The organism is Niastella vici (assembly GCF_002077945.1).
In the GTDB taxonomy this organism is placed as follows: Bacteria; Bacteroidota; Bacteroidia; order Chitinophagales; family Chitinophagaceae; genus Niastella; species Niastella vici.
On the sequence record NZ_LVYD01000066.1, the window covers coordinates 1 to 57,671 of the forward strand.

A 57,671-nucleotide genomic window follows, 5' to 3' on the forward strand; every position below is an offset into this window, starting at 1 on the left:
CCTGGTATATAATTCAACCGTTAACTACACACTTATCCGTGAAATCACAAACCGACATCTGTCTCTTTCCTTGAATATCTGTTCTTTATTCAAGTTATCATATGAGTCTATGGTCGCCATTCAAAAAATTACTACCTAATTGGTTTCTGATAAAGAACATGGATCACATCAAGCAATGATTATAGTCATGTTCTTAATTTTACCTTATATCCAAGATTGCAATTATAGGAGAGACGTTCGAAAAAAAACATTTGATTCGAGGCTATTATATTTAGCCAACTCGAAGAAGGTAACAAGAACCTTCTATTTTTAGAAGAAGTTTATAAGGTTAGGGTTAGGAAATCAACTTTTTCGTTTTTTCTCGAACTAAAATAACATATTATAACACCAGTACTCCAGTAAACATTAGTTTATGCCCACTCCCAGGTATAACTTTAATTTACCATTTACTACGAAAGTGCCAAAAGATGGCCGCAAGGAATTTCAGCGAATGCTGGGATTATATTAAAAAGAACAAGGAGAAAGTAACCAATGTATTGGTGTATCTGATTGACAGGTTTAGCCGATCAGGAGATGGAGCTATGCGACTATCCAAAGTGCTACGCGAAAATTATGGGGTTACTTTTTTTCACCAAAGCCATTTTCCCCGCATTTTAAAAAAACAAACCGGGCATGACCCTTCTGAATACCCCAAAAAATTGCCCAAAAAGTAACTTCCGTACAAAAAGGTTATTTCTATTCTATTCCTGTATTGTTAGTTTAATGAAATTGCAGCAAAATGAACTGTTATGAAATGGATAACTCGTGAACGGCCAAAAATTGACAGAATTGCCTGTCCCTGGCTGATCAAAAACTTTGTAGATAAAGAGGCTGAATTTATCTACGTTCCCAAAGAACAGGTTTTTGAAAAAGCCCGGGAATTAAATGCTATTCCCTACGATTTGCCTGGTGCAGAATACACCCATTATGATAACGAATGCACTTTTGATTATATAATTAAAAAGCATTCCATTACCGACCCGGCATTGTTGCAAATTGCCACCATTGTAAGGGCTGCCGATACAGACAGCTTTCACCTGGCGCCGCAGGCAGCGGGTTTATGGGCAATTTCTGCGGGACTTTCTCATAATTATCACAATGATCATGAAATGCTGGCTATTGGAATGAAAATGTACGATGCCCTGTATAGCTGGGCGAAATTCGTACAATCAGAACGGCATACCTGGAACCCTGATCTTTTAAAAAAGTAGTTTTTGTCAATGAATGCACCTCAATACACACTACGCCAATTAACCCTGTACTTTTTGAAACTGGGCACAATAGGTTTTGGCGGTCCCCCAGCTTTAATAGGCTATATGCACCGTGACCTTGTGGAACAACGCAAATGGATTACTGAAGAAGATTACAAGGAAGGACTGGCCCTTGCACAATTGGCGCCCGGGCCATTGGCCGCCCAACTGTCAATTTACCTGGGTTATGTGCATTACAGGATCATCGGGGCAACCCTGGCTGGCCATTGCTCTTGTTACCATTCTGGTTTTACTGAAATTTAAGAAGATCCAGGAGCCGGTTATAATAGTTGTTGCTGCATTGCTTGGGTTGCTCATCAGGAATTTGTAAATCGTATTATATGAAAAATATTTTTTGTGCAGGACTTTATATTTTCATGGCATTTTTATCGTTCGGCCAGGATACTCAAAAATCAAGTAACATGAAATCTGCGCCCACTATTCTCTTTATATGTGAACATGGTGCCGCAAGAAGTACTATAGCGGCAGCATATTTTAATAAACTGGCACAGCAGCAAGGGCTAAATTATCATGCAATATTCAGAGGAACAAATCCCGATTCAGTACTGACTCCGGCTGCTCAACGTGGGCTTATAAAAGATAGCTTTGATGTGCAAGGCTGGAAACCGGTACAAGTAACAAAATCTGATATTGAAAATGCTTACCAAGTAGTTACTTTAGACTGCCTGTTACCTGATAAAGATAATATTACAAAACCCATTACACAATGGGAAGGCATACCGCCTGTTAGCAGTGACTATAACGTAGCTCGAGACGCAATTGTAAAAAAAGTGCAGGCGCTAATAGTTGATTTATCCCTTAAACATAATATCACTAAATAAAATACTGGCTGTGCAAATATCATAAAACCAGGGCTTGGCAGAATTTCTCCAAAATTTCATGTTAGCTTAGTGGTTTTATATGAAATTATTAGTGATAGAAGATGAACCCGTTCTGCTTCAAAGTATAGTTGAATATTTTGAACAGGAAGACTTTTTATGTGAAGGAGCGCACAATTATGAAGAGGGCATTCAAAAAATTGATTTTTTTCAATACGACTGCATCATATTGGATATTAATCTTCCTGGCGGCAGTGGTTTACAACTTCTGCAATACATGCGGGAGCAACGCAAAGACGATGGTGTAATTATCATTTCAGCTCGTAACTCAATAGATGATAAAATAGCCGGTTTAAATCTTGGCGCCGATGATTACCTTACAAAACCATTTCATTTATCAGAACTAAATGCCAGGGTGAAGGCTTTGCTTCGCAGAAAATATGCCCAGGGAAGTAACATACTTGAAATAGGTAAGTTGCAATTAGACCTATTAGCCAGAAAGGTTACCTGCCATCATCATCCCATTACACTTACAAAGAACGAGTACGATTTACTCGTCTATCTCCTGAATAATAAAAACCGGGTGATAAGTAAACAGGCCATTGCCGAACACATTTATGGTGATCAGGCCGATAATATGCCGTCATTCGACTTTGTTTATTCGCAAATCAAGAATCTGAAGAAAAAACTAAAGGAAAAGGGATGTGACGACCTGATACAAACTGTATATGGATTAGGTTATAAATTGTCATTATGAGCAAACAATTACTTCAAAGAAATACTCGTTTTCTGATGATATGGCTGCCTGTGGTTTTACTGGCCTGTTCTCTTTTATTCTATGTATTGATGAGAATGCAAGCGCACCACATGCAGGAAAAACAATTATTACTTAAGCAACATAATGTATGGAATGCGTTTGTGGCAAAATCAGGAAATATTGAAAAACATATTCCCGGCGAATATGATATTGCAGAAGGCACTGCCAGTAGTGATATTGAATTGAATGAGCCGAGAGACACCAGCATTTTTAATGCGGATAAAAAAAAGATCTTACCGTTTGAAGTATTGACCGGGCAGTTTTCATGGAATGGTAACCCTTATCTGATATCAACTTATGTGTCTTCTGTTGAAATATCACACCTGATCATTAAAATTTTTATAGCCGAAGCCATTATTCTTTTCCTGCTTCTAATTACTATCATAGTTTTAAACAGAAAAAGCTCGGGTTTATTATGGAAACCTTTTTTCACGACCATGAAGGAAGTGAATGAATATGATGTCACCCGTAATCAATCTTTACAATTAGCCGAAGTAACAGGGACCACTGAATTTGACGAATTGAACAAAACGCTTACAAGTCTTATCGATAAAGTAAACAGCGCTTACCATAATCAAAAACAGTTTGTTGAAAATGCTTCTCACGAAATGCAGACACCATTGGCCATCATCCGGTCGAAGCTGGAATTGCTAATTAATCAACCCGGGCTTACAGAAAAAGTAGCTGCTTTATTAGGTGATATTACAGAAGCGAATGACCGGCTTAGTCAGATGAATCGTACTTTACTGTTACTGGCAAAAATTGAAAACAACCAGTTTCCCGATACAGATGTAATAAGCATATCTCAAACACTGCAACACATTTTAGCCGGCTACAAAGATCATTACGACGATTTCCCTTCATTAACGATCAATTTCAAAGAGGAAGTTATTGTTCAGGCAAACTATTCATTAATTGAGATATTGCTTTCAAACCTGGTGAAAAATGCCATTGTTCATAATATACATGGGGGGCAAATTGATCTTGCTTTATCAGGATCGGTATTAATAATAGCCAATACGGGATTGCCCCTGAATGCCAACCCTGATGAACTGTTTGAAAGATTTAGAAAAGGGTCGCATCAAACCAAAACAACCGGACTAGGACTGGCTTTGGTAAAGCAGATCTGCCATCTATATCATTATTCCGTAAGCTATGAATACAATAATGACTGGCATAAAATAGCCATAATATTCGCTTAACAGGCTGCCTAAATCTCTCCAAAATCATTGAATAACTTTATGATGCTTTGAATTTACTCCAAATTTAAAAGTTGTAATATGAAAAAGTTAATGGTTTATTTAATTGTGTTCACAATGACAGCATCATTGTCTTGTGAAAACGAACAGGAAATTTCTGCGTCATCAGTTCCCGAACCGGTGATGAATGCTTTTAAAGCAAAATATCCTGCCATCACCCCTGATAAGTGGGTAAAAGAAAAGGAAAAAGGAAAAGTGATTTATGAAGCCAAGTTCACAAGGGATAATAAAAAGGGAGAGGCCGAATTTGACGAAAGCGGCAATTTCATCGAAGAGGATTAATAATGAAAGACACACGTTTGTAAGAGCTATTAAATGTTTGGTCCTTATGCAAGGACCAAACATTTATTTTAATAAAATGCTTTTTTACCTGCCTAAATCTCTCCAAAATCATTTGATAGCTTTGGCGGCTATTTAAAAATCCAACAGCCCAACATGTTATATAAAAAAATGAAATGGTACACGCTGGCAGGTGCATTATTGTTTTGTTGTAAAACAATGGCCCAAAGCCCGGTTGATACTTTGCTTCAACTGAAAGGCGCCATCCAATTAGCTGAACAGCATTACCATTTATTACAAGCCCGGAAATACGAAGCCGCTGCCTCTGATAAAAATGTGGATGTTGCCAAATACAGCAGGATGCCGACCATTGACGCCACTTATCAGGTTGGAATGGCAACCGCAAATAATCTTATCGGCGTATTTTATCCGAACGGAATACTGCCTATGACTGGCCCGCCGTCTTCCGGCAATAATTATTCACCGGCCACAGGTAGTGCGGCTGGTTTATTATTAAACTGGCAGGCTACTACCTTCGGCCAGCGGGAAGCGCAGATCAATGTTTCCCGGGCGCAGGCTAACGCACAACAATCAGCTTATCAGCAGGAATTATTCCGGCATACCATAAATGTGATCAGCGCTTACCTGGATGTATTACTTACCAACGACCTGCTTTCCATACACCGGCAAAACATTGAACGGGTGCAGGCCAATCTTAAACAAAGCCGGGTATTGGCTAACAGTGGCATTAAACCAGGTGTTGATACCGCATTGTTTTTGTCAGAGTTGTCCAAAGCAAAGATCGATTGGCTGCAGGCGCAAAAACAGTTGGAAGTGCAACAATGGCAATTGGCTCAACTGATAGTGGTGGATGCATTACCTGTTCCTGCCGACACCGGTTTTCTGAAAACATTACCTCAGCCCGTAGCAATCAATGATACCTCCTTTTCAGGGCATCCGCTGGTGCGGTATGCCCAAAGTCAATTTCAGCTGAGTCAATCCCGGGAACTGCTGTTAAAAAAGACCTATTTGCCTAAATTAACGGTTTGGGGAATTGCATTTGCCAGGGGCTCCGGGTTCCAGCCAAACGGAACTATAAAAACCTGGGATGGAGTTGGCTTGAGCCGCTATAATTACGGGGCTGGTGTGCAGCTTGCATTTCCAATTATGAAATACGGGGAAGTGAAACGGGAGCTGCAACAACAGACCTTTTTATCAAAGTCCGCAGCAGAAAAGCTGATGGAAGAAAAGGCAAAACTCACCACCCAGCAACGGATAGCCAATGCCACCTTTCAAAGCAGCGTAACGGTAGCGGCAGAAACGCAGCAGCAACTGAGATCGGCACGGTATGCCTTTAGCGCCATACAAACAAGATACAATACGGGATTGGTTAATTTTGCTGATCTTATTCAGGCGCAATACAACTTACTTAAATCAGAACTGGATGTTAAACAGGCTTATTGGGACGCCTGGAAAGCCTTGTTGCTGCAGGCAGCCGTAAAAGGTGACATGAACGTTTTTTTAAATGAAATGAAGTAAACCCACAATGATCAGGTTAATACAATTTGCGCTTCGCCGGCCGGTCACCATTCTCGTATTGGTAGCTGGTATTTTGCTGTTTTCCATACTCGCCATCAGGAAATCGGCCATAGATATTTTTCCTGCCGTTAATGCGCCCACGATCTATGTGGCGCAAACTTATGGCGGATTGTCGCCCCAGCAAATGGAAGGCTTTATTACATCTTATTATGAATACCATTTTTTATACATTACCGGTATAAAGGCCGTTGAAAGCAAATCGATACAGGGTTTATCTCTTATTAAGTTGCAGTTTCATGAAGGCACAAACATGGCCAATGCCATGGCCGAAGTGATCTCCTATGTTAACCGCTCGCGGTCGTTTATGCCGCCCGGCACGCTGCCGCCATTTGTGATGCGGTATGATGCCGGCTCTATTCCCGTTGGGCAACTCGTATTCAGCAGTGAAAGCCGTTCGTTGAATGAGATCTCAGACCTGGCATTGTTCAAGGTACGCCCCATGTTTGCGGCATTAGAGGGCGTTTCTGCGCCTCCACCATTTGGCGGTAATCAGCGCACCATTGTGATCAAAGCCGATCCGGAGAGGTTAAGAAGCTATAATATCACAGCCGATGAAGTAGCCATTGCAATTGCCAGGAACAATCCCATATTACCGGCTGGTAATATCAGGGCAAATGATAAAGCCATCATCACTGGTTCCAATAGCGTGGTAGACAATTTCAAGGAACTGGAAAATGTAACAGTGAAAGCTAGCAATGGTACCCCGGTGCTGGTAAGGGACCTGGCCACTGTTGACAATGGAGCGGATATTACAACTGGCTATGCATTGATCAATGGAAAAAGGTCAGTGTATATTCCAGTAACCAAACGAGCGGATGCTTCCACCTGGGATGTGGTGCAGTCGGTAAAAAAAGCATTGCCCGATATGCAGGCCGCTATTCCAGATGATATAAAGGTTTCATACGAATTTGATCAGTCAGGTTATGTGATCAATTCGCTGAAAAGTCTTTTGTTTGAAGGATTACTGGGCGCATTATTGACCGGTCTGATGGTTTTATTATTCCTAAGAGATCTGCGAAGCGCGGCTATTGTAATCATCACCATTCCATTGGCGTTGTTAACGTCTGTGGCCTGTTTGTATTTGACCGGACAAACGATCAATATCATGACGTTGGGCGGTTTGGCATTAGCAATAGGTATACTGGTTGATGAATCAACGGTGACCATTGAAAATATTCACCATCACCTCGAACTGGGCAAACCAAGGGCAAGGGCCATCTGGGATGCCTGTCAGGAAATAGCGGTTCCCAAATTATTGATCCTGTTGAGTGTACTGGCCGTATTTGTACCTTCCTTATTTATGTCGGGCGTACCACGGTCTATGTTCCTGCCATTATCCATGTCAGTTGGTTTTGCCATGATCGCTTCTTTTCTATTATCCCAAACTTTTGTACCGGTATTATCGAATTGGTTGATGAAGAAAGGAGTTCCGGCAAATAATAAAGATGGACTGGCCAGGTTAAAGCAACGGCTATCGGGTGATATTAAAAGATCGCGCCGGGCCGCCTGGTTACTGGTTCCGGCAGCCGTCATTTTACTGTTTTTTATTGCATACCTGGGATATAAGAATGCGGGCACAGAGATCTTCCCAAAGGTGGATGCCTGTCAAATGCAGGTGCGGTTGAGGATGCCTTCTGGCACCCGGATTGAAAGAACAGAAGATGCTACCAAAAAAACATTGCAACTGATCGCAGATGCTGCGGGGAAAGATAATGTCGCCATTACTTCTTCGTTTGTTGGCTTACAGCCTCCCACGTTTGCCATTAATCCTATTTTCTTATTCACAAGCGGACCACACGAAGCGGTAATAAAAGTAAATCTTAATAAAGGATCAGGTGTAAGTATTGAAAACCTGAAAGAACAATTGCGGGCATCGGTAGCCAAAAATATACCCGGTGTTGCCATTTCATTTGAACCGGCCGACCTGGTTGACCAGGTAATGAGCCTGGGCGCCAGTAACCCGGTTGAAGTGGTAGTGCAGGGAAAGAATTTAGCGCAAAGCCGGGAGATCGCTGATAAATTAAATCAGTCATTATCACATGTCTCCTACTTACGCGATTTACAGATAGCACAGGCGCTGGATTATCCTTCTATTCAGATCAACTATGACCGTATAAGGGTTGGACAAATGGGTTTAACCGTTGAGCAGGCCGGAAAATCTGTTGTGGAAGGCACTTCTTCCAGCCGCTTAACCCAACCGGTTTACTGGTTAGATAAGGCCTCGGGAAACGCCTACCAGGTACAGGTAGAATATCCGCAGTTTGTTATGAACAGTCCCGAGCAGGTAGATCAGATACCCGTAGGTAAATCAGGTGACAAACTTGTTTATTTAAGAGATATTGCCGAATGGAAAAAAGGGAGCACTGTTGGCGAATATGACCGCATTAACCAGCAGCGGTTCATTACGCTCACGGCAAACGTGCATAAGCAGGACCTGGGCCAGGCGGTGAAAGAGGTGAATGCAGCCATAAAAAAATTAGGTACTTTACCCCTGGGTGTAAAAGTATATCTGCGCGGACAATCAGAAGTGTTGGAGCAGATCAATAGCGAATTATCAACCGGGTTGTTACTGGCTGTGCTGGTGATCGGTTTAACGCTCGCCGCTTATTTTCAATCATTCAAATTATCATTAACGGTGTTGGCTGTACTTCCGGGCGTATTGGCGGGCTCCATGCTGCTGTTATGGGTCACCGGTAACACCATGAATATACAATCGTTTATGGGCTGTATCATGGCGGTTGGCGTGGCAGTGGCAAATGCCATTTTGTTGGTATCGAATGCAGAACAACTCCGGCTGCAGCAAAACACCGGCATGTTCGGGGCGCAGGCTGCCGTTAATCGTTTTCGTCCCATTGTAATGACAAGCGTTGCCATGATCGCAGGGATGATCCCTATGTCGTTGGGATTGGGTGATACCGGCAAACAAACGGCGCCATTAGGCATAGCGGTGATAGGCGGGTTGCTGTTCAGTACCTTTATCAGTTTGTGGTTAGTACCATTAGTATATGAGCTGTTAATGGGAAATAAAGCCGTAACCAGCCGGTCACTTGACCCCAATGATGAAACATCTGCTTATTTTGACAAGAATATTTAAATAGATACCAGTTATGAGATTTTTTACAGGCCTTGTATTATATATTACCATTGCTGCATGTAATGAACCGAAGGCTACAGAACCAGAGAAAAAAGCTGAAAAGCCAGATTCGGTAAAGGCATTTATCCTCACGGTGGATTCGGCTAAAAAAGCGCTTTCATTGCCAGGTGAATTACTCTCCAATGAAAATGCACAGATCAGGGCCAAAGTGCAGGGCTACATAAAGAAACTGAACGTAGATATAGGTTCTAAGGTCAGTAAAGGACAGGTGCTCGCCCTGATAGATGCACCGGAGATCAGTACGCGGATAAAGGAATTGAACGAAAAAGTATATGCAGCGCAATCGCGCTATCGATCCAGCAAGGATTATTTTGATCGCATATATACAGCATCGAAGGCCGATGGCGTAATTGCCGCCAGCGAATTGGAAAGAACGCGAAATCAGATGATGGCCGATAGTTCCGAGTACAATGCATCCGTATTTGCAGCATCCTCATACCGGCAGATCGGCGGTTACCTGGCCATTCTTGCTCCTTATAGCGGGACCATTACCAAAAGAAATATAGTTGTAGGTTCATTTGTTGGCAATGCCAATGAACAACCGTTGTTTGAACTGGAAGATAATAGCGTTTTACGGTTAAGAGTAGCTGTACCCGAAATTTATACCAATGCGGTATTACTGAATAATACAGGCGAGCTGAGCACCCGTTCCCTGCCCGATAAAAAAATCAAGGCGCAACTCGTGCGCAAAACGGGTAGCATTGACAATGCAACACGAAGCGAACTGTGGGAGTTTGAGGTGCCCAATACCACCGGGGAATTAAAGGCTGGCAGTTATGCAGACGTAAGACTGCAATTCCTGCGCTCAGGACAGACATTTGTAGTGCCCGTTTCAGCAGTAGTGACAACGCTCGAAAAGAAATTTGTAATTAAAGCATCAAGTGATACGCTTCAATGGATTGATGTAAGAGCTGGATTCAATATGGGCGACAAACAGGAGATCTTCGGCGAGTTAAAGGTAGGCGACACCCTGATTGTAAAAGGCAATGAGGAAATGAAGGTTGGAACAAAAGTAATTCCTGCAATTCATAAGCCTTAGTTTGATGAAAGTAAATTTAAGAATGAATAAATTGAATTAACAATGAAACGAAATTTATTTCTTGCGATTGGTTATGCCTGTTTTATAACAGCCTGCAATAATCCATCAGCGAAGGAAAATGTAATTGTCAAAAGTGAAACAAAAACTGATACCATTTCCTGTCCGCCCGGTAGGAGTAAACTGGATATTCAAAAAATTGAACAGATCACCGGAATGAAAGGAGCTTCCAAAAACGGCGAATACAAAATCACCGTACCGCAGAACGACTTGAATATAGTTGTAGATGGCTTTAAAATAATACCTCCAATGGGCTTGGGAAGCTGGGCAGCGTTTACGCCTTGCGGAGATACTGCTATGGTGATGGGCGACATAATTGTAACCGAGAATGATCTGAAACCTGTTCAGCAGGAAGTGATACGCCAGGGATTTATGGTTAGCGCCATTCACAACCACTTTGTTCGCAACCATCCCAATGTAATGTATATGCACATCGATGGAAAGGGAACAGTAGATAAATTAGCTGCCAATGTAAAAGCCATTTTTGATAAGATTAAAGAAGTACGTGGCAAAGACCCGAAGGAAGGTAAAGCGGATAGCGTTGTGAACACAATCAATATTGCCGGTTTGGATTCCATCATGGGTGCAAAGGGAGAAATGGCTAAGGGCGTGTATAAATATACTCTAGGTCGCCCTGATGTGCAATTGCAGGAGCATGGCATACCGGTAAGCACTTTTTTAGGTTTTAATACCTGGGCGGCCTGGCAGGGAACACCGCAAAAAGCGGCTGTGTGCGGCGATTTTACCATGCTGGAAAATGAAGTGGAACCAGTTATAAAGGCATTGGTAGAAAATGGAATTGAAGTAGTGGCCGTGCATAACCACATGATTTTCGAAAAACCGCGCATCTTCTTCCTGCATTACTGGGGCGTGGGCGCTGTTGATAAACTGGCTAAAGGACTGAAATCTGCGCTGGATCAAACTGGTAAAAAAGGTAATGGCTATTGAAAAGGAAAGTGATAAGGCATGGCTAAGTTTTCGAAATATACGAATATGATAAAGTCTGTTTTGAAAAACCCTAGATTGGTTATGTCTTCTATAACTGTTCAACTATATACGAACGCCCATTAAAAGCCGATTTGGAGCATCTCATTTTCTGTCGAAACCTTCGACCATGTCGGATAACCATAATTAGTTATGAGTGAAATTATATTAAAGTCAACTATTACCTGCCCGGTTTGCGGATATACTAAAGAAGAAACTATGCCTACCGATGCTTGCCAGTATTTTTATGAATGTGAACAGTGTAAAACGATTTTAAAACCGCTTGCAGGTGATTGTTGTGTGTTTTGCAGCTATGGAGCTGTAAAATGTCCGCCAATGCAGGAAGACAATGAAAAGTTCACCGCAAGTAGTTAATGACGTATTAGTCGGCTAATTTATGTTTTTTTACAATGACAGGTAGTTCAAAATTAATAGTTCTGGGAAAGAGACAGGTTTTGGCATTACATGCCTGGTATCTGATTCGGGCCTTTATTAAATACTGGCCTTCTTTTGTAGTAGACATTGCTTTGACCGGCAGTTGTATGATAAAAATGCTATCAAAGACGTTCAGCCTCTCTTCAGTACCTTCCAGGCGAAAGAATTTGTAAGGAGGAAAAATCGGCTTATTTAGTAAAAAGAACCTGTTTGGGGTTGTCTCCAATGAAATAGGAATCAGTGATTCATTGGTTACGTTATTGGCCTGGATGTGGTAATCTGCTTTAACCTTAACACGAATAATTGCAACGCTTTTTTCTTCAGGTGTTAATATGGTTTCATTTACAGATACACTTACTATATCTTTTTCTTTTACCTGAAACGGGTTCATTCCCGTAAAACAGGCAACAAGTATAATGCTCCTAAAGATCATAGTTATTGTTTACTGAGTAATTCATCCAGTTTTTTGCGGGCGCTAACAAGTTTGGCATCAAAGGAAGTAGTATTCAGTAAAGAATAAAAACGGATTTTTCCTTCCCGGTCAATGATCAAGTTAGAAGCCAAAACCACTTCATCTCGTGCCAGATCAGGTAAAACACCAGCCGGGGCATAAGCAGTTGCCACCTTTCCATCTTCATCTAATAACACAGGAAATGAAAAATTAAACCGTTTAAATGATTGTGATACGAGGTCTTTACTTTCTTTTACATCAATGACTAATACCTGTACTCCCTTGTCTTTGTACGATTGATAAAGCGTATCCAGATTAGGGGCTTCCGCGTTACAAAAAGGGCACCATGTGGTAGAAAAATGAATCATTACCAACTTGCCTTTCAATTGTGCCAATGAATACTTATTGCCATCAACACTTTTCAATTCAAATGATGGAGCCGGTTGGCCTATCATGGGTAGATCGTTTTGGGCATATAAACCTGTACCTGCACAAATGATGAGCAGGATGCTAATCAATGATAGAGAATATTTCATGTTTGCCTGTTTTTATAGTTTTTACTAGGCTAAGGCTTTTTTCATTCCACAGGAAGAGAGGAGAGAATAATTTATCTATTCAATTATTTTATTGAATAGTTGAATTTACATACTTTTGGTGGATAATCCGAAAAAATGGATAAAAGAATATTTAAGGATAAAGCCTATTCTATACTGGCAACCATGATCAAAGCGATGGCCAATCCTCATAGGTTAGAGATTGTGGATTTGCTGGGACAGGGTGAAAAAACAGTGGAGGAAATAGCCAATGAAACCAGCATGTCAATTGCTAATACTTCGCAACACCTGCAAGTCCTTAAGGCTGCTAATCTGGTAGAAATCAGACGGGAAGGAAATTTTATCCATTACAAACTGGCTCATGAAGAAATTTACATTTCCTGGCAAACGCTCCGCGAATTGGGGTTAAAGCATATAGCAGAAATGGAAAGGCTGGTAAAGGATTTCCGGGAAAAGCGAAACAGCCTGGAAGCGCTTAGAATGGACGAACTATTAACCAAGATGAAATCAAAAAATGTGGTCGTGCTGGATGTTCGCCCCACATCAGAATATGAAAATGGCCATATTCCCGGCGCCGTTAACATTCCTATCGAAGATCTTGCTACTCAGCTTAGGAAATTACCAAAGAATAAGGAATATGTTGCTTACTGTAGGGGACCATTTTGTGTGTTTGCAGATGATGCGGTGCAGCTTCTTATTCAAAAAGGATTTAAGGCAAAACGATTGGAAGAAGGTTATCCTGATTGGAAAATAAAATTTCAAACTGAAAGCATTTCCTAAAACTTACTGATATGGATAAAACAAAAACCACAGTTGATGCTGAAACACTGAGAACATGGCTTGAAAATAATGAACCGGTCTTTGTCCTGGATATAAGACCGCCATCGCAAAGAGAAGAATGGCAAATACCGGGAAGTCATTACCTCGATGCATACAAACGCTTAAATGAAGGTGATATGTCGGTGTTGGATGAAATTGAGATACCGGATAATGCGAAAGTGGTAACAGTGTGCGCCGCAGGAAGAACAAGCCAAATAGCATCTGATGCTTTAAATGAAAAAGGGTTTGATGCTGTTTCACTTGAAGGAGGTATGAAAGCGTGGAGTAAAGCCTGGAATGTAGCACACAAGCAATTTCCAGATTTTGAAATACTGCAGGTAAGACGTACCGGAAAAGGATGCTTATCCTATATAATTTTTTCAAATAACGAAGCTATTATCATTGACGCATCACTTCCCGAAGAAGTATATGAGGAACTGATACATCAACATGAGCTTTCTGTTAAATACGTTATTGAAACACACATTCATGCTGATCACCTCTCAAGGTCAAAACAAGTGGCTGATTTCTTTAAAACTCCTCTCTTTTTACCTATTCCCAATAAAGTACAGTTTGGTCACAAGCCAGTAACAGAAGACACAAGTTTTACTGTTGGGGCAGTTACCTTGAAATCCCTCGCTACTCCCGGTCATACTTTAGAAAGTTATAGTTATTATATCGAGAATAATATCTTAGTCACAGGTGATACGCTCTTTACAAACGGGGTAGGACGCCCAGATTTAAAAGCCGATCCTGAGCAAAGCCGGATTAAGGCGGGATTATTATATCATTCATTAATAAAAATAGCGTCCTTGCCTGATAATGTCCTGATATTTCCTGCTCACACCAACAAACCAGTAGAATTTGATGGTATGCTTATCTCAAGTACAATCGGTGAGGCAAAGAAAAATATACCCCTGTTAAATAGTAGTGAAAATGATTTTATAAATGCCCTTCTAGCAAAAATTCCGCCCACGCCAGCCAATTATTTATCTATAGTGGAAAAAAACCTGACGGGTATTTTTTCCGAACTCGATTCGGCTGATCTTGAAGCAGGTGCTAATCGTTGTGCTATTTCATGAAACCAGCAATCTGATTATTCCTATATTTTTTAATAATTCAACAATATGAAATCTATACGCGTACTGCCTTTACTTTTGATTGCTTCAATTGTTACCGTGTCAGCCATAAGTGGTTTTAGACCCCAAAAACAAGATGAGCCCTGGACTACAAAACAATTGCTTGCACCGGCAGATTTGGCAAGAATCATTAATGACACTAAAGCAAAACAACCTATAATTATAAGCATTGGCCCTGGCGCAGTCATCAAAGGTTCAGTTGACATTGGCTCTGTAAAAGAAAAAGAAAATCTGGATAAGCTGACCCAGGAACTTAAAACATTACCTAGAGACGCCGACATTGTAATCTATTGCGGTTGTTGCCCATTTGAACATTGTCCTAATATCCGACCCGCGTTTCAATTGTTAAATCAAATGAAGTTCACTAACCATAAGTTGCTCAACCTTGAGCATAATGTTAAGATTGACTGGATAAACAAAAATTATCCGGTAATGCAATAACAACAACAACAATTTATCAGTAAGTAAGCACCAAATGAAAACTATCCTATCAAATAAGTACTATAATGAATCATCGGTTTTTCTACCAGAAAATCTGTTACGTGAGGCCCGACGGCAAAAAAACAAAAAAGACTGTAATGTTCAGGCGGTATGTTTATTAGATCCTGACGGCGATTTAGCAGATTATTTGTTGCGAATGGGAATGGCAACCAAAAATAATTGTTGGGCTTGCTATCATTCGGTTCTTTATACTTTCCGTTTGGACAATCAGGAAATTGGTATTATTCCTTGCATCGTAGGTTCATCTTATGCTGTTTTGGTTGCAGAACAATTATTTGTCTCCGGCTGTAAACTTTTAATCAGTGTAACATCAGCGGGGATAATCAACCAGCCTGTTAATGAAAAACGCTTTGCACTTATTACATCCTCTATTCGGGATGAAGGTACAAGCTATCATTATTTACCTCCTGAAAAGCCAGCTTTGATAAATCAGCAGTTATTTGAGGTGCTTAATTCAGAAGAAGAAAATCCAGATTGTCCTTATTTTAACGGAACAAGTTGGACAACTGATGCTCCCTACCGGGAAACGCCATCTGCTATTTTAGATATGAAAAGTAAGAATATTACCTGTGTTGAAATGGAAGCGGCAGCCTTGTATGCATTGTCAGAGGTTAAGCAGTACAATATCCTTTGCTTTGCGCATCTTACTAATTCAATGGCACAAATGGAGGGAGATTTTGAAAAGGGAGAAGAATTTGGAAGTATTGATACGCTGAATCTTGTTTCTTATGTATTGAAGTTCAGGTTTGAAAATATTTTAGCATGAAGCAGGTACAATTAGGATTAAGAGAAAACTGGCAGCAATTCACATTATTGGTAATCATTAATGCCTTTGTAGGCGGTATGGTTGGTATGGAAAGAAGTATTCTTCCCCGAATTGCAGAGGTCGAATTTCACATTGCTGCCAAAACAGCTATTCTTTCTTTTATTATTGTGTTTGGCATTGTTAAAGCCATTACCAATTATTTCACCGGGGCTTTAGCAAATAAGGTGGGAAGAAAGAACCTGTTAACCATCGGCTGGCTCATTGGTATTCCGGTTCCATTTATGTTGATGTTTGCTGATAGCTGGAACTGGATTGTTGCCGCCAATGTTTTATTAGGCATAAACCAGGGCCTTACCTGGAGCAGTACTGTAGTAATGAAAATAGATTTGGTGGGTGAAAAGCAAAGAGGTTTTGCAATGGGGTTAAATGAATTTGCCGGGTATGTGGCCGTTGCTGTTGTTGCATTTTGTACAGGATGGATTGCTTCAGCTTACGGATTGCGTCCTTATCCGTTCTATATAGGTATTGTATTAGTGTTTGCAGGCTTATTAACAAGCTGGTTATTGATAAAAGATACCAAACACCATGTTTCTGTAGAAACGACAACTAGCAATGTACCAAGACTGAAGAAGATTTTTTGGGAAACAAGCTGGAAGAATAAAAATCTTGGTTCTGTAACACAGGCTGGTTTAATCAATAATTTAAATGATGGCATGGCATGGGGGTTGTTTCCTGTTCTACTGGCCTCGAAAGGGTTTACTATTGGGCAAATTGGAATTGTAACCGCTGTTTATCCTGCCGTATGGGGTATTGGACAATTGTTCACTGGAAAGATGGCTGATTATTTCTGCAAAAAAGATTTACTTTTTGGGGGAATGTTGTTGCAGGGATTAGCATTAGTCGTGTTGATATTTGCCAGTACAATGGCTCATTTTATTATTCTTGCTTCCATTCTTGGTTGGGGTACTGCAATGGTATATCCCACATTCCTTGCCACTGTTGCTGAAAATACACATCCGGCAGACAGGGCAAACAGTTTAGGTGTTTTTCGCCTATGGCGTGATTTGGGTTATGCTATTGGTGCTATACTCACGGGCATAATTGCTGATACATTAGGGATTAATGCATCCGTCCTGGTGATAGGGCTGCTTACTATCTTTTCAGCATTAGTTATTTTTTACCGGATGAAGTGCAGTGATAAAAATTTTGTTAAGATAATTGATTGGATCAGTGGTAAATTCTCCCGAACACACAGCGCTAAATATAAAAGCATTTGAGTTACAAACCTTTAAATTTGTAAACTCCTGCCTTTATGTACTCAATGGTTATAAACTATATTAGACAACGCATCGAAATCTCCGATGAAGAACTTGAAGAAGGGCTAAGGTATAGTGTGTTTAAAAAGTATACAAAAGGTAAATACATCATCAGGATCGGTGAGTATTGCCGGTTTATAGGCTTTATAAACAAAGGGCTTATGGTTACTACCACCATTGATATTCATCAACCCTTCAGTACAAGTAAAAAAGCAATTTTCCCTTTTTAAATCGAATGCTGATTCCTTGCCGGTATCAGGTACGGGGTTTTAATGATTACCTTGACATTCATATGGTTCAATGTGAATTAAAACGTGCCCTAATTGCGGGATTTCCTGTCGCAATGTATTTTTGAGCGTATGTGCAATGTCATGCCCCTCTTTTACTCTGATGTTGGCATCAACAATAGCATGTAGATCAACGTGATACACCATGCCTGTTTTTCTGATAAAACATTTTTCAGTACCCTTTACTCCGTCAACTGTGAGAGAAACTTTTCTAATGGCATCTATCAAATCGTCATATAAATTTTCGTCCATGATTTCACCCAAGGCAGGTCTGAAAATTAAATAACTGTTGTAAAGTATAAAGCCAGAAGCAAAAAGTGCAGCCCAGTCGTCAGCAGTCTCGTAACCCTTACCAAAAATCAGAGCGATTGAAATGCCAATAAATGCAGCAACAGATGTTATTGCGTCACTCCGATGATGCCAGGCGTCTGCTTTTAATGAAGAGCTATTGGTTTCTTTGCTTTTTTTGATTACTAACCTGAATGAAATTTCTTTCCAAATGATGATTGCTCCCAAAACAAAAAGGGTCCAGAGCTTAGGCAATTCATGTGGCGTACCAATATTTTTAATACTTTCATAGGCAATAATTGTTGCTGAAGTAATTAAGAAGCCAACAACAAGGAACGTAATTAAAGGCTCGGCCCGGCCATGGCCGTAAGGATGATTTTTATCTGCCGGCCTGCTTGCATATTTTAACCCGAATAAAACTAAAAAGGAAGAAAAAATGTCTGTAGTAGATTCAATGGCATCTGCAATTAAAGCGTATGAATTACCCAAAAAACCAGCAAACCCTTTTATAATGGCCAGACTTGTATTTCCTATGATGCTAAAATAGGTTGTTCGTACTGCTGTTGCCACATTTGTGTTTGCCGGTTGGTTCATGCTTTCAAATATTTTAAACAGCAAAGATAATTAAACAGGGTGCCCTATCAGCATAAAAAGGTTCGAAATTCCAGTTGGCCCAACCACAATCAAGAAGATCCTTCAAGTCGTTGGTTTTGAATGCTTTTGATTCGAAATATTCTTGATGAAAATGAGGTTGAAGTAAGCCCTTTTATAAATACAAAGTATTATAAAAATGATTTTCAGGACATGTAAGACGACGATCTATTTCCGGCCAACGAGTTGGCGTTAATGAAAACGTCCAGGCATAACTTCATAGACGCATTTAAAGGGTGCCAGCGATCTGTTTGGCCAGATCACCAATGCCTTGGGTGGTTACGCTGGTCGATTTCATTTTTTTCCTTCTTGCGTAAACGGTTTTCCTGATATGTTAAGTAATTCTCACTTTGTTTGGGAATATTTGTACCCAAAATGCAAGGTAATGAGAAAACTAAGCCTGGTTGTGTTTTTTAGCCTGATTGCAGGTCTGAGTTCAAATGCACAGGATACAAGCAAATATTTAAAAGAAGTAATTGTAACCGGTATAAAAACTGTTCGGGGAACAGGTCATATGCCGGAAATAAAGGATGGTATTATCTATGCAGGAAAAAAGAGTGAAGTAATTGTTGTAGATAGCCTGGATGCAAACAAAGCCATTAATAACACCAGGCAAATACTGGGTCGGATACCGGGTTTGAATATTGTTGAAACAGAAAGTTCCGGTTTTACAGCAAATGGCATTGCCACAAGAGGTTTAAACCCAACTCAGAGCATTGAAATGAATACTCGTCAAAACGGGTATAATATCAGTTCTGATATTTTTGGATATAATGAGGCTTACTACATCCCTCCAATGGAAGGCGTGCAGAGAATTGAAATGGTGAGAGGTGCTGCATCCCTGCAATTTGGTTCGCAGTTTGGCGGGTTGGTAAACTATGTTACTGAAGATGCGCCAACCGGTAAACCTTTTGAATTCACCACATCCCAAACCATAGGGAGTTTCGGGATGTTCAATTCGTTTAATGCCATCGGTGGTAATTACAAAAAATTAAGCTATTACGGTTTTATTCAATACCGTAATATGCAAGGCTACCGGCCTAACAGCCAGCAATGGCAGCTATCCGGATTTGGGAAATTGCAGTATAAATTTTCCGAAAAATTCAGCGTGGGGGCAGAATATTCCCTGCTTCGTAACAGAATACAAATGCCGGGTGGATTAACAGACAGTTTATTTGCTGCCAACCCGAAAACATCAACACGCGCCAGAAACTGGTTGATAAGTCCCTGGAATATTGTTGTGGCCCGGGCTGATTATCATCCTTCTGAAAATACAACTATCAGCCTGAAGACAAGTTACCTGTTCAGCAATCGTTCATTGGTATGGCGAAATGAAGATGGCGGCCCCGAAGCTTTGGATGAAATAGACCCTGCAACAAATGCTTATGTGTCCCGGGAAGTTGAGATTGAAAATATGAATAACACCACTACTGAACTAAGAATAGCGCACACTTACAATTTAGGTAAACATAAGTCAACCCTGGCAGGTGGAATAAGATATGCCTATGCCTGGTTTAAGCGCCGGGGTGGCGGCGAAGGAACAACCGGTAGTGATTTTGATTTATCTATAACAGGTGATTGGGAGTATAATCTGGATTTCACTACAACTAACCTTGCACCATTTGCCGAAAACATATTCAGACTCAGCAATAAGTTTACCATTACACCAGGTTTCCGCATCGAATACCTAAATAGCACTGCCAATGGATATAAGATAGATGGTAGCTATAAACAGATCGCTGATCAGAGCCGCAACCGGGTTTTCCCTTTATTTGGAACCGGACTTGAATACAAACCTACAGGCAATACCAGTATTTATGGCAATTTCAGCCAGGCCTATCGTCCTATTGATTACAGCCAGTTAGAACCTTTCGGAACAACATCGCGAATAGACCCTAACCTAAAAGATGCGTATGGTTTTAATTCAGATATTGGTTATAGAGGAACAATTAAAAACTTTTTAAACTTTGATATTGGCTGTTTTTATCTGGCATATAATAACCGCATTGGTGTGGTTGTAAAAACCGACCCGGTTACCAATGAAGATTATTCACTCCGCACCAATATTGCTAACAGCGTACACAAAGGAATTGAAAGCTATGTTGAGTTTAACGTTATAAAATACCTTAATCAAAAATCAACATACGGATTAAGCCTCTTTAATTCATTTGCATACATCGATGCAAAATATACTTCCGGTGAATTTAAAAGTAACAGGGTTGAGGCGGCTGCCAAAACTATTAACCGCGTGGGGCTAATATTTAATAACAAACACCTGTCAAGCACCTTCGAGGTAAATACCGTAGGAGATGCATTCGGCGATGCCTCGAATGTAAAAACCAGTTCAGATCCCGTTGCAGGATATATTCCATCATATACAGTTTTGGACCTGAGCGCCACTTACAAAATAAATAACTTTGCTATCAGGGCAGGGGCTAATAACATCACTGATAAATCTTATTTCACCCGAAGAACAGATGAATATCCGGGCCCCGGTATAATACCCGCAGTTGGCAGAAGCTTTTATATTGGATTCACTGCAAAATTCTAATCCCTTATGAGAAAACCTATATCCACAATTACAATATTTTTATTGGTATCAGTTGTTTTAGGATCAACCCTAGCCTTGTCATCCTGTAATAAAGAAAGAGATATAATAACAACGGAGTATATTGATAAAATTAAACTGGGTAAATTAATATTCAACGATAAAAATTTATCTAACCCGGTTGGGCAATCCTGTTCCAGTTGTCACAGTCCCTCCACCGGATTCAGCGACCTCAGTCATAATATTGTATCGGAAGGCGCTGTAAGTGGATTGTTCGGTAACCGGAATGCGCCGGATATTGCTTATGGCATGTATGCCCCTTCTTTGCATTATGATACAGTAGATTCAACTTATGTAGGTGGTTTCTTCTTAGATGGCAGGGTAAACACATTGGAAGAACAGGCGCAAAAACCATTTCTGAATCCCTTAGAAATGAATAATACCGATGCAGGTATGCTGATCAGTAAAATCAAAGCGGCATCATACTATTCGCTTTACAGAAATGTGTATGGTGAGATCACTGATAATAACACCGCATTAAATAATATTACAGAGGCCATTGCTTCATTCGAAAGATCGCCCGACCTCAATCAATTTACTTCCAAATACGATTACTATTTAAAGGGTCAGGAAGCGCTTACTCCGCAGGAGTTAAGCGGTTTGCAGTTATTTAATGATACTGCAAAAGGCAAATGCGCCAATTGTCATATTTCAGCCCCTGATGCGGAAAGCGGTAAAGTTCTTTTCACAGATTTTACATACGATAATATAGGTGTTCCCAAAAACCCGGCAAATCCGTTTTATACAATTCCGGCAAGCTTCAATCCTTTAGGTAGCAATGCTGTTGATTACGGCCTGGGTGGCTTTCTTCAGGATCCTGATAATTATGGGCGGTTTAAGGTACCTACGCTAAGGAATTCAGCAATTTCTGCCCCCTACTTTCATAACGGCTATTATAACACACTCGAAGAAGTGGTTCATTTTTATAACAAAAGAGATGTGGAATCCTTTCCGTCTGCCGAAATACCTTCCACTGTAAATCATGATGAACTTGGAAACCTGCACCTTACCACTCAGGAAGAAAAAGACATTGTAGCCTTCCTTAAAACTTTAACCGACGGATATAAATAGTCCGGACCCTGAAAAAAGGACTATGTTTTGAAGTCATATGGTTTGAGTAAGCCACCATAGCAAATAAGCATATCGATTCAAAATAAGGTATTAAAGGTGTTTTTTTGATTGAATCACCGGTCTGCGATAGGCAGGGAGAGAAAAATAAAACATAGCACCTTCATTGATTTTAGCGTTCGCCCATACCTTTCCCCCGTGCCTGGTAATGATACGTTGTACGCTGGCCAGCCCAACGCCGGTTCCTTCAAATTCTTTAGAGGCATGAAGTCGTTGGAAAACGCCAAATAGCTTATCGTAATTCTCCATATCAAATCCAGCCCCGTTATCTTTTACATAATAAACAAGTTGCTGATAAGTTTCTTCTGCCCCGATCTCAATTAATGTTTTTAGTTTGCCGCGTGTATACTTGACGGCATTGGAGATAAGATTGGCCCATACCTCAGTGATCAGTATAATATCACCCTGGGCATTGGGTAAATCATGAATTAAAAACTCAATGTCTCTGTTTCTTTCCTGCATTTTTATGTCGCTGGTCAATTCAGTTACGATCGCAGACATCGGCACTAGCACTTTCAGTAATTCTTTCTTATCATTTTTAAAAAAGAGTAATAGCCGGTCAATAAGTGCGGCCATGCTTTTACCACCATCAACTATTTTTGTGGCTATCCGCTTTCCTTCATCTGATAAATGTTGGGCATGATCTTCTAATAATATAGATGTAAAACTGGTGACCGTTCTAAGCGGAGCCCGCAGATCGTGGGAAACCGTATACGAAAAGGTTTCCAGATCCTGGTTAATTGCTTCCAATTGCCGCGTTCTGTCTTTTACCCTTTGCTCCAGCTCAGCATAAACGTATACGTTCTCGATGGTGACTGCTGTAATATCAGCCAGGGATTGCAGCAACCATACTTCTTCTTCCGTAGGCATTCTTTGAATTGCCCAGTAATTGCCGATAGCGCCAATTGGGTCAATTGTTCTGATAGGAACCATTGCCAGGCTCTTTACAAAGGTGGGCTTGTAAGCATCAGCCGGAATCCGGCTGTCAGCATAAATATCCTCAATGACTGCGGGTTGCCGGTTCAGCATAGCCCAGCCGCTTATACAGGCACTCATGGGAAAGCGGCTACCTTTCCATAACGGTGCAATGGCATCCTCATCTGCATAATAGCACTTATCCCCATCTCGTAAAACAAAGGTAGCGCCATCCGCTCCGGTAAGGTTCCGGGCGGCTGTGCGTACAATTTTCATAACGGTGTCAAGGTCACGGGTAAGTGATAATTCCTGTACTGTTGACACAAGCAACTTTATACTTTCCGGAGGGATATTTTTCATGGCAATTGATATAATGGTGGCTTTCTGGAAATTGGGCACTATAAATTTACATCTTTCCCTGTTCAATTTTAATCTTTGGCTAAATGTGCCTTAACTACCATACAGGGACGTTAATATCAGCTTCCCTGTTTCCCTACAAATGCATAGTGCACTTAACCGTTATAGCTACCAAAAGAGATATTAATAGAAGCCAATGTAATGGTAGCTTGTTGAATGGAATAATCCAGAAGTAAAATTGATCAGGATTCCTTTATAGGTTTCCGTTAATACGAAATAAGTTTGGATTTACTTTAAACTATTCGTTGATTTTTTAAATAATAAATGAAAAGACTTAGGCCACTAGAGATAAACCTTATTCCTGTTAGATTACTCCTTACAGTTATTAATTATTGTGAAGATATAAACTACTTTAGAAAACAGAACCCCAACTTCGTTTTATAGATTTCCAGTTCGTCCCTCTTAAATTCTTATCTTTTTAATTACTGGTTATTTAATCCAGTAATGTTACATTATACTTTTAATACTAACCATATGTCCAGAAATGGCCTTGTAAAAGTCGCAATTGCTGATAGAAATAAATGTTTAGGGAATCCATTGTTGAGGTTCTTTCCTTGAACGGTTTTCAAGTTGTTCTACAGTTATCAGACAAAACAGACTTATTGCAAAAAATAACCAATGAATTAATCCCGGATGTATGTCTTATTCAGTTAAATATCGACGAAAGCGAAATTGAAGACTTTATAAAATATTTAAGAACCAACTGGCCCCGGATAAGAATTGTTTTATACTCTTTAGAACTTGAGTTAGATACTTTTGAAATACCTCTGTTTGGAGCAGATGCCGTATTAACTAATTCGACTTCCCTGATTGAGTTGGAAAAGGTGTTGGGACTAGAAACTGTAGAGGATGAAATTTTAAATTAAATCTATAAATATTTAGGAGCAAAGCAAGACACCCCACCCAAAGAACCGTTCTGGTAGGACGGCTCTGGTATTTGCAACAGCAATACTTCATGACACTTAATGCTCCAGGGAACAAGCCCCGTTTATTCCAATATCTAATGAGTGATTTATTTTCAACTCAATTAGAAATGTAAGATTGAGCTATCAGAATTCAAATTAATCCAATCCTTTGAAAGAATGCGACTACTCTTTTAGTATATTAAAACCAAGAACCCCATAATCTACTGTGGGGTTTTCTGTTTCATAAAAATATTACTTGGTCATGCATTGCGTTTAACTACTTTTTTATATTTTGGCACATAAATAAAATCGGCCTGAATGTTCGTGCTGGAAACATTTACTTGGTATGATATTGCAAACTACAAATGGGTACCCTGAAATTCTTCTTTTAGCCAGATGTAACGTTGATCTGTTTTATAAAACGGCTGATTGGCTGGAAGAAAAAATGAATATTTCTTTTTTGAAAAAGCCAATGGATTCTAATAACATAGTCTGGGAATTTCCTTTTGAAGGAGCAGTAATGGTACTTCGGTATAACCCGCTGGGTGGTATAGCTTTTTGCCCGGGTGATTTTGGTCAGAGTAAAGGGCATATTGCTTTGAAAAAGCTGGCAGAATCGTTAGGTAATTATTAATTCGTTTTTTTCTGTAAAACCATGCCTGGCAAATATAAAAAAACCGGTGACCTTATAGAACACCGGCTTCATATCTACTCTGATATGCTAAAATTTATTCCTACGTTTTAAGTCGCAGGCTCTTCCTTTAAAAAGAAAGGTATCTTAAGATACTAAAAATACGCAAATACGCAACATTTTTTTCCGGATCATAGTGGCTTCCTTTTCGTAAAGTCAATCGTGTCCCTGAACGTATTGCTGATATAACCAAACCCGCATCAAAGAAAGTAATTGCTCTATATTTACAGGTTTGGCAATATAGTCGGACATGCCTGCTTCCAGACATTTCTCGCGATCGCCTTTCATAGCTTTGGCGGTTAAAGCCAATATCGGTAATTTATTGAACCGGCTGATTTTCCTGATTTCACGAGTGGCTTCGTATCCATCCATTTCAGGCATCATTACATCCATTAGAACGATATCTACATCTGCCTGTTCTTTTAATATCTTTATAGCTTCTTTTCCATTCTCTGCGGTAATGCACCGCATGCCATCTTCTTCAAGCGCTGTGGTAAGGGAAAAAATATTGCGTATATCATCATCTACGATCAGCACCTTCCTGTTTAACAGCACCTCGTCTGAATGGTGAAGATTTCTTATGATCTGCTGCTTTTCTTTAGGTAAATTTGATTCTACCCGGTGTAAAAAAAGAATGGTTTCATCTAACAACCGTTCTTTTGAGTTAGCAGTTTTCAGCACTATTGAGTTGGCCAGTTTTTTCAAACGGGTTGTTTCTTCCCTGCTCAGTTCTTTTCCCGTATATACAATAATGGGCACCCTGTTCAAATCATCGCTTGCCTTTATCTTTTCAATCAGGTCAATACCGCTCATATCCGGTAATCCCAGGTCTATGATCACACAATCGAACCTTTCCTTCAGCATCAGCTCAAATGCTTCGTTGCCTGAATAGACAGAAGCTGATTTTACATCTCCGTTGCCAATCAGTTCGCGGATAGCGTTATTGTGTTCCTGGTTGTCTTCAACCACCAATAGTTTTTTTAACTTTTTCCTGATAAATTCCTCTATCCGTTCAAAAGCTATTTGCATAGCCGCCTTGTCAACCGGTTTCCTGATAAAATCAAAAGCGCCTAATTCAAGACTTTCAATACGCCGGTCGTACCCTGATATGATCTGTACAGGTATATGTCTCAGGTCTGGATCATGTTTCAACTGCTTTAGTACTTCGGCACCATCCATTACAGGTAACTGCATGTCGAGGATAATGGCATCGGGCCGGTAATGCCGCGCCAGGCTTAACCCGGAATTGCCCTGCAGGGCAATAATGCCTTTGTAATTTCTTTCATTGACAAATTTCAGCAGCAAGGTGGCGAAATTTTCATCATCTTCAATGATCAGTACACTCCGGTCACTTTCACCAATTGTATACCGGTCGTCTTTTATGCTCTCAGGTAAACCAACTCCACTGCCGGGTTCCAATTGTACATCCCTGAATTTACCTGCCGGTTTTCCTGCTTTCTTTATTTCGATGCTTTTCCCGGGACGCTGGGCCAGCAGTGGATCAAATTTCAGGGGAATATAAAGGGTAAATGTACTGCCTTTCCCGTCTTCACTTTGCAGGTAAATATCGCCACCTAATGCATGCGCCAGCTCACGGCTGATGGAAAGCCCCAGGCCCGTACCGCCATATTTTCTTTTGGTTGAACCATCGGCCTGTTGAAAAGCCTGAAAAACAATATGCTGTTTATTTTCGGGTATGCCTATACCGGTGTCTGTTACCGAAAATGCCGCTACTTTATCAAAATTCAGCAGTTTACTTTCGCTGAATACATCGGCAGGAGTTATGATTTCCGTTTGTAAAATTACTTTGCCTCCCTTATCAGTGAATTTGAAAGCATTGGAAAGAAGGTTCCTGAGTATCTGTTCTACCCGTTGCCTGTCGGTACGTATTGTAGTACCGGATATTTCCTGCGAGCAAATAATTTCAAAGGCGATGGACCTGGCATTAGCTACTTCGGAAAACATCGCACACAGGTTTTGGGTAATACTGTTAAATGGTACATCACCAATTTCCAGTTCCATTCTTCCGGCTTCCACTTTTGAAAGATCGAGTATTTCATTAATGAGGTTCAGCAGATCGGTACCTGAATTATAAATATTCCGGGTGAGCTCTGTTTCTTTTTCTCCCAGTACCTGGTTCTTGTTTTCTGTCAATATTTGAGATAAGATGAGAATACTATTGAGTGGGGTTCGTAATTCGTGCGACATATTTGCCAGGAATTCCGATTTATACTTACTGGTTACTTCCAGTTCCCTGGCTTTGTTTTCCACTTCCATTTTGGCCGTTTCCAGTTTTTCTTTTTGCTCTTCCAGGAGGTTGGCCTTTTCTTCCAGCTCTTCGTTGCTTTGCTGTAATTCTTCCTGCTGAGTTTTCAATTCGGCTTCAGATTTTTCGAGCAGTTGTGTTTTCTCCTGCAGCACTTCATTGGTTTGCTTTAGTTCTTCCTGCTGCATTTCCAGCTCTTCTGCCTGGCGCTGGGTTTCTTCCAGCAATTCTTTCAGCCGGGTCCTTGATTGGGATGAATTAAAAGCAATTCCGATATTCGTATTCACCAGATCGAGGAATTGCAGGTCAAGCTCTGAAAAATTGTGCACAGCGCCAATTTCAATAACACCTTTTACTTCGCCATCATATAAAAAGGGATAAACAACAATGTTTTTAGGCAAAGTATTACCGAGACTTGAATTGATCTTTGTATAATCGTCGGGAACCTGTTCAAAAATTATTGGTGTTTTCTCCAGTGCTGCCTGACCTACAAGCCCCTGACCGGTCAATATTTGATTCATATTTTCTTTTCTATGATGAAATGCATAGCTGCCTGCCAGGTTCAGGTGCCCGTTTTCTGAAAGATAGATGCTGCCGACCTGCGCTTTCAAATATTTTGTAAGCTGGCTGATAACGGCCTTTGCCAATTGGGGTATTTCCAATTCGCCCCGCATTTTGTCGTTTATTTCATTATTGCCACTGAGCAGCCAGGTACGGATCTCGTTTTCGTGCGATAATTTCTGCAGGTTGCTTTTCATATTATTCAGTGAAATGCCAAGCGAATCTGCCTCACTGCGCACCCGTACCACCGGGCTATAATCTCCTTTTCCGATAACTTCAGCCGCCTGCGCATATTCCTGGCTAACCTTTATCAACTGGTTGAAGGAATCGGCCAGGCTGCCAATTTCATCCTTTGAAGTAACCGGTACTGATAAATTTACTTCGCCCATCGTAAAACGGTCTGCAGTGTTCTTAATAAGCATAACCGATGAAACGATAGACCGGATGGTAATAAAAAGAAGCAATGCAATAAGCAACACAACCGCCAAAGCAATAATGAGGCTTCGGGTCATTGAACCTGAAATGGCTTCCAGTTTACTTTCCGCTGTGCGGCGGATCAGCAGATTGGAAGCATCCACTATCTCTTTAAGTGTATTAAGATACATGGTCCCATTGGTCCACCAGTCGTCAACAGAAAATGGAAACCTGGTAAAAACGGGTAGGTTATAAGCCGTATCGATCATTCCCAGTACCATTTTAATAGCCGGAGTTGTCATTTTCCGGTCGTACAGATCGGCCAGTTCATCGGGGGCACTATTGCGGAATTTTTCTAAATTAATTTCATACTTTCCTTTTAACGCGGCAAATTCGGCGAACGAGTTCCTGTTAAACCCATTTAAGAGAATTGCTTCTTTTACGACTGCCCGCAACTGCCCATAAAATTCTTTGCCATATATCAAAAACATATGGGCTGCCAGTAAGTCCTTGACGTCAGCCTCGCGTGATGAACGAAAGGTTTTATCCAGCGCCTTAATTTTTTGAAAAATAATACCTGCAAAAGCGTTTCTTATAGTTTCAGGATCTGTCTGCAGGGAATTAACTTCGGTTCGCAATGCAGAAAGGCTGTCCGGTGTGCTTAACCAGGCTGCATCATTTTTATCGATATTTATTAATTGTGTTAAACTGAAAATGGCGTTATCTGTTTTTTCACGCTGAGTAAACAATTCGCTCTTTTCTTCTTTACCCTTACCCAGCAGGTAGCTGATAGAATAACCTCGTTCCTGCTGTAACTGGTGTATTACAGTTGAAATGGCTTCTCCGGCCAGTACATTATTATATACATGTTTGATGCGGTCCCGGGCAGCGACCTCATTACGTATATTCTGCAGCAGGAAATAAAGCAGCGCTGCAAGCGGGATCAGCGAAATAAGGAGCAGTTTGCTCCGGATAGAGAGGTTCTGTATAAAACGCATAATTAAAAGGGGGTCAGTTTCATGTATACGTTTTAAAAAGGTCGCATACATGAGCAGGTGTAATAAAAACAGCTACTAATGAGGCATTATTATTCTATAGGGAGTGATATAAGGGGGAGTTGCGGTTTATAATTAAATTTAATATAAAATATTTGAATCAACCGCCGATACGTGAAAAACACCTTTTTTTACTATTAATTTGGATTGTGAAAATATTGTACCTTGGAAGTAATACCGTAAATGTCACTTACGGCAACAGGATTTATTAAACGCCTTTAAAAATACTTCCGGCCTTATCGTTTCTATAATTATTCCGTTCTGTGAAATTTCTTTTTTTTCGGTTATGGTACTCACTTACATAGTAGCGCATCCTGGCCTGAAAAGATCATCCTTTTCAGGAAGAAAAGCTATTATTAGTATACACCATGCTTCTTAACAAAAAAGTTAATATTCTGATTGTTGATGATAAGGCAGGCAATCTCCTTGTCCTTGAACAGTTATTGTCAATGCCTGGTCGTGGATTTATCAGGGCTGCCAATGGCAGGGAGGCATTAAAAGTAGTTTTGAATAAAGAGGTTGACCTGATCATTCTTGACGTGCAAATGCCCGGTATGGATGGTTTTGAGGTGGCGCAGATGATAAAGACAAATAAACGCACCAGGGATGTGCCAATAATTTTTGTGTCAGCCGAAAAAACGGAACGTCAGTTTGTAATGAAAGGTTATGAAGAAGGAGGCATTGATTATTTATATAAACCGCTTGATCCTGAAATTACCAAAGTTAAAGTTGATGTATTACTTCAGCTGTACCTGCAAAAAAAAGAGTTAACTGAAAAAAATAAATATCTTGAAAAATATGCCTTGCTCATTAATAATTCTGCCGACCTGATCTGTATATTAAGTGCTGATGGTTTGAAATTTGAGGAACTAAACAACGCTGTAACAGAAGTGCTGGGATACACTATTAATGAAATGAAGGGCACTTCGCTTTTGTATTATATTCCCGAAGAGGACCGGTTGAAAGTACAGAAGTTATGCAAAGAAAATAAAGAAAAGTTTTCTTTTGAAACAAGGGTTTATAACAAAAGCAGAGGAATAAAATGGTTAAACTGGAATATTGTAAATAAGAACCGCTGGTGGTTTGCCAATGCAAGAGATATCACAGATATAAAAGAGGTAGAAGAAATAAAAAATTACCTGGCAACTGTGGTTAAGCAATCCAATGAAGCGATCTATCTTCACAACCCTGATGGCAGGATCATTTCCTGGAATGACGGAGCCGAAAGGATATATGGGTTTTCAGAAGCCGAAGCCCTGAACATGAAGATCTGGAACATTGTTCCTGAATACCTGCTGGCAGAAACACAGGAAGTGGTAAATCATATTTTCGAGGGCGCGGAAATTCAATCGCTCCAGACAAAACGCATCACAAAACGCGGAAAAATCATCGATGTATTGTTTTCAGCTTCTGTAATGGTGGATGCGAACAACAACCTGAAGTCCATTGCTATAACAGAAATAGATATTACTGAACAGAAGCAGGCTGACGAGAAAATAAAACAACTGAATACAGATCTTCAAAAAAATCTTTTACAGTTAAAGGAAAAGGAAGAACAGGTACAAACAATATTCAGGAATGCGCCTGATGCTGTGATTTTAATCGATGAGGATGGAAAGATCGTGAACTGGAATCCAAAAGCAGAAAGCATTTTTGGATGGACATCCGATGAGATTATGGGAAGTTTCCTTCATGAAACCATTATCCCGAAAAGGTTTCGTGCAGCACATGAAAACGGGTTGAAGCATTTCCTGAAAACAGGCGAGGGACAGGTTTTGAACAAACCTGTAGAATTGCCTGCCCTCAGGAAAGATAATACTGAATTTACTGCAGGAATAAGTATATCACCCACCATTGTAAAAGGAAAATATTATTTCATTGGGTTCATCAGCGATATTACTTACCGGAAAGAAGCAGAATCTGAAATAAAACAAAAAAATGAGCTTTTGGAAAACGCGGTAACGCAATTGAATCAGGTAAATAAAGAACTTGAATCATTTTCTTACTCCGTATCACATGATCTTAGGGCTCCACTAAGAGCTTTAAGCGGCTTTTCTCAGATCCTGGAAGAAGAATTTACTAATTTAATGAATGATGAAGCCAGGCGCTTATTGAGTAAGATACAACATAATGCTCAAAGGATGGGAACACTCATTGACGATCTGTTGGCATTTTCAAAACTGGGGAAAAAGGAAGTACAAAAATCGCTGGTGAACATGGAAGAAATGATTATAGAAATACTTGCTGATATTGAAAGCAACGCCTGCCATCTTTCCGCCATAACAGTCAACCAACTTCCCGCTGCCTATGCTGACCCATCTTTACTTCGCCAGGTTTTGACCAATCTGATATCTAATGCTATTAAATATTCTTCCAAAGCCGTATCACCGAAAATTATTATCGGGGCCTTTGATGAAAATAATGAATGCATTTATTATGTACAGGACAATGGTGTAGGTTTCAGCATGGAATATGCCAACAAGCTATTTGGTGTTTTTCAACGTTTGCATAGTAATGAAGAATTTGAAGGGACCGGGGTTGGATTGGCGATTGTTCAACGCATTGTAACAAAACATGGAGGACATATATGGGCAAAAGGAGAACAGGGTGCCGGTGCAACGTTTTATTTTACTTTACCCAGGTCATAAACCATTAATCATTAATAATAAATATCATGAACACTGGAAAAGTCGACATTATCCTTGTTGAAGATAATCCCGATGATGCAGAACTTGCCTTGCATGCGCTTAAGAAAAACAGGATTGCCAATTCTCTCATTCATTTAAAAGATGGAGAGGAAGCCCTTGATTACATTTTTTGCCGGGGACAATATGAAAAAAGAAATATCAGCGACCTTCCCAAAGTCATTCTGCTTGATATTAAAATGCCTAAGGTAGATGGCCTTGAAGTTCTTAAAAGAATTAAAGCCGATCCCGGTATCAGGACAATACCGGTAGTACTACTTACTTCTTCTAAGGAAGAGAAAGATATTGTGGAAAGCTATCAGTTGGGTGCAAACAGTTATATAGTAAAGCCGGTGAATTTTGACAGTTTTGTGAAAGCAGTTTCTGATCTCGGGCTCTATTGGATGTTGCTTAATCATACACCAGGCCAGGGTTAAAATATTCGGATTTTCCATTTTTTTTTTGCAGGATGTTCCATAATATAAAGGCGCTCGAAAGAGTATACCTTGGAAGTGAACTAAACAACGGCAAATTATTATCTTTCAGATGCTAAAATGGTAGCTGAGTGTCGGTTTATTTGATCCTTAACGTACTGTTTTAACGGTAAATTTTAAGAAATCCAATTTCTTCTATAAAAACTTTCAGATAACTCTCCTTGCTTCGAAAAACCACAGTAAAAGGGGGTGTGTCAAAGTCAGATGCACCCTCTTTTTATTAGGGTGCCTGACATACAGCGTTTTTTAGGTATTCGATTGTACATGCTATTTCATCCTTTAACGAACGATAAACCTCGCTCACTTCTTTAAACCTTTTGCCGTCTGCTAAAGACTCCATTTGCCGGATTTTAGAAGCAGCATGAAGCATTTCCATTGTTAGTAGCGTGCCACGAAAATCATGACAGGCATCCTTAAACTCCTTTGTATTTTCCTTGCATATTCCTGATTCTATAGCATGAAGGAAAGCAGGCAATTCAATGTTAAGCAATTCTATACATTTTAATACCTGTTTCTTGTCACCATCAAATTTTTCAAATAAAAGCTCGCAATTTACACCTGTATTTTCATTGACCCTGTTAAGTACATCATTGAGGTAAGAATTTGTTTTATTAATACCTGCAATGATTTTTAACAGGTCCTTTATACGAACGGGTTTACTGATATAATCGTCCATACCCGCATTGAGACATTTTTCCCGATCCCCATCCATTGCATTGGCCGTAAGACCAATAATGAGTATATTCCCTCCGGTTAACGCTTCCGTTTGCCTGATTTTTTGGGTAGCTTCATATCCGTTCAAAACAGGCATTTGAACATCCATAAGCACCAGGTCATATACATTTTTGCTAACGGCTTTTATCGCTTCTTCCCCGTTTGGAGCTATAGTGACTTTATGACCTCTTTTAGTAAGCATACTTGAAGTAACCTCCTGGTTTACCAGATTATCTTCTGCCAGTAATATATTAAGAGCTGCAGTCTGAACGAAAATTTCCGGATCAGTATTTTTTAAAGTTTTTGTATCCAAATATTTATTAAGAGATAAGTGTTGGGGGATACTAGCAATTTTCAGGATACTATCTAACAAATCTGACGGGCTAAACGGTTTTGAAAAAAACTCAGTCACTCCAAGACTAATAAAACGTTTACGGTCCTCTGCTTTTTGTGACATTGATGTAACAATAACATTGGTTGCCTTTAATTGGGCGTTTTTCCTGATAGCATTCACCAGGTCAAAGCCGTTCATTTCACCCGACAAAGAGATATCTAGCAGTATAAGGGGATATAGCCTCTGTTGCTCTAATCCCATTGATAATTCCATGAGTGCATCTTCGCCATTTGTAACACACACCGGATGCATCCGGAAATGCTTTACCATCTGCCGGATATACGCAGATGCGGTTTGGTTATCTTCCACTATAAGCACGGGCAGGCCATCTAAATTATTCACAGGGGTAATACAATACTGTTCCTTTGCAGGTTGAAGCTTCAATGGAATGGTGAAGTGAAAAATACTTCCCTGACCTTCTTTGCTTTCTACCCAAATAGCGCCATCCATCATTTCAATCAGCCGTTTGGTAATAGCCAGTCCCAGTCCGGTGCCGCCATATTGCCGGGTCATTGAATTGTCGGCCTGGATGAAATCTTCAAATATAGTCGATTGTTTGTCTTGAGGGATGCCGATACCGGTATCTGAAACGGCAAAATGGAAGGTCGCTACATCGTTAACTACAGCTCGCAATTCAATCCGGAGCATTACTTCTCCTTTCTCAGTAAATTTTATGGCATTTCCTATCAGATTAATCAATATCTGTTGAAGGCGAAGTAAATCTCCCATAACAAGGTCCGGCATATCCTGTTCCAATCGCATGATAAATTCCAGGTTCTTTTCTGATGCTTTTAACGCCAATGCCTGTAAACATTTTGGAATTTCATCGTGCAAAGAAAATGGGGTGACAACCAGTTCCAATTTGCCGGAATCCATTTTGGAAAAATCGAGGATGTCATTGATCAAACTTAACAGCGACTCCGAGGACGATTTTATAATCGTCAGGTATCGCAATTGTTCAGTAGAAAGTTCAGTTTCAAATGCCATATCTGTCATGCCTATAATGCCATTAAGCGGGGTCCGAATTTCATGGCTCATGTTGGCCAGGAACTCGCTACGAATTTTTACGGCCTTTTCTGCTACCTCTTTTGCAAGGATCATTTCAGTTTCAAGTTGTTTTGTTTTTAATATCTGGTCTTGCAGAAAAGAGATAATACTGATTAAATTATTTCTGGATGGATCAAAATGAAATGATTCAGCGGGAGCAAGCGAACGGATTACCTCTTTTAATTTATTAACGGATTGAAAATGCACTTCATTTTGAAGCTGTAAGCGCTGTGTTGCTTCCTGGTATTCTTTTTCACTGATTGTAAAGGCATGATCAGAAATTCTTTTATCCCGCTCGAAAAGAGCATAGGAATTGCTGACCGTTGCCAGTAATTCCTGGATTTCTTTGTTTTCAAGGCTTTGCCTGGAAATTTTTCTGATTTGCTTTTCAAGTAATTTATGATATGTCATAATTTCTTTAAGATCGAACCGGCTCTTTTAATATTTTCATGCACGTACTGAAATGTTAAAATATTTTTTCAGAACAAGTTGTATTTCTTCAAGACGAAAAGGCTTGGATATGTAATCATTCATTCCTGCATTTATACAACTTTCTTTTACGTCTGCCATTACATCGGCCGTTAATGCTATAACGGGTATATCGCCTTTCGGGTGAGGTATCTGACGGATCAACCTCGCTGCAGTTAAACCATCCATTTCGGGCATATTGATATCCATAAAAATTATTTCCGGTTCATGTTGGAATAATAATTCCAGGGCTTCCCTGCCATTTTCGGCCTTGATCACTGTCAATCCCATCTTTTGCAAAATTTCAGAAATCAGAAACATATTTACCGGTTCGTCTTCCACTACCAATACATTTGATTTTTCAGAAACCTTTCCTATGACAGGTATTGCGAAATTTCCGTTTTCATGAATAGTTGATTTTTCAAAAATGGAAAATAAAATATGCTCAAGTTCACGCAGCTTTACCGGTTTTGACAAGAATTTGTCAATGCCGGTTCTCTCAGCTTCCTGCTGATATAATGTTTTTCCCAGTGAAGACAACATGAGAATAAACGGCTCCGTCTGGCCTTTTAAAAGTTTTTTTATCTCTTTTACAAGCGTAATGCCATCCATTTCCGGCATTTGATGATCGGTTATAATGAGATCAAACCATTGGTTGCCAGAAATGGCATGTTTAATAATCTTCAATGCCTCGGAGCCGCTATAACAGGTATGGCAATTTATTTGCAAGTAGTGAAAAATTTTCTTCATGAGATTGCAGTTGGTAATATTGTCATCAATTACCAACACTTCCCGTAAAATAGGTTTGGATGCAAATTTTACAACAGGTACTTCATCTGAAATTTCAAGTGTAAATCTGAATGTAAATAAACTTCCCTCCCCGGGTTTACTTACGACCTGTAATGAGCCTCCCATCATTTCAGCCAGGTTTTTTGAGATGGTAAGCCCCAGACCGGTACCGCCATATTTACGCGTGGTGGATGTATCAGCCTGTACAAAGCTATCAAAGATGGAATCGAGTTTTCCGGCAGGAATGCCAATCCCCGAGTCTTTAATGGAGATAGCTATATTTAGATACTTTTTACCGTCACAGGAATAAGGGGCATTTAATTTTTGAATACAAATATAGATCTCTCCCTCGTGGGTAAACTTAATGGCATTTCCCAAAAGATTTACAAGTACCTGTTTTATACGAACCGGATCGCCGGTAAATTGCGAAGGAAGCCCGCGATCGATGTCGCAAATAACTTCAATACCTTTTTCCAAAGCTTTTATCGACAACATCTCTACAGTTTCTTCCACCAGTTCATAAAGGTCAAAGGGTATATTATCAAGGATCACTTTTCCTGCTTCGATCTTGGAGAAGTCCAGAATGTCGTTAATGATGCTCAGGAGGTTATATGCGGATTTACTTACATTTTGTAGGTATTCCCGTTGGGTTGCCTGAAGATCATTAGTCATTAAAAGATCCGTAAAGCCGATTATACCGTTCATAGGCGTACGTAATTCATGGCTCATATTTGCCATGAATTCACTTTTTGCCTTGGATGCCCTTTCGGCTACTTTTTTAGCTTCCAGCAATTTCTTTCCCTGTTCCTGGTATTCTTTTTCACTTACAGTGAAAGCATGATCGGATATTTTTTTTTGCCGCTCAAAATTTTCATAGGCATTACTTACAACCGTCAGGAATTTGTTGAGAGCTTCATCCTGCAGGTGTTGCTCATTTAGCCATTTTTTAATTTGCTTTTCTAGTAAAGGATGATTGGACATTGGGATAAAGGGATTTAAGGTTAATGAATTTACCTCCCGGTTTTATACTTCACAAAATGTAGTTATTGTCATGGTTTGATTGTGTAGTTCACATCTTGTTAACGGATTGAAGGGTGAAATTTCCCCATAAGAATAGAATCCGGCTATTGGAGAGGTACCACCAAATATTTTTCTTACGGCCTCCACTTCTTCATCTGTTCTGTCTTGTAAAATGAGTTTTCGCCCTACACAGCTGATTAATATTATCAGTCCAGGCTGTGTATTAGACAAGGAAGTAAATGCCTTTTGGGCAGCTATGGATGATCCATCGATCAACCTGTCGAAATTGGCTTTCATGAATCGAACATTGCTGCCTACTGGCAAATTGCCGGCAAACAGCATGGATTTTTCCTCTTCGTCGATACTCAGGATTGTTCTAACCACCCGTTCATCACAGTTTGGTTCTTTTATGGATAATGGAAACAATAGCGCAGAGCCGGGTAATTCATTTTTGTAGGGGCCGAGATATTCCTTATATAGATCCAGTGCGCTTTTATTGTCAATTTCATATAAAATGTTTTTATCAGAACGGGTAATCACCCTATCGGTGCCAAATTCATCCCATCCGCCAAAAGAACCATGCCCGATCCTGATACTGCTTCCATAAAAACCTACGGCCGCGACTACACCCGCAGTTGGCATTTGGTTTAATCCAACATAAGTTTTACCAAATCGCGAACCATCAGCGGCCAACCCACCAGTAATTGGAATATATTTCCCATAAAGTGTACTGGTTTCATTTAATCCGGCTACCAATTCACTGCCATTTATATACGTACCGTCGGAAATTACAAATACAGAACAAAGATCGTCGGTAAGCAACTCGTTCATCAGTTGCTTACCAATTTCATAACTATTGGGATGTTTCTTTATGTTCGCAACGCTGCACCTGATTGAAGTACTTTCCAACTGAATGGCAGAAACCACCATACTGTTATCATAAACTTCATCATCCAAAATTTCACCGGCCGTCGAAGAAATAATAATATGGGCATTTGGAAAACGATCTTTTAAGATATTAAATAATTCCTCGTTGCTGCTCAAAGCTGATTCACCAAAGGCCAGCACCAGTTGCGCCTGGCACCGGTCAAAGTCTTTATCAGTGAAGTTGTTTTTCCATTGGCCGGCAAAATATTGCCATTGCTGAATTTTCATATGTGGCAGTTTAGGGGGTAAAAGAGAAGATCTTTATCAATCACATTTATTGTCTCAAATAATTTCCGTTACAGATCTTAAGTATTAACACCCGTTTAATCCGAAAACAGGTGTTAATACTTAAAGTTTGTTTAGAACATTTGCTACTAAGAGTTACATTCTACAAACTAACGGTGGCTTTTCAAAGGGTAACAAATCAACTTTTGGTTTGCTTCACATAGGATAAAGGGGACTTATATCTACTAAATTAGTATAGAAAAAAAATACTTCAAATTACCAGATAGACTAACTCTAAAGAACATATAATAAGTTTACGAATGCGTATAAGGAACTACTTATCTGATAGTGTTGTACAGACGTTATTCAGGTGAGTTCTATTTTTCTGAAATTAAATTCAGGTTTATCTACAGTTGCTTGTGCGAAGATCATGGTTTCATATTTTAATTCAATAACAGGAAATAATGGCTACGTGTATTTCACGTTTCACTCAATGTAAGGTGTGTTCAGATGGAGTCACTTGTTAGTTGGAGATAGTATGAATATAGGGGGTCGACAGGTAATATTTCCAGGGTCCCTTTTGCAACTAAACCCTACCTTTAATAGATCCCGTTCTTTGCAGGTTTTTTCATGATCAGAGCAGGAAATGCAGAAAAATCACCTAGCCCGGAAAAAGGCTACATTAATCAAATACCAGTAACGCTGGTATGAAAACCTGTCATATAAATATTTATTATGCATTTAGTTTAGGAATTTCTTGATTAAATGCAATGATTTAATCATCCAGGAATGATAGGAAATCCGCAACTTTGCAGCCGCAAAAAATATTTAAAACCTGTCCGTGCCCAAAAATTCTTTGGTATGGTATTGCAAACTACAAAAGGATATCCGGAAATACTACTCCTGGGCCCTTGTGATATTTCTCTTTTTTATAAAGTGGCAGACTGGCTGGGGCAGAACATTGGGCTAACGTTTAGCAATAATATTGAAAATGCAGGCGCTAATTTCTGGGAGTTCCAATTCATGGGAGCAACCTTACAATTACAATACATACCCGCATTGGGTATTTTCATTTGTCCAAAAGCGCTCATTAATTCGACAGAACATGACAAGGCCTCATTGATGAAACTTCTTAAAGAAATACAGTTCGAAGGATCTTCTACGCATTGAAGGCTATACCGTTGTTTTTCATAGGGTTTTAAAAAGCCTCCTCAATGTAACTTTTTCTCCCATTCAGGTTTATTAAAAAAAAGGATGCTCCCAACTGGCTGGATTCTTCTTTAAGCGCAGGATTGCTTGACGTGCTGTAAATAATAACCGGTACATTGGCATAGCCAGGTATTCTCGGGATGGTTTGCAGGCACTGTCTTCCTTTGATCTTCGGCATGTTCCAGAGTCAAGGAATACCATATCAGGTGTGTCTTGTCAGAAAGCCTGGTGAGCGCATTTTGGCTATCGTGGTCATGGTGGAACTCAACCTTGTATGAAAGGATATTCAGGACCATGAATAAAAATAAAAAGGCCCCTCCCCGTAGGAAGCAAGAGGCCTTAAATTGATACCATTAACCATTAAACCTAATATCCTGACCCAAACATACATATAAATGAATTACCATACAATTTCCCGGGAGGCAGGTACAACATTTAATTTATTGTATACGACTGACCCAATGATCAGATTTTTTCTTGCATCAGCGTTGCATTGTTAAATGCATACTTGTTACGTGTACACAGAAAAACGCTTTTCCTATATCAGTAATCCTGTACCCGGAAATTTAAGCTCCCTGCGTGCATCAGAAATGGTATCAATTATTGGTTTATTAAACCAGGATATTAAGAATTTCATTAAATGGGGAAAGAGGCTGCCAGAGTTGCAGCCTCTTTTTATTCAGTACCTGCAGGTAATAGTTTTAACAATTCCTGGATTTACCTTCACGCGTTTGTGAAAAAAAACGACTGTCACGACACCTTTAAGGCGCATATTATCAAAAAGTTAGGAATGTCTGTAAAAAAATTGCCTTGGTAAATCCCATCACATATGCACCAAAATAACATAGATTATCCTCATGAAGCTAAAATGATTTTTTTCAATATGAAAAATCATTACTTTTAACCCCTACCAGAAAGGCTACCATTCATATTTAATTAAAGCAGACTCTTCGTGAGGCTGCTTTGTTTTTAGGAGTACACAAACGGGTTATGTTTCTCGATTCTGGTTTTATAACTGCCAGGGGAAATATGGCCTTCGTTTAAATTATTCAATTTATGATATCTCTTATCCATGCTAAAGATCCGTTTGGGATGGTAGTCGTTTTAGCTAACCTTCTTTGCGATGAGAACGGCATTGAAAAAGATTTTTCACGCCTCCAACGAGCCATCGCAACTACCATAGAAAATCCGGCATTATTGGTACACGTTACCGACATCCCAGGAAAACGGTATTATTTCAGGGCTATTCATTGGCATTATACTGTATTAATTGGCGTGCATGAAGAACATGGAGTCTGGACGGTGAAGGAGTGCTGCGAGAATCCGTCTGGCCGGCATATGTTCGGGATATATAAGCGTGGCACTCAATTGGTATAACACTATAGCGCCTAGTTCCTCTTCCGGCAAACCACTGTAAATAGTAAGGTTTTAAGGAGAATTTTTATCAAAAAACAGAATACATTTATTTGGAATAAATAAAATACTTAATATCTTGCACCTACTAATCATACTGCTTTCCCCTTATTCATCTTGTTTTTCAATTGTATATTACTGCAATACCTAATATGTAATTTAAGCGTACTGGCTTTAGTCTGAATGTTTTTTAATGCTGTTTCAGAATTAAAGCTGTATAGTTTATATAGTTATTACACCCCGTTTTTTTAATCCAACGTATCCCATGCGAAAACGTTACACCATTCTATTGCCCATTATGGCTATAATTATATGTAGCATTGCAAAGGGGCAATCTCCCATTTCGGGTTTTTATATTACTGATGGCACAGTAAGAACTATCGTACAAAATTCAGGCACCCTTTATATTGGCGGAGACTTTACATATGTTGGCCCCGATGCACCTTATGGCGCATCGGTAAGCACCAGCACCGGGTTACCTGATCTTTCTTTTGCTAAACCCGATGGAGTTGTATACACAGCGGTACCCGATGGCAGTGGCGGATGGTATATCGGTGGCAATTTTGCAAAAGTTGGTACCGCTACCCGGAACAATATAGCGAGGATCAACTCAGATGGTACAGTTAATAGCTGGGACCCCAATGCCAATAATACAGTGTATACAATAGCTGTAAATGGTTCAACAGTTTATGTGGGCGGAACTTTCACTTCTATTGGTGGGCAAACCAGGAACCGTATTGCGGCCATTGATGCCACCAGTGGCAGCGCCACCACCTGGAATCCGAATGCCAATAATACAGTTTATGCTTTGGTAGTAAACGGTTCAACTATTTATGCAGGCGGGCAATATACCAACATCGGCGGATCAGGCCGTAACCGCATCGCCGCCCTGGATGCTACTACCGGCACCGCTACTACCTGGAATCCCAATGCCAATAATATTGTGTATGCTATAGCGCTTAACGGCTCTTCCGTTTATACAGCAGGACAATTTACCAGCATTGGCGGCCAGCCCAGGAACCGGATTGCCGAACTGGACGCCTCTACAGGCAGTGCCAGCACCTGGAACCCCAATGCCAACAATATTGTTTACGATATAGCCATAAATGGCTCTTCAGTCTACGCTGCCGGAAACTTTACTGCAATAGGAGGGCAATCCAGGAATTATATTGCTGATGTTGATATAATCACCGGCAACGCCACTACCTGGAACCCCAATGCCGATAATACCGTTTCTTCAATTACTGTAAACGGATCGTCAATTTACGCCGGAGGCAGTTTTACAAACATTGGCGGGCAAACAAGAAATTACATTGCCGAACTCGATGCTACTACCGGCAACGCTACTTCCTGGGACCCTAATGCCAATAACAACGTAGATATTGTTACTATAAATGGGGCGGCTCTGTATGCCGGTGGAACATTTACTTCTATTGGTGGAAAAAACAGAAACCGCATCGCTGCATTGAATGCCACTACCGGAATCGCCACATCCTGGAATCCTAATGCCAATAACTCGGTTTATTCTATCATAGTAAACAATTCTTCTGTTTACGCCGGAGGAACATTTACTTCCATTGGCGGACAAACCAGGAACCGCATTGCGGCTATTGATGCCAGTACAGGCAATGCCACTTCCTGGGACCCGAATGCCAATAATACCGTTCAGGCGCTTGCAACAAACGGTACTACTATTTATGCCGGCGGACAATTTACCAAATTCAACGGTCTAACCAGGAACCGTATAGCCGAACTGGATGCTTCTACAGGTATTCCTACCAGTTGGGACCCTAACGCCAATAATACTGTTTTTGCCCTTGCGGTAAGCGGCACAACTGTTTACGCTGGCGGTCAGTTCACCAACATTGGTGGAGCGGGCCGTAATCGTATAGCAGCCCTGGATGCTTCAGGTAATGCTACCACCTGGAATCCCAATGCTAATAATATAGTTTATGATATAGTAATAAATGGCTCTTCGGTATATGCCGCCGGCCAGTTTACCAATATTGGAGGCCTTGCCAGGAACCGCATAGCTGCCCTGGATGCCACTACCGGCAGTGCCACTACCTGGAATCCCAATGTCAATGGTATAGTATACTCCCTGGCAATCGGTAGTAGCGTTATTTATGCCGGAGGCGCATTTACTACAATCGGAGGACAAACGCGAAATTATATGGCAGAACTGGATGATGTTGCAGGGAATGCCACCATATGGACTGCCAGTGCCGATAATAATGTTAATGCCATTGCAGTAAATGGCAGCATTGTTTATGCGGGTGGAGATTTTACCAACATTAATGGATCGGCCATGCCCTATCTTACAGCCTTAACAATGTCTGTTCTGCCGGTTAACTTTCTTTCTTTTACGGCTAACAGGCAGCAGGATATAAGCCCTGCAGTTATATGCAAATGGACAACGGCCGCCGAAGAAGCTACATCTCATTTTACTGTTGAAAGAAGTTCGGATGGAAGAAATTATTCAGTCATTGGTATTGTTCCCGCTGGCAATAATATTACCGCATCAATGCAGTATACCTTTACTGACAACAATCCTTTGACAAACACCACCTGGTATCGCATAAAACAGGTCAACAGGAATGGTTCATTCAATTACTCAAAGATCATTATTATTTCAACTTCAGGCAATCAATCTGTCTTGCGCCTTTACCCTAATCCAGTACGCCAGTATGCTACATTACAGTTCTCGCTTTTGGAAAAAGAATTGATCCGCTATACTATTTTTGATGAAACCGGAAAACTAATCTCCTCTTCTTCAATTTATTTAGACAAAGGCAGTTACAGTATCAGTCTGCCTGTTCAAACACTGGCCAATGGCATATATACCATACAACTTTCAGGGATAAGGACGAGAAAACAATTAAGGTTTGTGAAGCAATAATAATTTTTAGCATTTAAAGCTGCATTACATCTAAAGACTGCTTAATTTAAGACACTACTTAAATTTAAGCAGTCTTTGCCTTTAATTTATGTCAAGTAATTTTGGGTGATTTAAGCGCCAATACATAATTTCCTTACATTAACTAAGCGCTTTTACCAGATTAGTTTTTTCTCCCTTCATTAAGCTTCATTTCAGGGGCATTATTTTATTTTTTTACGCCCGCATTATCTGCAATCATTTTTAATGGATGACCCCTAATAACTAAAATCGACAACATGGACCAAAGCTACTCTTTTAAAGTTCCCTTGTTAAATGATAAAAAAGTATTGGTTATAGAAGACAGTTTTATGAACCGGCAAATTATTATAAAAATATTGCGCCGGAATAATTTAAAGCATGTATCAGCTGCCAGTGGGGAAGAAGCGATCACTGCGTTGCAAAGAAGTATTCAACAGCAAAAACCATTTTCATTAATCCTGCTTGACATAACTCTTCCCGGAAAAATGGATGGTTTTGATGTTGCCGAATACATAAAGAAAGACCAACGGCTAAGCAAGTCAGAGATTATTGTAATTTCCAAATCGCATAAAGCCAGTGACAGAGAACGATTCCATCAATTAGGTGTATCGCTGTTTTATCCCAAGCCATTAAGTGAAGAAGATTTGCTGGATGGCATCCGGAATGCATTATTAAAGAATCAGGACAAACACTGCAATAATGCCGGAGTAGTTCCTCGCATTGAAATATCACCAATAAATGGGAATAATAGCCAAAAGATCCTCATTGTAGAAGATGTCCGGATAAATCGGGAAATTACTTCAAGTATCCTTACCAAACAGGGACATAAAGTAACTTTTGCTAATAACGGGAGGGAGGCTGTAGATTGTTTCAAAAAAGAAACTTTTGATATCATCCTGATGGATATACAGATGCCGGAAAAAAATGGATTCGACGCAACCAGAGAGATACGTGAACTGGAACGTTTCACTACACATCACACCCATATTATCGGATTGACTGCAAATGCCATGCAGGGCGACCGGGAAAAATGCCTCGAAGCAGGTATGGATGATTATATCAGTAAACCAGCGCGCTCCCAGGAGTTGAACAATGCCATCGAAAGATATCGCCAGAATAATTTTTTTACAAGGATGGGAAAATCAAATGTAGATGCCGGTGTGTCAAAAGTTAACCTCCAAAAGCTGTTTAGTGACTTTGGCAGGAATCAGGATGAAATGGAAAATATTCTTTCGCTGTTCGAGAAAGACGTTTTAAGACTATTAAAAGAAATTGAATTAGCGGTAAAAGCTGCCCAAATGGCTGAAACAAGTGTCCTTTTGCATACCCTGGGCGGACAATGTGGATTGGTTGACATGCACACCGTTAATGAAATCGCCCAGGAATTGGAGGTATTGGCAGCCAATGATGAATCATCAAAAGTTGAACAGCTTTTGCCGGCTTTATACCGGGAAGTAAGAGAATCTTTGAGTGAAATGCAAAAAATAAGAATCACTAACCAGGAGTCATTTGATCTGAAAAAATAAACCCACAATTCACCAGGAATATTCATATTCAAAAATCTACTTTGATTGGGGTAGGCATAGGAGCATCCTAAGGCATTGATTATTGAAGTTTCTGGGGCACCACCCCAACGTTACTATTTTTGGACTATCCGTTGGGATCGTACGCTTTTGATAGATACATATAATGAAAAGGGAATCTGGTTGTTAAAAGATTGTTTTTGAAATCCCTTCAGGCATTTTTCCTAGTAAATCTATCGACGCCTCTATCAGATACTGAATAAAAGGCAAATAGTCTACTGGTTAATTTTGGTATCGAAGGTGTAGATCACGGACCATGGTATCCCCCCAATACGTTTTATGGTAACCCCTCAATACGTTGATGGTAACCCCACCTGTGTTTAGTTGAATGTTTCAATTTGTCTCTTTAATCTCATCTTTTTCTCTCCTTTTTCAAGTTTCATTATTTTTTTCTGCACTGTCAATACGGCACATGGTAACCCCTCCAGAAGCATCATCGTAATACCCTTGGGTGTACCTGGCAGACTTAATACGGAGCATGGTAACCCCTCTGTGAGAAGGTTCAAAAGCGTCAGCGCAATTGTATTCATTTGCCCCATTTAGAAACATAAACAGGGGAAATGGCTCAAAAAGCAGTTGATATGAACCAGATCAAACAAGTATGGCAATTAAGACAGGACGGTGTTGCCATTAAAGAAATAGCCCGCAGAACAGGCATTAGCCGCAAAACGGTAAAAAAATACCTGCGCAAAATGGAGCCCATCGATGCCGGTGAGGATCCATACCCTGATAGTGATAAGGAATTGGCATCCGTTGTTTATAATAGCGATTATACTCTTATACGTGGAAAACGATTCGAGGCCCTGCTGGCTCATTTTAAGCAGGCACAGCACGAGCTGCATAAAACCGGCGTGACCAAACAGTTGCTTTGGATCGAATATTGCCAGGGACATGAAAATCCCTATGGATATACGCAGTACTGTTTGCTGTTTAGAAAATTTTTAAAAGACAGCGACCCGGCTTTCCACTGGGAATATATTCCGGGAGAGTTCATACAGGGCGATTTTGCAGGAAAGAAACTCAACTATGTAGACAGGCAAACAGGTGAAGTAATTGCCTGCGACGTGTTCATTGGAGTGTTGCCCTTCAGCGGACTGATCTTTTGTATTGCTGTGCCATCGCAAAAGACAGCCGACTTCGCCCATTGTATTAATGAGCACCTAAAATACATTGGTGGCGTTACAAAAACCATCCTGTGTGACAATTTTAAAACGGCCGTAAAGCGTGCCGATAAATACGAACCAGCGTTTACAGATCTTTGTAACCAGCTTGCTGAACACTACAATACTACGTTCAGCGCTACGCGTCCGGCAGAACCCAGGGATAAGGCCATGGTAGAGAAATCTGTGAACATTGTCTATACGCACATTTATGCCCATTTACGCAATCAAGTGTTCCATAGCATTGAATCGCTTAATCACCACATCCGCCAACACCTGGACGCTCTTAATCGAAAGCCTTATAAGAACAGTTCAGAAAGCCGCCTGGACATTTTTATGCGCCAGGAACAACCCGTTTTAAAGGCACTGCCTTCACAGCCATATCAAGTGAAAAAAGGCAAACAGGTAACCGTTCAGACTAACTATGCCATCCAACTTCCCGATAATAAGCATTATTACACAGTCCCATATCAGTACGTTGGATGCAAAGTTTGGCTGAGTTATGATAGCAGGACCCTGGAAGTGTTCCACCAAAATGAGCGCATTGCCTTCCATGTCCGTAGCAGTAACGAACCTAAGTTTAACCGCATCCACGAACACATGCCAGCCAACCATCAGCATATGGTTGAGCTACGAGGATGGACAGTAGAACAGTTGCTCACAAAAGCCGGCTGGGTGGGCGAATATACCCGGCAGGCAGCCGACCGACTGCTCCATGGCAGCATATATCCGGAACAGAACTTCAAGACCTGTCACGCCATGATACGCTTACAGGACTCATACGGTAAAGATCGCCTGGAAGCAGCTTGCCGCAGGGCTGCCAACGTTCCCAGGCCAACATTGAAAATGATCCGTAATATTTTGGAAGCAGGACTGGATAAACAACCATTGCTTTTTGATGAAGAGCAGGACGAACCAGAACAATTACCTGACCACGAAAATATAAGAGGTCCTGAAAATTACAAATAGAGATCAAGACGATGATACACTCATTATACATGCCAGCCCCTGACGCCTGCCGCGGGCTTGCACTGGAGGAAGCATAGGATTTTACCTCTAATATTTAATGATGATTTTATTAAGCAATCCTATGCTTCCTCCAGCGCCAAACATTTATCTACACAATTTATAAATCAACATCGATGAACACAACACAAACCCTCACGCAAATGGAGGATCTGAAGTTAACAGGCATGGTTGCCAGTTATCGTTTGCAACTGGAACTACCCGTTAATCAGCAGTTAGAAGGACATGAACTACTGGCGCATCTACTTCAGGCTGAACAATTACACCGAACGAATGAACGCATGGAATCACTGTTAAAGGCTGCCAGGTTACGTTATAACATCACAGCCCAGCAGATAGACTGTAGCACCGAAAGAAACCTTACAAAAGCTTCCTGGGCCAGCTTAATGGAAGGCAATTACATCAAAGGCGGGGAAAATTTATTGATTACCGGCGCGACTGGTTGCGGCAAGAGTGCGATCGCTTGTGCTCTGGGACATCAGGCATGCATAATGGGTATTAAAACACGCTACTTTAACCTGAACCGGTTAATTGAAACGATCAACATGGCCAAGACAGATGGAAGCTACGTTAAGCTATTAAACCAACTGGAAAAGGTACCATTGATTATTCTGGACGACTTTGGCTTACAGCATATCAACAAAAACATAAAGCTGGCATTACTCCAAATAATGGAAGACCGGTACGAAAAAAAATCAATCATCATTACTTCTCAATTACCCGTATCTGCTTGGCATGGTTACCTGGATGAACCAACCTTGGCCGATGCAATTCTTGACAGACTGACAGCCAAAAGCCATAGAATAGAATTGAAGGGCGAGTCCAGAAGAAAGAAAAAATAACAGTCTATCCACCAAATCATATCTTTGAAATCTCCACAATAGCTCTTTCTCTTTTAGGCCTTCCTGCAGAGGGGTTACCTTCACCGTTACAAGGGGATACCTTGGCCGTTATTTACAATCGAAGGGGAGTTACAAACAATCTACCATGTCTTAGTTGACGTCCCACGGACGCAAGCACGGATATGCTGATGTTTCAAAACCCACAGAATTATTGGGGATCTTATGACCTGCCTAAAGTAAAGTGGATAACCCTCAGGCTACGCTGTTTACTGGAAAACCTGATCAAATTAAATAACCTACCTGTTATTGATAATGCCACCCTGATTGCCGTAAAAGAGGCTTTTACCACTTTAATCGGTTCTGATAACTTTAAACGGTTACCGTCAAATTATCCCAATGCTAGGTTTATAAAAGAGCTGGAACAAAAATTAGCGCTTATCGTAAAACAGCACAAACCCCGTGATCATATCCGCTTTCGTTTATCGCGAAAACTCAAAGTAGAAATTATCGCTAAACGGTTTATGATGGCCGATTTTGTTCCGTTTGTTAAGTTCTTTGATCTTGATTTTGAAAAATAATATTAGCTAATCTCTTCGCTTGTACAATTAATAACCACAAAAATTAAAAGTTTATGTCAACAACCATTATCACTAAAAAAGAATTGACTATTCCTGCCGGTGTGATCACACAAGTATCCGATGTAATTATCGAAAATGAAATTACTCATACGATTATCGGGGCTGACATTGACGAAGATACCATAACACTGGAGGTTCAATTCACCAAAGACGAACGGGAAATCATTCATGAAATAGAAGACATTGTTTCTGATTACGAAGAAGAGGCTGAATAAGAGCAGGACGATGAAGAAGAAAATGAAAGCTAAAGATTTCCCTTACCATGACCTTTAAAAAATTAAATACCATGAATACCCTTATTCCCCCTTTAGATAATTTAGAAGCATGCATAGCTTTTGCCCACAAGATCAATCCTAAAAGACAACCTCTAACTATAGAAAAACTCCGAAGTTTCCCAGGTTGTGAGCATTACAGTGATGAAGAAGCTCAGAACATCATACAGTCTTTTGAACTACTGACAGCCATTATATTTGAAGCCACTACCACTGGGCAAAATCTTTGTAATTCTGAGGGCCAAGTTGTATATTTAAGTGACAATAACCAACCAGCACAAATACCCGAACCTTTAAGTAAAGCAGCATGAAGACAAATTTTGATATGTTTCAACAATGGTCAAAAAGACCAACTGTTAAATTTGTAAAAACCTCCGATGAAAAAGTAGCTGTTGTATATACCCGAGTATCTTCCAAAGAGCAGTATGATACCAACCTTAGTTTAGACTGGCAAAAAAAAGCTATTGATGAGTTTGCCAGTAGAGGTAATATCAGAAGACGCCTGTTTTGGAGGTACTTATGAAAGTGCCAAAACAGATGGCCGTAAGGAATTTCAGCGAATGCTCGATTACATCAAAAAGAACAAAAGTGTAATTACCCACGTACTGGTTTACCTGCTCGACAGGTTTAGCCGCTCAGGTGATGGAGCTATGAAACTGGCTAAAGACCTGCGTGAAAAATATGGAGTTACTATTATTGCCGTTACCCAGCCCATTGATACCAGCAATCCCGGTGGTGTGTTTCAGCAAAACCTTCAATTCCTGTTCAGTCAATATGATAATGAGTTAAGGAGACAAAGGGCTATGGCTGGTATAAAAGAGCATTTGGAACAAGGTATTTGGTGCAAAAAGCCACCAATGGGATATACAGCTATAAAGGAAGGTAAAGAGCGAAAGATTGTGATTGACGAAACAGGCAAGAAATTGCGCAAGGCTTTTCATTGGAAAGCAGCAGGCATTAAAAATGATGAAATCCTACTAAAGCTGAAGGCAATGGGCGTGGAGATATACAAGCAAAAGCTAAGCATGATATTTTCCAACCCATTTTACTGCGGCATCATAGCCGATAAAATGTTAAATGGGCAATTGGTGGAGGGTACCCATGAAAAGCTAATTTCCCCTGAAGTGTTTTTACAGATACACCAGGTAAGAGCAGCAGCAAAGGGTAAATATGGAGTAACCCATAAAAAGGAAAACGAACAGTACCCTTTGAAAATTTTCATGAAATGCAACAACTGTGGTAATGGCTATACTGGCTATGTAGTAAAGAAAAAGAACAAAACCAACAGTAAGGTACATGAGTTCCACTATTATTAATGCCGCTCACATGGATGCAATTGTAATCAACGAACAACCGAGGTCAACCAGGAGTTTGTTTCCTTCTTAAAGGACTATACCATACAACCTCAACTGGTAGCTCCCTTGCTATATCATATGGATGCGGCTTTTGACAAGCACTATGAAGTGGCTTTGGAGCAACAAAAACTATACAAAGACAAACTGGCAGATATAGAGAAAAAATCAGAAGAGTTGGAAGATGACTTTTATCTGTATAAGAAGATACCTGAGAATGTATATATCCGGCTGAGAACAAAACTGGCGAAGGAAAATGCAGATGTAATGGAAGTTCTCTCAAATCTTGATGTAGAAGGTTCTAACCTGAAAACTTACTTCCAATGGGGTATTACACTTTCGACACAACTCGCTACCAGATGGGATTCCAGCGGGGTGCCTGTAAAAGAGAAACTGCAAAAGTTCGTCTTCCCCGAAGGAGTGATCTATAATCGCGAAAAAAGGGCATTTCTAACCTCCAAAGTAAATATGCTCTTTGAGCCAATTGCGCAACTGAACAGCATTACAGGCGGGGATAAAGAAAAACAGGACGGCATAAAAGCCGTCCTGTCCAATTGGGTCGGGAAAGCTGGATTCGAAACAGGGAAACAGAACCCAATTAATTTATTATAGATATTTGGGAGTAGGCCCTTATTGATCTCTGTTGGTTCATAATAATCAATAATAATTTCAATAAGGAATAATCTTCAAACGGGAAACTGCTTTCATTTATTAAATTTCATAATTTTGACAAGTTCGAGTTTTACTATGTTAAACGAGATAAGAATAAGCAAATTTTGAACATTTTGATCGACCATTACTCGACTAATAAAAAGCGATACTTGATTTTCAATTAATTATACGGTTTTGACAAGTCTGGTCGGAACCTCTTAATCAAGGATCGCATAAATGCGGTCCTTTTTTTATTTTATACAACTTTACAGATACTGCGTTTTTTGGATCAAGTCAATTTCTTGGGGGATTGGGTTGTTAAGCATAGATTTTCTGTAGTCTGAATAAGAAGAAATTAATGTCTCGAACCCCTCTTGCCGAAGCCCTAAAAGCCTTGATTTTAGCATTAAAAGCTTCAGCCGAAGCGTTGGTACTTCTGTTGTTGAAGTAGTTGAGTATAGTCAGATAGTGAGTTTCTATTGATTTGGCAACGGTCCTAAAGGAATCAATTCCAGCAGCTTCTACTTCATTATACCATAAAGCCAGTTTTTTAAATGCCTCTTCTTTACACTTGCAATGATTAAATATGCCAGTGAGTTTCATAGATAAATCATAGGCGTTCTTTATTGCCGGATAGCGCTCAAACATCAGTGTAGCCCGTTGCTTTTGAGAATACGTCCAATGTTCTTTGTGCTTGAATAACAGATAGCGGCTGCGGGCCAGCAATTGTTTGGGAGAATCGCCGTTGGGTAATAACTGTGGGATATAGGCAATTCCTTGCTTTTTGGCCAGGGCAATCTGTTCATTTTCCTCATCAATAGCCTGCCAGCGGTGTTTGATGCGTATTTCCTGTACTGCTTCAGTTGCCAGTTGTTGCACATGGAATCGGTCTACCACCCGGTGTGCATAAGGGAAACAGCGTTTGACGATCAAGTGCATACCAGCCGCCATATCCAGGGTTACTTCCTGTACTTTTTTTCTTAATCGTTCAGGCAGGCGTAATAATATATCAATAACCCTCTCAGCCTGAGTTCCTTTGATCATGGCTACAATAGCACCTTTCTGTCCTTTGGCTGTTTTATTGGTAATTACTGTATAAAGCTCATCATTAGATAAGGCGGTCTCATCAATACTTATGTGAGTGCCCATATTCTTCTCAAAGAGCATCCATTCCTTAGCATGCTCCCGCTGGTCCCAATCTTTGTAATCCGAGATATGATGCTTGTATTGCTGCTGAAGTTGGCTACCATCCATCTGGTACATCCGGGCCAGTTGATGACAACTAATCGGATGATCGTCCAAATGCATCTTTTAAAAAAAGCGCGAACTCTTTGGTGAGTCGTGCTCCTTTCATAACCAGATCCCAGTTACGAGATACAATTTCTCCACTGCCTTGAACTTCCCAGCGGCGGCGTTTTATACTTAATTCTACTTTGTTGTCTCGAATCGGAAAGTCTTGTACTCGAACTTCCGGGTAAAACCCTTTGGAGTGAAGCGTTTGGCCTGTGTACTCAGCTGGCGGAAGATTCTTTTCTTCTAAAAATAAAACCAACCCTTCCTTATCCTTTACAAAATGAGTTATATCAAAATATTCAAGTGTCCCTTGCGGTAAAAAAAAGCCTAATAATTCCTTTTCCTTGTCCTTTTCCAATGTTCTAATCCGTTTTATTGGCTGCAAAAAAAGGATTTTCTCCTAAATCCCCCAACTTTACAACCTGATCCCGTTTTTGGGGATCAGGTTGAAATTTTGGGGGATTTAGGATAAGATGAGACTATACCCAGTAGGGAGCACTGTTCACCCAGGGCTTCACACTTCGGGTATCAAGTGGACATATCTGAAACTAAAGCCAACTTTGAAACAGCTATTGTCTTTTATGATGCAACAAAGGCGCCCAATTTAAAAAGGCCGGCTTTTAAGGATACCCTTGAGAAGACAATTATTTATATTGTCTATCAGTTGATGTCTTCTCTCTTTGTTCAGCGATGGGTCTTCAATGGCAATTTGTAATTGCCAGAAATACAGCCAGCATGCCACTTCTTTATTAAATTCAGATTGATAAAGATATTCAGCAATGCCCCTTTTAAAGTTTTGTAGTATGAATGGCTCCAGCTTTTTTTCCCTAAACTCATATACCAATTGCCATGCATTAGGATAATATCTTTTAATTTCCCTGCAAAGCAATGGCGGTAAAAAATCTATTGTACGCTTTATATAGCTGAATATATTATTCATTTCAACTGCTGCATCGGGTGAATTGCCCGGGCAAACGGATAGAAATTGCTCGCTTTTAAAAATAATATTTTCAACAAGGGCAATCACGAGCCTTTCTTTGTTTATGAAAAGATTGTATAATTTTTTTCTGGACATACCGCTCTTCAATGCTACCTCCTGCATCGATGTGTTTTTAACACCTTTTCTTATAAAAAAAGACAATGCATTTTCTAGGATATTTGGGTCGCCGGTTTTTATTACAGGCATGTCAAATAGTGAATGCGAAATAATAGTTTTCATTGCCTATGTTTTTATTGAAAAAAAAGATACTGGTGTGTAACGGGAAAATCAAATGCCACTATCTACCATCGCATGTACATAGATAGGTTACCTACGCTATGACTGTATAAACCTTTTACATATGAATTGCTGTAAGTTTGCGTATACGACATGCCAAAATTTCCATGTGCAACAACAGCTCCGAATTGCACATTTGTAGCCAGATGCCTGATGTGATCAGCTGGTTCGCCGTCGTTGGTATCTACATTGTCATCGTTTTCATTCCTCCTTCTTCCCTGCAATAGCGCATTATAGGCTACCAAATTTGCCATCGGTTTAAATACAAAATAATATTGTGTTTTTACCAGTTTTCCATTTCTTTGAAAAGAGCCGAACTGGTTAAGATAGCCATCGAAATAGGGTGACATTCTTCCGATGCGTATCATCGGGTATATAGTGAATGCGTCCACGAAGGAACCTGCAGCAGCCTGTGCACCACCATTCACTTCGATAAAGTTGCCTATTGACAGCAATTGTTTTTCTGCACAAAAATTTATGTTCACAAGTGGCATCGTGCGTAACTGATTGTTCCAACCCATTGGCTTTTGATAATTTATCATAGAATGAAAACCCTTTTGTACAGGTTCTGCCAACGATGCGGGGCCCCGCACCCCGGCAACTACTTCCGTTTGGAAATTGTACTTCCTTTCGGGGTTAAAGGAGTGCATCGAGTGACTGACCAGCAGCGCCCCTGCATATCGATAATCATGTGGCTGATATTGAGTAGTACTGATGTTATTCGGCGTCGCCATGATCTGCATAAGGCTCCAGCCATACATATTTTTGCTGCTGTCGCCTGCATGGGGCATCAGTCTTTCAAGGAAGAAACGCGGCTTGTTTTTCTTTACATAAAAAAAATCGATCCTGGTCCCGTCGCTGTAAGCCTTATCTGTGCCATTCCCTTTAATGTTGAAGAAATCATCATCTTCGTAGATCCTGAACATCCTCGTAGGTCCTTTGGTTTGCGCAAACCCTGTGTTTGTTGATAATATAAAGAGTAAAACAAAAAATATCAGGTAAACCTGTTTCATAAAAAAATATTTATTGTGCTAATAAGGGCATTGAACATTCAGAATGAAAGGGAGAGATTGGATCTCTCCCTGCATAAAACGAACAAAACTCAACTAAGAAACTGAAGTGTAAAATTGAAGTAAAGCGAAGAATATACAAATGTTCAAACGTGGGCAGAATATGTCAGAATGTGTTAGAAACCCAGGATGTATTGGAAGTAGCTGCTGTAGATTTCACTTGTTCATTCGTATGTCAATTGAAGAACGACTTTTAGACATATAATGTAGACCTCCAAACATTCCTTTTTCTGTTTAAGGGATGAAACTTTGCTGTTTCAAAAAAAGAATTCATGAAAATGTATATCGTACAGGAGATTGAAGAATATAAAGTTTTCAAAGTGCCTGATAATTTGATTGAAGAATTTGAGACAGCAAAAAAAGATTGTATTGTAGCCCATGGGAAAAATATTCATGAAGTACTCACAACATTTGATATAATGCCAAAGCAGAATGGATTGGAATTTGATGCAAAGCTCGTGAAGTATAAATCTATTCAGATCAATACTATAGAACCCAACATGGCGACTGATTATTTGAAACAGAAATGACGGATGGTATATTGGTGATCATGATCAGGAAAAAACATAAATTTGAAATTATAAAGTAACAAGATCTCTGGATTGTTTTCTTTGACACTGATATGAAACCCAAAGCAATTACAGTTCCTCAGCATTCATTTGCAGATGTCCTGTCTGTAATAGGCCGGCAAACGGATACTGCCGGACTGTATATTATAAAAGAAGCAGGTGATGAAAGCAACCCGGGTAATTTTATTCAGTATCCCTTTCGCTCAGACCATTTTATTGTTTTATTGCAACTGGAAGGAAGCGGCCATAGCAAGATCAATTTTAAAGACTATCCCACCCACAAAGGCCAGGTATTGACTATTCCGCCCAATGCCATTCGTCATTTTTCCATACAGCCGCCCGAATGCCGCTTTGCCGCCCTGGTATTTACCAGCGGTTTCCTGTCACAAAGCGGCCTGAACATGAAGCATACTGATCTGTTCGATCTTCTGTCTGCTACCAATTCCTACCGGCTTGATCCTGAACCCCAGGAATTTGAGCGGTTGCGAAATCTGCTTCATGTGCTACATGAAAAATATACTTCAACTTACTGCACCTCCCTCGATCAACAGGTGATAGACCATCTCTTTCAAGCGTTTTTATATGAGCTGAGCGCTGTTTACCAGCGGTGCAACAGCCACAAAAAAGTGGAATACACCAGGAAGGAAGACATTAGTATGCGCTTTGTAAAATTGCTTGCTGAATCGTTCAGGCAGGAACGCAGCGTAATGTTCTATGCAGAACAATTACATGTAACGCCCCGCTACCTCTCCCAAACAGTAAAAGAGATCACCGGCAAACCGGCCGGGGAGCTGATAGACGAAATGGTGATCATGGAAGCCAGGGCATTATTGAACGATGTTTCCTTCACCATAGCCCAGGTGGCGGAAAGCCTGTACTTCAGCGACCAATTCTTCTTCAGTAAGTATTTTAAACGACATGCAGGAGTTTCACCTTCCGAATACCGAAGATTATCGTGATACGTAAACGCATAATCGTAAATTCAATACTAGATATTCCCCTCTCTCGATCAAGTTAATTTAGACATATACTCCCCACGTTCCAACATTTTCCAGCCCATTTCTTACCTGCAACTTTGTAATATAATTATTACATATGGTAAGGAACAAAAAGAAAGGACAAAATAATGTAGCCATAATAGGCATCGGTGAAACCAGTATGAGTTATGGTATTGTGGCCCGCCTGTTACAACAGGATGCCACAGTTATTGTGCCGGTGCAAAGTTCACGTCAGCTGAACATCCTGGAACGTTACCTGAAAAGCTCCCATAAGGGCAGGCTGGTAACTGTGCTTACCGATTTACCGGATCATGATAAAGCAGGTGCTTTGGCAGATATGGTGCTCGAAGAATATGGTCCCATCGATATAGTAGTATCCCCATTCAATTACCTGACGGTGAATGCCGGTTTTTCAAATATCAGCATTATCCAGTGGCAGCGGGCGGTGGAAGAAAACCTCGCGGTGTACTTCATTTTCTGCCGTGTTGCTATCGATACAATGAAAAAAAGCGGGCATGGCCTGTTTGTAGCCATCGTCAATACGGAAGGTCTTGGCAGTAATTCAGACAACCAGATGACCGAGATGCTGGTGGCCGGGCAAATGAAGATGGCCCGCAGCTTTTTTGAAGAAGTAAAAAATACGGGGGTAAAATTTTATCATTTATTTATTAATAACCTGAATGTAGATCCAAAAGACCAGGAACCAGGCAGTAAAGCCATTACACCGGAGATGATTGCGCAGTACATTCTCCGTATTCATAACGAAGAGGAAGAACCGGTTACCAGCCCCTTTCTATTTCTCATGGGCAAACCTGATCCATACCTGGATCAGTTTTTCAAAAATAATTAAACCAACGCGACTCCCCGTTGCCCCTGACACTTCACGTCTATGACAATTTTTTATCTCACAAAATAAATTAAACCAATCAATCATGAATTTACTTAACAAAACACTGATCGCTTTGACCTTACCAGTATGGGCTTCCTGCGGTCATCAGAAAATAGAAGCCATCAAATCGGAACCGGTCACAAAAGTGACCGTGCAGGAAATTAATGCCGAGGACCGCCCGGAAGTATTACATTATTCCGGCACTATTGAAGCCGATAATACCCAGTCGCTCACTTTTTCCGTGATGGGAAGGGTAACAGGGGTATAT

At 40.3% G+C, this 57,671-nt stretch carries 51 protein-coding genes (1 of these 51 running past the window's edge); 39 read left to right on the forward strand and 12 right to left on the reverse strand.

The features are described from left to right. The first annotated feature begins 467 nt into the window (after positions 1–467). From A3860_RS29715 to A3860_RS29770, 12 genes are all read left to right on the forward strand, one after another. Complete coding sequence (locus A3860_RS29715; RefSeq protein ID WP_081153560.1) at positions 468–713, forward strand: recombinase family protein; 246 nt, start codon at positions 468–470, stop codon at positions 711–713. A gap of 75 nt (positions 714–788) precedes the next feature. Beyond that, positions 789–1,250, forward strand: coding sequence for a chromate resistance protein ChrB domain-containing protein (locus tag A3860_RS29720; RefSeq protein WP_081153561.1), 462 nt, complete (start codon positions 789–791; stop codon positions 1,248–1,250). Between the two features lie 9 nt (positions 1,251–1,259). Further along, positions 1,260–1,553: a chromate transporter gene (locus tag A3860_RS29725; RefSeq protein ID WP_245843659.1), complete on the forward strand. Its 294-nt coding sequence runs from the start codon at positions 1,260–1,262 to the stop codon at positions 1,551–1,553. A gap of 77 nt (positions 1,554–1,630) precedes the next feature. Further along, the gene (locus A3860_RS29730) at positions 1,631–2,131 is read left to right on the forward strand and encodes an arsenate reductase/protein-tyrosine-phosphatase family protein (protein WP_081153563.1); all 501 of its coding nucleotides are present in this window, start codon (positions 1,631–1,633) and stop codon (positions 2,129–2,131) included. 79 nt (positions 2,132–2,210) lie between these two features. Continuing rightward, positions 2,211–2,885, forward strand: coding sequence for a response regulator transcription factor (locus A3860_RS29735; protein ID WP_081153565.1), 675 nt, complete (start codon positions 2,211–2,213; stop codon positions 2,883–2,885). After that, on the forward strand, positions 2,882–4,147 hold the full coding sequence (locus A3860_RS29740) for a sensor histidine kinase (RefSeq protein WP_081153567.1): 1,266 nt from the start codon (positions 2,882–2,884) through the stop codon (positions 4,145–4,147). Before A3860_RS29735 ends, A3860_RS29740 begins: the two co-directional genes overlap by 4 nt. Before the next feature lie 78 nt (positions 4,148–4,225). Then, positions 4,226–4,486, forward strand: coding sequence for a hypothetical protein (locus A3860_RS29745; protein ID WP_081153569.1), 261 nt, complete (start codon positions 4,226–4,228; stop codon positions 4,484–4,486). A 153-nt stretch (positions 4,487–4,639) separates the two neighbouring features. Continuing rightward, the gene (locus A3860_RS29750) at positions 4,640–6,022 is read left to right on the forward strand and encodes a TolC family protein (protein WP_081153570.1); all 1,383 of its coding nucleotides are present in this window, start codon (positions 4,640–4,642) and stop codon (positions 6,020–6,022) included. A gap of 7 nt (positions 6,023–6,029) precedes the next feature. Then, complete coding sequence (locus A3860_RS29755; protein ID WP_081153572.1) at positions 6,030–9,176, forward strand: efflux RND transporter permease subunit; 3,147 nt, start codon at positions 6,030–6,032, stop codon at positions 9,174–9,176. Between the two features lie 13 nt (positions 9,177–9,189). Next, complete coding sequence (locus tag A3860_RS29760) at positions 9,190–10,275, forward strand: efflux RND transporter periplasmic adaptor subunit (protein WP_081153574.1); 1,086 nt, start codon at positions 9,190–9,192, stop codon at positions 10,273–10,275. Positions 10,276–10,317: 42 nt separating this feature from the next. Continuing rightward, a complete protein-coding gene (locus tag A3860_RS29765; RefSeq protein ID WP_081153576.1) occupies positions 10,318–11,280 on the forward strand; it encodes a DUF1259 domain-containing protein in 963 nt (320 codons plus the stop codon). 189 nt (positions 11,281–11,469) lie between these two features. Continuing rightward, positions 11,470–11,691 carry a GDCCVxC domain-containing (seleno)protein gene (locus A3860_RS29770; RefSeq protein ID WP_081153577.1) on the forward strand — a complete coding sequence of 74 codons (222 nt, stop codon included), beginning with the start codon at positions 11,470–11,472 and terminating at the stop codon, positions 11,689–11,691. Between the two features lie 7 nt (positions 11,692–11,698). Here A3860_RS29770 and A3860_RS29775 read toward each other — a convergent pair whose 3' ends face one another. Continuing rightward, positions 11,699–12,142 (reverse strand): protein-disulfide reductase DsbD domain-containing protein, encoded by a 444-nt coding sequence (locus A3860_RS29775; RefSeq protein WP_158085404.1) that lies wholly within the window; start codon positions 12,140–12,142, stop codon positions 11,699–11,701. Between the two features lie 44 nt (positions 12,143–12,186). Then, on the reverse strand, positions 12,187–12,738 hold the full coding sequence (locus A3860_RS29780) for a TlpA family protein disulfide reductase (RefSeq protein WP_081153581.1): 552 nt from the start codon (positions 12,736–12,738) through the stop codon (positions 12,187–12,189). A gap of 135 nt (positions 12,739–12,873) precedes the next feature. Between A3860_RS29780 and A3860_RS29785 the strand changes: the two genes are divergently transcribed. Genes A3860_RS29785 through A3860_RS29810 form a run of 6 tightly spaced genes read left to right on the forward strand, consistent with a single transcriptional unit; the run spans position 12,874 to position 17,527 of the window. After that, positions 12,874–13,536, forward strand: coding sequence for a metalloregulator ArsR/SmtB family transcription factor (locus A3860_RS29785; protein ID WP_081153583.1), 663 nt, complete (start codon positions 12,874–12,876; stop codon positions 13,534–13,536). Between the two features lie 11 nt (positions 13,537–13,547). Further along, positions 13,548–14,657 carry an MBL fold metallo-hydrolase gene (locus A3860_RS29790; protein ID WP_081153585.1) on the forward strand — a complete coding sequence of 370 codons (1,110 nt, stop codon included), beginning with the start codon at positions 13,548–13,550 and terminating at the stop codon, positions 14,655–14,657. 45 nt (positions 14,658–14,702) lie between these two features. Then, a complete protein-coding gene (locus A3860_RS29795) occupies positions 14,703–15,155 on the forward strand; it encodes a hypothetical protein (RefSeq protein WP_081153587.1) in 453 nt (150 codons plus the stop codon). 34 nt (positions 15,156–15,189) lie between these two features. Next, positions 15,190–15,981, forward strand: coding sequence for a nucleoside phosphorylase (locus tag A3860_RS29800; protein ID WP_081153588.1), 792 nt, complete (start codon positions 15,190–15,192; stop codon positions 15,979–15,981). Then, a complete protein-coding gene (locus A3860_RS29805) occupies positions 15,978–17,258 on the forward strand; it encodes an MFS transporter (RefSeq protein ID WP_081153590.1) in 1,281 nt (426 codons plus the stop codon). The genes A3860_RS29800 and A3860_RS29805 overlap by 4 nt, the downstream gene beginning before the upstream one ends. 35 nt (positions 17,259–17,293) lie before the next feature. After that, positions 17,294–17,527 (forward strand): cyclic nucleotide-binding domain-containing protein, encoded by a 234-nt coding sequence (locus tag A3860_RS29810; RefSeq protein ID WP_143774324.1) that lies wholly within the window; start codon positions 17,294–17,296, stop codon positions 17,525–17,527. A 39-nt stretch (positions 17,528–17,566) separates the two neighbouring features. Here A3860_RS29810 and A3860_RS29815 read toward each other — a convergent pair whose 3' ends face one another. Next, complete coding sequence (locus A3860_RS29815; RefSeq protein ID WP_081153594.1) at positions 17,567–18,466, reverse strand: cation diffusion facilitator family transporter; 900 nt, start codon at positions 18,464–18,466, stop codon at positions 17,567–17,569. Between the two features lie 442 nt (positions 18,467–18,908). Between A3860_RS29815 and A3860_RS29820 the strand changes: the two genes are divergently transcribed. Both A3860_RS29820 and A3860_RS29825 read left to right on the forward strand, forming a co-directional pair. Further along, entirely contained in the window at positions 18,909–21,074 is a 2,166-nt protein-coding gene (locus A3860_RS29820; RefSeq protein WP_158085405.1) for a TonB-dependent receptor family protein, read from the forward strand. Positions 21,075–21,080: 6 nt separating this feature from the next. Beyond that, the gene (locus A3860_RS29825) at positions 21,081–22,202 is read left to right on the forward strand and encodes a cytochrome-c peroxidase (protein WP_081153597.1); all 1,122 of its coding nucleotides are present in this window, start codon (positions 21,081–21,083) and stop codon (positions 22,200–22,202) included. A gap of 90 nt (positions 22,203–22,292) precedes the next feature. Here the strand turns inward: A3860_RS29825 and A3860_RS29830 are convergent, their stop codons facing one another. Beyond that, positions 22,293–23,534 (reverse strand): sensor histidine kinase, encoded by a 1,242-nt coding sequence (locus tag A3860_RS29830; protein ID WP_245843660.1) that lies wholly within the window; start codon positions 23,532–23,534, stop codon positions 22,293–22,295. Between the two features lie 578 nt (positions 23,535–24,112). Here A3860_RS29830 and A3860_RS29835 point away from each other — a divergent pair. Both A3860_RS29835 and A3860_RS29840 read left to right on the forward strand, forming a co-directional pair. Further along, a complete protein-coding gene (locus tag A3860_RS29835; protein ID WP_081153598.1) occupies positions 24,113–24,457 on the forward strand; it encodes a response regulator in 345 nt (114 codons plus the stop codon). Between the two features lie 385 nt (positions 24,458–24,842). Continuing rightward, positions 24,843–25,130 carry a hypothetical protein gene (locus A3860_RS29840; protein WP_081153600.1) on the forward strand — a complete coding sequence of 96 codons (288 nt, stop codon included), beginning with the start codon at positions 24,843–24,845 and terminating at the stop codon, positions 25,128–25,130. A gap of 213 nt (positions 25,131–25,343) precedes the next feature. On the opposite strand, the gene A3860_RS29845 is transcribed toward A3860_RS29840, so the two are convergent. Further along, positions 25,344–29,426, reverse strand: a complete 4,083-nt coding sequence (locus tag A3860_RS29845; protein ID WP_158085407.1) for a response regulator — start codon at positions 29,424–29,426, stop codon at positions 25,344–25,346. 425 nt (positions 29,427–29,851) lie between these two features. Between A3860_RS29845 and A3860_RS29850 the strand changes: the two genes are divergently transcribed. Both A3860_RS29850 and A3860_RS29855 read left to right on the forward strand, forming a co-directional pair. After that, a complete protein-coding gene (locus tag A3860_RS29850; protein WP_081153604.1) occupies positions 29,852–32,131 on the forward strand; it encodes a PAS domain S-box protein in 2,280 nt (759 codons plus the stop codon). Positions 32,132–32,157: 26 nt separating this feature from the next. Next, entirely contained in the window at positions 32,158–32,604 is a 447-nt protein-coding gene (locus tag A3860_RS29855; RefSeq protein WP_081153606.1) for a response regulator, read from the forward strand. 277 nt (positions 32,605–32,881) lie between these two features. Here A3860_RS29855 and A3860_RS29860 read toward each other — a convergent pair whose 3' ends face one another. Genes A3860_RS29860 through A3860_RS29870 form a run of 3 tightly spaced genes read right to left on the reverse strand, consistent with a single transcriptional unit; the run spans position 32,882 to position 38,248 of the window. Beyond that, positions 32,882–35,227, reverse strand: a complete 2,346-nt coding sequence (locus tag A3860_RS29860) for a response regulator (RefSeq protein ID WP_081153607.1) — start codon at positions 35,225–35,227, stop codon at positions 32,882–32,884. A gap of 36 nt (positions 35,228–35,263) precedes the next feature. After that, a complete protein-coding gene (locus A3860_RS29865) occupies positions 35,264–37,054 on the reverse strand; it encodes a response regulator (RefSeq protein ID WP_081153609.1) in 1,791 nt (596 codons plus the stop codon). Positions 37,055–37,096: 42 nt separating this feature from the next. Next, positions 37,097–38,248, reverse strand: coding sequence for an FIST signal transduction protein (locus A3860_RS29870; protein ID WP_081153611.1), 1,152 nt, complete (start codon positions 38,246–38,248; stop codon positions 37,097–37,099). A gap of 858 nt (positions 38,249–39,106) precedes the next feature. Between A3860_RS29870 and A3860_RS29875 the strand changes: the two genes are divergently transcribed. The 11 genes from A3860_RS29875 (at position 39,107) to A3860_RS29935 (ending at position 51,269) form a co-directional block, all read left to right on the forward strand. Further along, positions 39,107–39,415: a hypothetical protein gene (locus A3860_RS29875; RefSeq protein ID WP_143774325.1), complete on the forward strand. Its 309-nt coding sequence runs from the start codon at positions 39,107–39,109 to the stop codon at positions 39,413–39,415. Between the two features lie 1,095 nt (positions 39,416–40,510). Continuing rightward, on the forward strand, positions 40,511–40,831 hold the full coding sequence (locus tag A3860_RS29885) for a hypothetical protein (RefSeq protein ID WP_081153615.1): 321 nt from the start codon (positions 40,511–40,513) through the stop codon (positions 40,829–40,831). 301 nt (positions 40,832–41,132) lie between these two features. Next, entirely contained in the window at positions 41,133–43,766 is a 2,634-nt protein-coding gene (locus tag A3860_RS29890) for a T9SS type A sorting domain-containing protein (RefSeq protein WP_081153617.1), read from the forward strand. A 275-nt stretch (positions 43,767–44,041) separates the two neighbouring features. Next, complete coding sequence (locus tag A3860_RS29895; protein WP_081153619.1) at positions 44,042–45,310, forward strand: response regulator; 1,269 nt, start codon at positions 44,042–44,044, stop codon at positions 45,308–45,310. Positions 45,311–45,927: 617 nt separating this feature from the next. Further along, positions 45,928–47,496 carry an IS21 family transposase gene (gene istA / locus A3860_RS29905; RefSeq protein WP_081153623.1) on the forward strand — a complete coding sequence of 523 codons (1,569 nt, stop codon included), beginning with the start codon at positions 45,928–45,930 and terminating at the stop codon, positions 47,494–47,496. Positions 47,497–47,669: 173 nt separating this feature from the next. Next, positions 47,670–48,395, forward strand: a complete 726-nt coding sequence (gene istB, locus A3860_RS29910) for an IS21-like element helper ATPase IstB (RefSeq protein ID WP_081153625.1) — start codon at positions 47,670–47,672, stop codon at positions 48,393–48,395. A 182-nt stretch (positions 48,396–48,577) separates the two neighbouring features. After that, positions 48,578–48,973 carry a hypothetical protein gene (locus A3860_RS29915; protein WP_081153626.1) on the forward strand — a complete coding sequence of 132 codons (396 nt, stop codon included), beginning with the start codon at positions 48,578–48,580 and terminating at the stop codon, positions 48,971–48,973. Between the two features lie 53 nt (positions 48,974–49,026). Beyond that, a complete protein-coding gene (locus A3860_RS29920) occupies positions 49,027–49,248 on the forward strand; it encodes a hypothetical protein (RefSeq protein ID WP_081153628.1) in 222 nt (73 codons plus the stop codon). A gap of 71 nt (positions 49,249–49,319) precedes the next feature. Continuing rightward, a complete protein-coding gene (locus tag A3860_RS29925; RefSeq protein ID WP_081153630.1) occupies positions 49,320–49,616 on the forward strand; it encodes a hypothetical protein in 297 nt (98 codons plus the stop codon). Between the two features lie 156 nt (positions 49,617–49,772). Beyond that, entirely contained in the window at positions 49,773–50,621 is an 849-nt protein-coding gene (locus tag A3860_RS29930) for a recombinase family protein (RefSeq protein WP_081153631.1), read from the forward strand. A 117-nt stretch (positions 50,622–50,738) separates the two neighbouring features. After that, complete coding sequence (locus A3860_RS29935) at positions 50,739–51,269, forward strand: hypothetical protein (RefSeq protein WP_081153633.1); 531 nt, start codon at positions 50,739–50,741, stop codon at positions 51,267–51,269. A gap of 357 nt (positions 51,270–51,626) precedes the next feature. On the opposite strand, the gene A3860_RS29940 is transcribed toward A3860_RS29935, so the two are convergent. The 4 genes from A3860_RS29940 to A3860_RS29955 form a co-directional block, all read right to left on the reverse strand. Continuing rightward, positions 51,627–52,616, reverse strand: coding sequence for an ISAon1 family transposase (locus tag A3860_RS29940; protein WP_245843661.1), 990 nt, complete (start codon positions 52,614–52,616; stop codon positions 51,627–51,629). Continuing rightward, a complete protein-coding gene (locus A3860_RS29945) occupies positions 52,591–52,959 on the reverse strand; it encodes an ISAon1 family transposase N-terminal region protein (protein WP_245843662.1) in 369 nt (122 codons plus the stop codon). Before A3860_RS29945 ends, A3860_RS29940 begins: the two co-directional genes overlap by 26 nt. A 246-nt stretch (positions 52,960–53,205) precedes the next feature. Continuing rightward, the gene (locus tag A3860_RS29950) at positions 53,206–53,820 is read right to left on the reverse strand and encodes a TetR/AcrR family transcriptional regulator (protein ID WP_081153635.1); all 615 of its coding nucleotides are present in this window, start codon (positions 53,818–53,820) and stop codon (positions 53,206–53,208) included. Positions 53,821–53,882: 62 nt separating this feature from the next. After that, on the reverse strand, positions 53,883–54,890 hold the full coding sequence (locus A3860_RS29955; protein WP_081153637.1) for a lipid A deacylase LpxR family protein: 1,008 nt from the start codon (positions 54,888–54,890) through the stop codon (positions 53,883–53,885). A 329-nt stretch (positions 54,891–55,219) separates the two neighbouring features. Between A3860_RS29955 and A3860_RS29960 the strand changes: the two genes are divergently transcribed. The 4 genes from A3860_RS29960 to A3860_RS29975 form a co-directional block, all read left to right on the forward strand. After that, positions 55,220–55,477 carry a hypothetical protein gene (locus tag A3860_RS29960; protein WP_081153639.1) on the forward strand — a complete coding sequence of 86 codons (258 nt, stop codon included), beginning with the start codon at positions 55,220–55,222 and terminating at the stop codon, positions 55,475–55,477. Positions 55,478–55,569: 92 nt separating this feature from the next. Continuing rightward, entirely contained in the window at positions 55,570–56,475 is a 906-nt protein-coding gene (locus A3860_RS29965) for a helix-turn-helix domain-containing protein (RefSeq protein WP_081153641.1), read from the forward strand. 136 nt (positions 56,476–56,611) lie between these two features. After that, a complete protein-coding gene (locus A3860_RS29970) occupies positions 56,612–57,364 on the forward strand; it encodes an SDR family oxidoreductase (RefSeq protein ID WP_081153643.1) in 753 nt (250 codons plus the stop codon). A gap of 82 nt (positions 57,365–57,446) precedes the next feature. Then, positions 57,447–57,671: the 5' end (the start) of an efflux RND transporter periplasmic adaptor subunit gene (locus A3860_RS29975; RefSeq protein WP_081153645.1), read on the forward strand. It continues 804 nt past the right edge of the window; the window shows 225 of its 1,029 coding nt (coding positions 1–225); its start codon is at positions 57,447–57,449; its stop codon lies beyond the right edge, outside the window.

Bases quoted from the DNA above. Each gene is read 5' to 3' on its own strand.
- A3860_RS29715 (WP_081153560.1), top strand. From the start codon at position 468: ATGGCCGCAAGGAATTTCAGCGAATGCTGGGATTATATTAAAAAGAAC.
- A3860_RS29720 (WP_081153561.1), top strand. From the start codon at position 789: ATGAAATGGATAACTCGTGAACGGCCAAAAATTGACAGAATTGCCTGT.
- A3860_RS29725 (WP_245843659.1), top strand. From the start codon at position 1,260: ATGAATGCACCTCAATACACACTACGCCAATTAACCCTGTACTTTTTG.
- A3860_RS29730 (WP_081153563.1), top strand. From the start codon at position 1,631: ATGAAAAATATTTTTTGTGCAGGACTTTATATTTTCATGGCATTTTTA.
- A3860_RS29735 (WP_081153565.1), top strand. From the start codon at position 2,211: ATGAAATTATTAGTGATAGAAGATGAACCCGTTCTGCTTCAAAGTATA.
- A3860_RS29740 (WP_081153567.1), top strand. From the start codon at position 2,882: ATGAGCAAACAATTACTTCAAAGAAATACTCGTTTTCTGATGATATGG.
- A3860_RS29745 (WP_081153569.1), top strand. From the start codon at position 4,226: ATGAAAAAGTTAATGGTTTATTTAATTGTGTTCACAATGACAGCATCA.
- A3860_RS29750 (WP_081153570.1), top strand. From the start codon at position 4,640: ATGTTATATAAAAAAATGAAATGGTACACGCTGGCAGGTGCATTATTG.
- A3860_RS29755 (WP_081153572.1), top strand. From the start codon at position 6,030: ATGATCAGGTTAATACAATTTGCGCTTCGCCGGCCGGTCACCATTCTC.
- A3860_RS29760 (WP_081153574.1), top strand. From the start codon at position 9,190: ATGAGATTTTTTACAGGCCTTGTATTATATATTACCATTGCTGCATGT.
- A3860_RS29765 (WP_081153576.1), top strand. From the start codon at position 10,318: ATGAAACGAAATTTATTTCTTGCGATTGGTTATGCCTGTTTTATAACA.
- A3860_RS29770 (WP_081153577.1), top strand. From the start codon at position 11,470: ATGAGTGAAATTATATTAAAGTCAACTATTACCTGCCCGGTTTGCGGA.
- A3860_RS29775 (WP_158085404.1), bottom strand. From the start codon at position 12,142: ATGAACCCGTTTCAGGTAAAAGAAAAAGATATAGTAAGTGTATCTGTA.
- A3860_RS29780 (WP_081153581.1), bottom strand. From the start codon at position 12,738: ATGAAATATTCTCTATCATTGATTAGCATCCTGCTCATCATTTGTGCA.
- A3860_RS29785 (WP_081153583.1), top strand. From the start codon at position 12,874: ATGGATAAAAGAATATTTAAGGATAAAGCCTATTCTATACTGGCAACC.
- A3860_RS29790 (WP_081153585.1), top strand. From the start codon at position 13,548: ATGGATAAAACAAAAACCACAGTTGATGCTGAAACACTGAGAACATGG.
- A3860_RS29795 (WP_081153587.1), top strand. From the start codon at position 14,703: ATGAAATCTATACGCGTACTGCCTTTACTTTTGATTGCTTCAATTGTT.
- A3860_RS29800 (WP_081153588.1), top strand. From the start codon at position 15,190: ATGAAAACTATCCTATCAAATAAGTACTATAATGAATCATCGGTTTTT.
- A3860_RS29805 (WP_081153590.1), top strand. From the start codon at position 15,978: ATGAAGCAGGTACAATTAGGATTAAGAGAAAACTGGCAGCAATTCACA.
- A3860_RS29810 (WP_143774324.1), top strand. From the start codon at position 17,294: ATGTACTCAATGGTTATAAACTATATTAGACAACGCATCGAAATCTCC.
- A3860_RS29815 (WP_081153594.1), bottom strand. From the start codon at position 18,466: ATGAACCAACCGGCAAACACAAATGTGGCAACAGCAGTACGAACAACC.
- A3860_RS29820 (WP_158085405.1), top strand. From the start codon at position 18,909: ATGAGAAAACTAAGCCTGGTTGTGTTTTTTAGCCTGATTGCAGGTCTG.
- A3860_RS29825 (WP_081153597.1), top strand. From the start codon at position 21,081: ATGAGAAAACCTATATCCACAATTACAATATTTTTATTGGTATCAGTT.
- A3860_RS29830 (WP_245843660.1), bottom strand. From the start codon at position 23,534: ATGAAAAATATCCCTCCGGAAAGTATAAAGTTGCTTGTGTCAACAGTA.
- A3860_RS29835 (WP_081153598.1), top strand. From the start codon at position 24,113: ATGTTTAGGGAATCCATTGTTGAGGTTCTTTCCTTGAACGGTTTTCAA.
- A3860_RS29840 (WP_081153600.1), top strand. From the start codon at position 24,843: ATGATATTGCAAACTACAAATGGGTACCCTGAAATTCTTCTTTTAGCC.
- A3860_RS29845 (WP_158085407.1), bottom strand. From the start codon at position 29,426: ATGCGTTTTATACAGAACCTCTCTATCCGGAGCAAACTGCTCCTTATT.
- A3860_RS29850 (WP_081153604.1), top strand. From the start codon at position 29,852: ATGCTTCTTAACAAAAAAGTTAATATTCTGATTGTTGATGATAAGGCA.
- A3860_RS29855 (WP_081153606.1), top strand. From the start codon at position 32,158: ATGAACACTGGAAAAGTCGACATTATCCTTGTTGAAGATAATCCCGAT.
- A3860_RS29860 (WP_081153607.1), bottom strand. From the start codon at position 35,227: ATGACATATCATAAATTACTTGAAAAGCAAATCAGAAAAATTTCCAGG.
- A3860_RS29865 (WP_081153609.1), bottom strand. From the start codon at position 37,054: ATGTCCAATCATCCTTTACTAGAAAAGCAAATTAAAAAATGGCTAAAT.
- A3860_RS29870 (WP_081153611.1), bottom strand. From the start codon at position 38,248: ATGAAAATTCAGCAATGGCAATATTTTGCCGGCCAATGGAAAAACAAC.
- A3860_RS29875 (WP_143774325.1), top strand. From the start codon at position 39,107: ATGGTATTGCAAACTACAAAAGGATATCCGGAAATACTACTCCTGGGC.
- A3860_RS29885 (WP_081153615.1), top strand. From the start codon at position 40,511: ATGATATCTCTTATCCATGCTAAAGATCCGTTTGGGATGGTAGTCGTT.
- A3860_RS29890 (WP_081153617.1), top strand. From the start codon at position 41,133: ATGCGAAAACGTTACACCATTCTATTGCCCATTATGGCTATAATTATA.
- A3860_RS29895 (WP_081153619.1), top strand. From the start codon at position 44,042: ATGGACCAAAGCTACTCTTTTAAAGTTCCCTTGTTAAATGATAAAAAA.
- istA (WP_081153623.1), top strand. From the start codon at position 45,928: ATGGCTCAAAAAGCAGTTGATATGAACCAGATCAAACAAGTATGGCAA.
- istB (WP_081153625.1), top strand. From the start codon at position 47,670: ATGAACACAACACAAACCCTCACGCAAATGGAGGATCTGAAGTTAACA.
- A3860_RS29915 (WP_081153626.1), top strand. From the start codon at position 48,578: ATGCTGATGTTTCAAAACCCACAGAATTATTGGGGATCTTATGACCTG.
- A3860_RS29920 (WP_081153628.1), top strand. From the start codon at position 49,027: ATGTCAACAACCATTATCACTAAAAAAGAATTGACTATTCCTGCCGGT.
- A3860_RS29925 (WP_081153630.1), top strand. From the start codon at position 49,320: ATGAATACCCTTATTCCCCCTTTAGATAATTTAGAAGCATGCATAGCT.
- A3860_RS29930 (WP_081153631.1), top strand. From the start codon at position 49,773: ATGAGTTTGCCAGTAGAGGTAATATCAGAAGACGCCTGTTTTGGAGGT.
- A3860_RS29935 (WP_081153633.1), top strand. From the start codon at position 50,739: ATGGATGCGGCTTTTGACAAGCACTATGAAGTGGCTTTGGAGCAACAA.
- A3860_RS29940 (WP_245843661.1), bottom strand. From the start codon at position 52,616: ATGCATTTGGACGATCATCCGATTAGTTGTCATCAACTGGCCCGGATG.
- A3860_RS29950 (WP_081153635.1), bottom strand. From the start codon at position 53,820: ATGAAAACTATTATTTCGCATTCACTATTTGACATGCCTGTAATAAAA.
- A3860_RS29955 (WP_081153637.1), bottom strand. From the start codon at position 54,890: ATGAAACAGGTTTACCTGATATTTTTTGTTTTACTCTTTATATTATCA.
- A3860_RS29960 (WP_081153639.1), top strand. From the start codon at position 55,220: ATGAAAATGTATATCGTACAGGAGATTGAAGAATATAAAGTTTTCAAA.
- A3860_RS29965 (WP_081153641.1), top strand. From the start codon at position 55,570: ATGAAACCCAAAGCAATTACAGTTCCTCAGCATTCATTTGCAGATGTC.
- A3860_RS29970 (WP_081153643.1), top strand. From the start codon at position 56,612: ATGGTAAGGAACAAAAAGAAAGGACAAAATAATGTAGCCATAATAGGC.